Annotated in this window: 43 protein-coding genes (1 of these 43 running past the window's edge); 37 read left to right on the forward strand and 6 right to left on the reverse strand. The window is 39.4% G+C overall.

The features are described from left to right. From LJD61_RS10765 to bioB, 5 genes are all read left to right on the forward strand, one after another. Positions 1-246, forward strand: the end of a protein-coding gene (locus tag LJD61_RS10765) for a dipeptidase (protein WP_255227542.1). 951 nt of this gene lie to the left of the window's left edge; only the last 246 of its 1,197 coding nucleotides appear in the window; its start codon lies off the left edge, out of view; the stop codon is at positions 244-246. A 41-nt stretch (positions 247-287) separates the two neighbouring features. Beyond that, positions 288-1,493 carry a dipeptidase gene (locus LJD61_RS10770; protein ID WP_255227543.1) on the forward strand — a complete coding sequence of 402 codons (1,206 nt, stop codon included), beginning with the start codon at positions 288-290 and terminating at the stop codon, positions 1,491-1,493. An 80-nt stretch (positions 1,494-1,573) separates the two neighbouring features. Further along, positions 1,574-3,316 carry a M28 family peptidase gene (locus LJD61_RS10775; protein WP_255227544.1) on the forward strand — a complete coding sequence of 581 codons (1,743 nt, stop codon included), beginning with the start codon at positions 1,574-1,576 and terminating at the stop codon, positions 3,314-3,316. Between the two features lie 66 nt (positions 3,317-3,382). Beyond that, positions 3,383-5,440 carry a sigma 54-interacting transcriptional regulator gene (locus LJD61_RS10780; protein ID WP_255227545.1) on the forward strand — a complete coding sequence of 686 codons (2,058 nt, stop codon included), beginning with the start codon at positions 3,383-3,385 and terminating at the stop codon, positions 5,438-5,440. 326 nt (positions 5,441-5,766) lie between these two features. Further along, the gene (gene bioB / locus LJD61_RS10785; protein WP_333783101.1) at positions 5,767-6,744 is read left to right on the forward strand and encodes a biotin synthase BioB; all 978 of its coding nucleotides are present in this window, start codon (positions 5,767-5,769) and stop codon (positions 6,742-6,744) included. On the opposite strand, the gene LJD61_RS10790 is transcribed toward bioB, so the two are convergent. Continuing rightward, positions 6,727-7,320 carry a DUF1836 domain-containing protein gene (locus LJD61_RS10790; RefSeq protein WP_255227546.1) on the reverse strand — a complete coding sequence of 198 codons (594 nt, stop codon included), beginning with the start codon at positions 7,318-7,320 and terminating at the stop codon, positions 6,727-6,729. The genes bioB and LJD61_RS10790 overlap by 18 nt on opposite strands. 214 nt (positions 7,321-7,534) lie before the next feature. Between LJD61_RS10790 and trhA the strand changes: the two genes are divergently transcribed. Next, positions 7,535-8,179, forward strand: a complete 645-nt coding sequence (trhA, locus tag LJD61_RS10795; protein WP_255227547.1) for a PAQR family membrane homeostasis protein TrhA — start codon at positions 7,535-7,537, stop codon at positions 8,177-8,179. A gap of 7 nt (positions 8,180-8,186) precedes the next feature. On the opposite strand, the gene LJD61_RS10800 is transcribed toward trhA, so the two are convergent. Then, complete coding sequence (locus LJD61_RS10800) at positions 8,187-9,593, reverse strand: MATE family efflux transporter (RefSeq protein WP_255227548.1); 1,407 nt, start codon at positions 9,591-9,593, stop codon at positions 8,187-8,189. A 148-nt stretch (positions 9,594-9,741) separates the two neighbouring features. On the opposite strand from LJD61_RS10800, the gene LJD61_RS10805 reads away from it, so the two are divergent. From LJD61_RS10805 to ggt, 6 genes are all read left to right on the forward strand, one after another. Next, the gene (locus LJD61_RS10805; protein ID WP_255227549.1) at positions 9,742-10,614 is read left to right on the forward strand and encodes a LysR family transcriptional regulator; all 873 of its coding nucleotides are present in this window, start codon (positions 9,742-9,744) and stop codon (positions 10,612-10,614) included. 81 nt (positions 10,615-10,695) lie between these two features. Beyond that, on the forward strand, positions 10,696-12,072 hold the full coding sequence (locus tag LJD61_RS10810) for a bifunctional metallophosphatase/5'-nucleotidase (protein ID WP_255227550.1): 1,377 nt from the start codon (positions 10,696-10,698) through the stop codon (positions 12,070-12,072). Positions 12,073-12,102: 30 nt separating this feature from the next. Further along, the gene (locus LJD61_RS10815; RefSeq protein WP_255227551.1) at positions 12,103-13,482 is read left to right on the forward strand and encodes an MATE family efflux transporter; all 1,380 of its coding nucleotides are present in this window, start codon (positions 12,103-12,105) and stop codon (positions 13,480-13,482) included. 18 nt (positions 13,483-13,500) lie between these two features. Beyond that, positions 13,501-14,187, forward strand: coding sequence for an alpha/beta hydrolase (locus tag LJD61_RS10820; RefSeq protein ID WP_255227552.1), 687 nt, complete (start codon positions 13,501-13,503; stop codon positions 14,185-14,187). Positions 14,188-14,431: 244 nt separating this feature from the next. Next, the gene (locus LJD61_RS10825; RefSeq protein ID WP_255227553.1) at positions 14,432-15,346 is read left to right on the forward strand and encodes a DMT family transporter; all 915 of its coding nucleotides are present in this window, start codon (positions 14,432-14,434) and stop codon (positions 15,344-15,346) included. After that, a complete protein-coding gene (gene ggt, locus LJD61_RS10830) occupies positions 15,336-16,943 on the forward strand; it encodes a gamma-glutamyltransferase (RefSeq protein ID WP_255227554.1) in 1,608 nt (535 codons plus the stop codon). The genes LJD61_RS10825 and ggt overlap by 11 nt, the downstream gene beginning before the upstream one ends. Before the next feature lie 23 nt (positions 16,944-16,966). Here ggt and msrB read toward each other — a convergent pair whose 3' ends face one another. After that, entirely contained in the window at positions 16,967-17,392 is a 426-nt protein-coding gene (msrB, locus tag LJD61_RS10835; RefSeq protein WP_333783102.1) for a peptide-methionine (R)-S-oxide reductase MsrB, read from the reverse strand. A 103-nt stretch (positions 17,393-17,495) separates the two neighbouring features. Between msrB and LJD61_RS10840 the strand changes: the two genes are divergently transcribed. The 6 genes from LJD61_RS10840 to LJD61_RS10865 all read left to right on the forward strand — a co-directional run bounded on the left by LJD61_RS10840 (position 17,496) and on the right by LJD61_RS10865 (position 22,259). Continuing rightward, complete coding sequence (locus LJD61_RS10840; protein WP_255227555.1) at positions 17,496-17,939, forward strand: DUF3788 domain-containing protein; 444 nt, start codon at positions 17,496-17,498, stop codon at positions 17,937-17,939. A 67-nt stretch (positions 17,940-18,006) separates the two neighbouring features. Further along, positions 18,007-18,909: a helix-turn-helix transcriptional regulator gene (locus LJD61_RS10845; protein WP_255227556.1), complete on the forward strand. Its 903-nt coding sequence runs from the start codon at positions 18,007-18,009 to the stop codon at positions 18,907-18,909. 81 nt (positions 18,910-18,990) lie between these two features. Beyond that, entirely contained in the window at positions 18,991-19,611 is a 621-nt protein-coding gene (locus LJD61_RS10850) for a hypothetical protein (RefSeq protein ID WP_255227557.1), read from the forward strand. 140 nt (positions 19,612-19,751) lie between these two features. Next, positions 19,752-20,255, forward strand: coding sequence for an RNA polymerase sigma factor (locus LJD61_RS10855; protein ID WP_255227558.1), 504 nt, complete (start codon positions 19,752-19,754; stop codon positions 20,253-20,255). Continuing rightward, positions 20,248-20,553 (forward strand): hypothetical protein, encoded by a 306-nt coding sequence (locus tag LJD61_RS10860; RefSeq protein ID WP_255227559.1) that lies wholly within the window; start codon positions 20,248-20,250, stop codon positions 20,551-20,553. The genes LJD61_RS10855 and LJD61_RS10860 overlap by 8 nt, the downstream gene beginning before the upstream one ends. Then, complete coding sequence (locus tag LJD61_RS10865; RefSeq protein WP_255227560.1) at positions 20,550-22,259, forward strand: tetratricopeptide repeat protein; 1,710 nt, start codon at positions 20,550-20,552, stop codon at positions 22,257-22,259. The genes LJD61_RS10860 and LJD61_RS10865 overlap by 4 nt, the downstream gene beginning before the upstream one ends. Positions 22,260-22,274: 15 nt before the next feature. On the opposite strand, the gene LJD61_RS10870 is transcribed toward LJD61_RS10865, so the two are convergent. The 3 genes from LJD61_RS10870 to LJD61_RS10880 are packed head-to-tail and all read right to left on the reverse strand — an operon-like array spanning position 22,275 to position 24,002. Then, on the reverse strand, positions 22,275-22,853 hold the full coding sequence (locus LJD61_RS10870; RefSeq protein ID WP_255227561.1) for a DMT family transporter: 579 nt from the start codon (positions 22,851-22,853) through the stop codon (positions 22,275-22,277). Between the two features lie 11 nt (positions 22,854-22,864). Next, a complete protein-coding gene (locus LJD61_RS10875; RefSeq protein WP_255227562.1) occupies positions 22,865-23,314 on the reverse strand; it encodes a DMT family transporter in 450 nt (149 codons plus the stop codon). After that, positions 23,307-24,002 (reverse strand): cyclic nucleotide-binding domain-containing protein, encoded by a 696-nt coding sequence (locus tag LJD61_RS10880; RefSeq protein WP_255227563.1) that lies wholly within the window; start codon positions 24,000-24,002, stop codon positions 23,307-23,309. Before LJD61_RS10880 ends, LJD61_RS10875 begins: the two co-directional genes overlap by 8 nt. A gap of 557 nt (positions 24,003-24,559) precedes the next feature. On the opposite strand from LJD61_RS10880, the gene trpB reads away from it, so the two are divergent. The 19 genes from trpB to LJD61_RS10975 all read left to right on the forward strand — a co-directional run bounded on the left by trpB (position 24,560) and on the right by LJD61_RS10975 (position 43,905). Beyond that, positions 24,560-25,744 (forward strand): tryptophan synthase subunit beta, encoded by a 1,185-nt coding sequence (gene trpB, locus LJD61_RS10885; protein ID WP_255227564.1) that lies wholly within the window; start codon positions 24,560-24,562, stop codon positions 25,742-25,744. Positions 25,745-26,327: 583 nt separating this feature from the next. After that, positions 26,328-27,032, forward strand: coding sequence for a response regulator transcription factor (locus tag LJD61_RS10890; protein ID WP_255227565.1), 705 nt, complete (start codon positions 26,328-26,330; stop codon positions 27,030-27,032). A gap of 14 nt (positions 27,033-27,046) precedes the next feature. Next, positions 27,047-28,108: a sensor histidine kinase gene (locus LJD61_RS10895; protein WP_255227566.1), complete on the forward strand. Its 1,062-nt coding sequence runs from the start codon at positions 27,047-27,049 to the stop codon at positions 28,106-28,108. Positions 28,109-28,219: 111 nt separating this feature from the next. Beyond that, on the forward strand, positions 28,220-28,987 hold the full coding sequence (locus LJD61_RS10900) for an ABC transporter ATP-binding protein (RefSeq protein WP_255227567.1): 768 nt from the start codon (positions 28,220-28,222) through the stop codon (positions 28,985-28,987). Further along, a complete protein-coding gene (locus LJD61_RS10905) occupies positions 28,974-30,956 on the forward strand; it encodes an ABC transporter permease (protein WP_255227568.1) in 1,983 nt (660 codons plus the stop codon). The genes LJD61_RS10900 and LJD61_RS10905 overlap by 14 nt, the downstream gene beginning before the upstream one ends. A gap of 505 nt (positions 30,957-31,461) precedes the next feature. Next, on the forward strand, positions 31,462-33,363 hold the full coding sequence (gene abc-f / locus LJD61_RS10910) for a ribosomal protection-like ABC-F family protein (RefSeq protein ID WP_255227569.1): 1,902 nt from the start codon (positions 31,462-31,464) through the stop codon (positions 33,361-33,363). Positions 33,364-33,437: 74 nt separating this feature from the next. Then, positions 33,438-34,511 (forward strand): site-specific tyrosine recombinase/integron integrase, encoded by a 1,074-nt coding sequence (xerA, locus tag LJD61_RS10915; RefSeq protein ID WP_255227570.1) that lies wholly within the window; start codon positions 33,438-33,440, stop codon positions 34,509-34,511. 258 nt (positions 34,512-34,769) lie between these two features. Next, complete coding sequence (locus tag LJD61_RS10920; RefSeq protein ID WP_255227571.1) at positions 34,770-35,348, forward strand: hypothetical protein; 579 nt, start codon at positions 34,770-34,772, stop codon at positions 35,346-35,348. Between the two features lie 354 nt (positions 35,349-35,702). Next, positions 35,703-36,593, forward strand: coding sequence for a methyltransferase domain-containing protein (locus LJD61_RS10925; RefSeq protein WP_255227572.1), 891 nt, complete (start codon positions 35,703-35,705; stop codon positions 36,591-36,593). 303 nt (positions 36,594-36,896) lie between these two features. Further along, on the forward strand, positions 36,897-37,337 hold the full coding sequence (locus LJD61_RS10930; protein ID WP_255227573.1) for an LNS2 domain-containing protein: 441 nt from the start codon (positions 36,897-36,899) through the stop codon (positions 37,335-37,337). A gap of 333 nt (positions 37,338-37,670) precedes the next feature. Next, positions 37,671-37,949, forward strand: a complete 279-nt coding sequence (locus LJD61_RS10935) for a hypothetical protein (RefSeq protein ID WP_255227574.1) — start codon at positions 37,671-37,673, stop codon at positions 37,947-37,949. A gap of 318 nt (positions 37,950-38,267) precedes the next feature. Further along, positions 38,268-38,795: a hypothetical protein gene (locus LJD61_RS10940; protein WP_255227575.1), complete on the forward strand. Its 528-nt coding sequence runs from the start codon at positions 38,268-38,270 to the stop codon at positions 38,793-38,795. A 274-nt stretch (positions 38,796-39,069) separates the two neighbouring features. Beyond that, positions 39,070-39,564, forward strand: a complete 495-nt coding sequence (locus LJD61_RS10945; RefSeq protein WP_255227576.1) for a hypothetical protein — start codon at positions 39,070-39,072, stop codon at positions 39,562-39,564. A gap of 307 nt (positions 39,565-39,871) precedes the next feature. Further along, entirely contained in the window at positions 39,872-40,624 is a 753-nt protein-coding gene (locus LJD61_RS10950) for a hypothetical protein (RefSeq protein WP_255227577.1), read from the forward strand. A 447-nt stretch (positions 40,625-41,071) separates the two neighbouring features. Then, positions 41,072-41,833 (forward strand): helix-turn-helix domain-containing protein, encoded by a 762-nt coding sequence (locus tag LJD61_RS10955; protein WP_255227578.1) that lies wholly within the window; start codon positions 41,072-41,074, stop codon positions 41,831-41,833. Positions 41,834-41,872: 39 nt separating this feature from the next. After that, entirely contained in the window at positions 41,873-41,995 is a 123-nt protein-coding gene (locus LJD61_RS10960) for a hypothetical protein (protein WP_255227579.1), read from the forward strand. 30 nt (positions 41,996-42,025) lie between these two features. Continuing rightward, positions 42,026-42,448, forward strand: coding sequence for a DUF3788 family protein (locus LJD61_RS10965; RefSeq protein WP_255227580.1), 423 nt, complete (start codon positions 42,026-42,028; stop codon positions 42,446-42,448). 278 nt (positions 42,449-42,726) lie between these two features. Next, positions 42,727-43,068, forward strand: coding sequence for a hypothetical protein (locus tag LJD61_RS10970; protein ID WP_255227581.1), 342 nt, complete (start codon positions 42,727-42,729; stop codon positions 43,066-43,068). Positions 43,069-43,413: 345 nt separating this feature from the next. Next, positions 43,414-43,905: a hypothetical protein gene (locus tag LJD61_RS10975; RefSeq protein WP_255227582.1), complete on the forward strand. Its 492-nt coding sequence runs from the start codon at positions 43,414-43,416 to the stop codon at positions 43,903-43,905. Positions 43,906-44,289 lie beyond the last annotated feature (384 nt).

A 44,289-nucleotide genomic window follows, 5' to 3' on the forward strand; every position in this document is an offset into this window, starting at 1 on the left:
GGTCCTGATGCTTTATTCGGCGACCATGTGAGCTTGCATGACCTTTTCAGCAGCAATATGTCTATAGCCGAAAATACCGCAGGCCGCAGCTTTGACAGGATTGAGTATGTAAAAGGCCTGGAGAATCCTGCCGAAGCATCGCAGAACATCGTGAGATGGCTTGTGAAGCATGGCTACTCCGATGAGGAGATAGGCAAGGTACTGGGTAAAAACGTTATAAGGGTTTTAAAGCAGGCTTGGAGTTAAATTATATGTCATGATTAAAAAGTGTTTAGGAGGTTTTAACAATGGGAATTAATAAGAAATATGACGGTTATGAAGCATATCAATACTTGGAGAAGGGCAAAGATTACAAGGCCTTCAAGTTTCCGAAGGGTGTGGGAAGAGTGCCTGAATACTATCTGCCCCTTAATGCGGAGCAGGAAAAACGTGCTGCGGAAATCTCTGAAAAGTATATTTTCATATCATTGCATGAGCATCCTGTATTTTTCCCGGAGGATTTGGGACAGATATTCGAGTATAATAGAGAGGGAAGACAAGCAGCAGCTTATGAAGCATTGGCAAAATCATACCTTGACGTTGTTTTTGACAACCTGATGGATGGGACATGCACAATATCCTCAAAAAACGGCTGGAAATGGAATGATGTGCTTCATGATCTGGGAATGAGGCTTTGCGATCTGGCCCATCAGGATTTTGTGATCCGCTGTGAGAAGGTGGATGATATGGTAAGGGCACATAGGGAAGGAAAGATAGCTCTGGTTCCCACTGTGGAAGGTGCCGCAATTTTGGAGAATGAGGTCGAGCGTGTAGAGATACTATATGGCTTTGGCGTAAGGATGATGGGAATAACATATAGCGAAGCTAATTCATTGGGATCCGGCCTGAAGGAAAAGAATGACGGAGGCCTCACCGCCTTAGGATATAAGGTTGTGGAGAGGATGAACAAGGTGGGTATGGCAATAGATTGCTCACATGTAGGAGACAATACTACCATGGATGTAATAGAAGTGAGCACTAAGCCCGTATTCCTGTCCCATTGCGGTGCAAGAGCAATTTGGAACAGCAGGAGACTGAAGCCTGATCATGTCCTTAAGGCATGCGCTGACAAGGGCGGTGTTATAGGTATAGAAGCTGCACCCCATACCACTCTTACGGTGAATAATCTGGAACATTCCATCGATTCCTTTATGGAACATTTTGAATATATAAAGGATCTGGTGGGTATAGACCATGTTGCCTTTGGTCCGGATACTTTATACGGGGATCATGTAGGGCTGCATCATGCATTTGCTTCTAATTTATCGATAAAAAGCTCCCATGAAGGCTCGGCAGAATTCAGCGAGGTGGAATATGTGAAGGGCCTGGAGAACCCGACAGAGGCATCCATAAACATTGTAAGATGGCTTGTTAAGCACAATTATTCCGACAAGGATATAGAAAAAGTGTTAGGCGGAAATATCATCAGAGCACTGAAGGATACATGGATATAATCGGACATAATCAACTCGTTGTGCCAGTTGATAATTATTGCTAGTGTTATAAGGCTAAGACTTTGTGTAGGAGGGATTATATGCTGACTTTAGAAGAAAAATCGATTCTCGAGGAAATCAGCTTTGAAGAGCCGAAGATGCTTTTGTATAAATTTAATAATCTCATACGGCAATCAGGCAGCGAAGACGAAAGAAAGGCTGCTTACTATATAGGCGAGAGATTGGCCGGCTTCGGCATGGACTATGAAATCTTATGGCCGGAAATATACCTGAGCACTCCGGTAAAAGCTGAATTGAAAATAATCGGGCAAAATGAGGAAATCAATGTAAAGACTCCCTCCTATTCAATGTCTACCGGCGACAAATGGGTGGACGGAGAGCTGATCTATGCATCCAGCTACCGGCCGCCTTATGCCACCGACGAGTTTGAGTACAAGCTCCGGTTTGAGAGCGATCCCAAGGGAAAAATCGTCATATGCGATGGAATACCTTCTCCCGATAAGGTGAATGACATAATAAGCAATAAAGGCGTTGCAGCCATCTTTGTTCAGTCAGGAGAAAGGATTCACGAAGGGATATGCACCTCAGTATGGGGAAGTCCCGGATATGAAGACTTGGCAAATATAAACAGGATACCTGTGGTGTCTGTCAATAAACCTGACGGCAAAAGGCTTATAGAGAGTTTAAAAGAGAACAAGGTGAGAGCGGCACTGAGGACCCTGCTGGACGACGGCTGGAAGAAGTGTCCCCTGGTTTTGACCAAGATACTCGGGTGTGAAAGCCCGGAAAAATTCATATTACTGCACGGGCACATAGATTCATGGCATAAAGGCATAGGAGATAATGCTTTGGGCAATGCGACCATGCTTGAAATAGCCAGAGTGCTTCAAAATAACCGGAGCAAACTGAAAAAAAGCGTTTGGATAGCGTGGTGGCCCGGACATTCTACAGGCAGGTATGCAGGGTCCACCTGGTTTGCGGATCAATTTGCAATGGAATTTCACGACAACTGCATTGCACAAGTGAATTGCGAATCCACCGGATGTGTCAATGCAAATACCTATGACGGGATCATGTGGACTGAAGAGATGGATGATTTTTGCAGGCAAATAGTTGTGAGCGTAACGGGCATAGAACCGAAATGGACAAGGCCCCACCGTGCAGGTGATTACTCCTTTAATAACATAGGTATTTCTTCATTTTTCATGCTCAGCTCTACGATGAGCAGAGAAAAGATGGAGAAGCTGGGCTACTACGAGGTGTACGGATGCGGCGGGAATATAGAGTGGCATACAGAAAACGATGATATGAGCATCGTGGATGAAAAAATTTTTCTCAGAGATACAAAGCTTTATTTAGCGGGAATATATAAAATGGTCAATGAGCCTTTGCTTCCCGTAAATATCAAAAAACTTCTGGAGTCTATGAGAAGCTACCTTCATGAATACCAGACAGCGGCAGGTGACAGCTTTGACTTTGGAATTGTTTTTGATGAACTGAGAAACCTGGAGCTATCGGTTGAGGAATTCTATGATAAAGCCGGCGAATATCGAAATGACAGCCAAAAAAGCGATATGATCTGCAATACAATCCTCAGGATCGTGAGGAAGCTCATCAGGATCAATTATACCAGCAGGCAGGAATTTAGACATGATCCTGCGGCAATGATGCCGCCTATACCGGATCTGGCTCCTGTTCTGATGCTCAACAGCATGAGCAATACGGATCAAAAATTTCTGGTCACTCAGCTTGTGAGAGCCAGAAACAGAGTGCTTCATGCTCTTAAAGAATGCAGGCAGATAATTATGGATGTCTCATTATAAAAATAGACTTAATAGCTGATAAAATGTATAATAGAAGTTAAAAAACATGGCACTGGAGTGTTCCCAATGGTTAAATATAGAATCGCCGTAGTCGCTGCAGATGAAAAAATAGGAATAGGGTTTAAAAACCAGCTCGAAAGCATATTTCATGATGAAATAGAAATCGTCATTCTGAGCCTGGAAGATGATCAGGAGCTTTTTCTCGGGTTTGATCTCATTATGGCTGCCAGCTCCGCAATATATGACGAGGTGAAGAGGAAGGCTCCGTTGAATGCGAAGATAATAACCGTGATACGCAATATCAATACCCTGGAAATTCATAAGGTGTTTAATATAGATGCAGGCAGCAGAGCCCTTGTGGTGAGCAATTATTTCTACGCAGCTAAGGAAACCGTGGATTTGCTCAATGAGATCGGGTTGAATCACATTGAATATATACCCTATTGCCCGGGGACAAACCTGGGCGGTCTGGATCTTAATACCGTTGACCTCGCAATAACTGCGGGAGCTGCACATTATGTGCCTAAGGGAATAAGCAGAATAATCGATCTTGGATTAAAGGTGATAGACATATCTACGGTGATGGAGGTCATCGTAAACCTGGGCTTGCCTCTAGAAAAGATAAACCTGTTTACCCTGCGGTATATGAAGGAATTCATAGCTCTAAACAGAGAAATAAGCGATTTGAAGTCCACGCTTGTTGCAGTGCTGGATGCTTCTTCCGATGGCATAATGGCGCTGGACTTGGAAGGAAATATAATATTTAAGAATAACAGGATCGAAAGATATTTTGAAATATGCAATAAAATCAACGTAGGAGACAATATCGCTGAGTTTATAAACAATGAAAATATAATAAATTTCATAAATGGCTTTGATGATAAGGAAAGCGATGTATTCAGCATAAACAGAAGAGATGTAATGATAAATAAAAACTACCTGAGCAATAATAATAAGCTTACCGGTATCGTAGTGAGCTTAAATTACGTTTCCGAGATACAGGATAAGGAAAAGGAAATAAGGAAGAAGCTGGTCAATAAAGGCAATGTGGCCAAATATGATTTTTCCGATATCATAGGCTCCAGTAAAAGCATCAGGACAGTGACCGATATGACAAGAAAGGTTGCGAGGACAGATCTATCCGCCCTCATCTTGGGTGAAAACGGTACAGGCAAGGAGCTTTTTGCCCAGGCTATACACAGAAATTCTTCAAGGAGGACAGGGCCTTTTGTAGCGGTAAACTTTGCTGCTTTGCCGGAAAGCCTTATAGAAAGCGAATTGTTCGGGTATGAAGAGGGAGCTTTTACCGGAGCTAAAAAAGGCGGCAAGCGCGGGCTCTTTGAATTAGCTCATTTGGGCACTATATTTCTTGATGAGATAGGAGATGCTCCTTTGAGCCTTCAGGCAAGACTGCTTCGCGTAATTCAGGAAAAAGAGGTTTTGAGAGTGGGCGGAGTGAGCCCCCTACCTGTTGATGTAAGGATCATTGCAGCTACCAACAGGGATTTGAAGGAAATGATAAAATTAAATCAATTCAGGCAGGATCTCTACTATCGCTTGAATACCATAACCATAAAGGTGCCTCCCCTGAGAGACAGAAAAGAGGATATACCATATATCATAGATTACTATATGAAGAATTTGAATGCGAAAAAGAGGTTTACAAAAGAGGCAATAGAAAAACTCAATAAGCATGACTGGCCCGGCAATGTCAGAGAACTGGAAAATCTGATACATTATGTAGTTGAGATTGTAGACGGAGACACAATAGATGCAGATGATCTTCCTGTTGATGTCTGCGGGAGCATAGAAGGCCATGAAGCAAATAATAGCGGTGCAGAGGATATCCTCGAGAGCCTTGAAAAGCTCTGCTCTATAGGGATGCTGACTGCCATATTGGAAGAGTTGGAAAGGGCTGATGATTCCTATGTAAGGGCCAGCAGGGCATACTTGCTGGAAAAGCTTTTATGCAAGGGTATAAATACCACCGATAACGCATTAAGAAAGATATTGAAAGAATTAGACGGACTAGAATATATAAATGTGGGAAGCACAAAGCAGGGGACCAGGATCACACAAAAAGGCAGATCATTTCTTGACGGGCTTAGAAGCTTAGGTGATTGATACATTGATGATGTAGGATGTATCGATCACTTTTTTTTAGCGAAAAGGCAGAAAGAATGTTAACCAATATAAAAATTCCGGTTTACAATGGCGTTTTTATAGTATATACTTTACTGTATATTTAAAGTTTCAATGGCTATATAAATCGCACTAAATATTTTACAAAACTGTCATTCTGAACGAAACAAAGTGGAGTGAAGAATCTGGCTAAGATTCTTCGCATACGCTCAGAATGACGGCATATGCCTTTTTAAAACTACAAATGCATTTATTGCGTTATATATAGATTCATAAAATACTAAACTGAGGATATGCAGGAGGATAAAATGAAAGATATTGCTTTAAGACTGGAAAGAAAAATCAGTGAAGGCGGGGCCGTGGATTTTGATGAAGCTTATATGCTGGGAGGGCTCAGCAAACCTGACGAGCTTGAGAAGTTGTACCATGCAGCAGACAGGATCAGAGAAAGATATAATGGGAATAAGGTAGATTTATGCTCCATAATGAACGCCAAATCGGGAAGATGCAGCGAGGATTGCAAGTACTGTGCCCAATCTGCTCATTACAATACGCAGGTGGAGGAATACGGTCTGGTCTGCAAGGATAAGGCCTTAGCTCTTGCCTTGGAAAATGAAAGCTGCGGAGTGGGAAGGTTTTCACTGGTTACCAGCGGAAGAGACTTGGCGGGTGAAGATTTTAAAGAGACCTTAAATATATATGGATATATTAAGGATTATGTAAAGATAAGCCTATGCGCCTCTCATGGAATCTTGACTCATGAGCAGCTGCTGCTTCTTAAAAAAGCCGGGGTTGAGACCTATCATCACAATTTGGAGACGAGCAGGGAATATTACGGCAGGATATGCACAACCCATTCCTATGATGAAAGGATCGAAACAATAAAAAATGCACAAAATGCCGGACTCAAGGTATGTTCCGGCGGAATCATAGGTATGGGAGAGAGCCTGGAGAATAGGATAAAGCTTGCTTTTGAGCTTAAAGCTCTCAGCATAGACTCTATTCCCATCAATGTTCTAAATCCCATAAAAGGGACTCCCCTTGAAGGCTCAGAAAGATTGTCTCAGGATGAAATATTGAAAACTGTAGCAATCTACAGATTTATAAATCCAAAAGCCTATATCAGGCTGGCAGGGGGAAGGAATAGGATAGAGGATTTCGGAAAGCTTTGCTTTAAAGCAGGTGCAAATGCCACTATCACAGGGAATTACCTCACTACCTCAGGAAACAAGATTGCGGACGACATAAAGATGATAAAAGGCTTAGGCTTAGAGACCGGGCTTTAAAAACTCATCTATTATCATTTCAGCAAGCCTTTTGCTTGTAGCTGCCTGATTTGCCAATGTCAGCACCAAAAGCATCAGCTCTGCCTTGCCATTGCTGCTTGAATTTAATGCAGCCGACTTATCGGCAATGTGATTGAGCATATCATTAAATTGTTGGGGAAGATTATTTAAATCTTCTCTTTTTATTTCCAGGTAATTTGAATATAACTCGTCTAAATCAAATCTTTCATTGCCTTTTGAAGGGTTTATGCCGCCCAATAATGGAGTGAGGAGAGTCTTTATATCATTTATGGACAGGATCTGCTTTAAATTATATATAAGGGATAGAAGTATTATATGATTCCTGCCGTATTTTTTGTTCTTGGGAGGCATAACAGCCTTTGCTTTTGTATAGTTGTTTATCATGGTTTTTGTCAGGATCTTATCGGAAGCCTGCCTTTTAGTATCTGCCAGCTTGTCATCGAAGAGAGTGGTCACCTGATCCACATACAAATCAATACAGGGTATATCGGAAAGCTGTATGTCGCCGGATGAAGCTATGTATTCTATGATTTTATCTAATTCTTCTCTATTCATTGCCTAAATCAACGCCTTTCTCATAATAAGCAGTATTCAATATCATAATACTATACTAAAAAAATATATAATATACTTTCTTATACTATTGAATAAAATATTTCAATGAGTTATTATAATTATAAGACGTAGTAATTAAAACTACATAGCATGGTAAAACTAAACATACAACAAAGAAAAAATATAATTATTTAGAAAGAAGGATTGATTAGTAATGAGATGCAAGCTTAGAGAACCGGTGAGCGGGCTGACCCATCTGGCAGGTGCTGTATTATCCGTTGTAGGAACGGTTTTCCTTATTGCTTTTGCTGTGAGCACAGGTACACCGTTAAATATAGCTTCTGTCTCCATATTCGGCGCCAGTCTTATACTGCTATATACGGCCAGCTCATTGTACCATTTGCTGACCGTTTCAAAAAAGGCTATCGGAGTGCTGAGGAGGATCGATCACATGATGATCTATGTTTTAATAGCCGGCACATATACTCCTCTTTGCCTTATCGGACTAAAGGGGAAGCTGGGCCTTGGACTTCTGATCGGGGTATGGTCTTTGGCCGTGCTGGGAATAGTGCTGAAGCTGGTATGGTTTAACGCTCCGAGATGGATATACACCTCTTTCTATTTGATCATGGGCTGGCTTGTCATTATAGCCATCATCCCTTTGATCAAAATGATACCTTCAGGAGGAATATGGCTGCTTGTTGCCGGAGGTGTATTCTACACCATAGGAGCTGTTATATATGGAGCAAAGTGGCCTTTTAGGAAGAACAATATCTTTGGATTTCATGAAATATTCCATATATTTGTTATGCTGGGCAGCTTGTTCCATTACTTTTTCGTACTGGAATATCTCACGTAATGATCTTCTAATAAGCTTCTGCTTCCTCAACCTTGTTAATTTTTGCTTTTACATATTTCCATTTGCCGGAGCGGTATCTCAGATATACTATAAGAGCACGGGCAGACTGGTCCAGCACCAGAGCTATCCAAGCTCCTATGAGGCCCCAATGAAATATGCTGACGAATATATAAGCTGTGAATACGCGGAAAATCCAAATACCGAAAATACATGCATATAAGGGATATAAGGTATCCCCAGCTCCTCTTAGCGCCCCTGATATCGCCAATTGAGTCGATTGGCCGGGCTGAGCTAAAGCCAGTATCTTCAGCACGGTACCTGCCATAGCCGCTACTGCCAGATCTTCGGTATAAAGGCCTGCCAGCTGATGAGAAAAGAGCAGGAATACAACCCCCATAAATAATGCGACCAGTACCGCCATGTGATGTATCATATCTGCAAACTCTTTCGCTTTTCCTTCATCACCGGCACCGAGGCTCTGGCCTACCAAAGTGGTGGCAGCGACACCAAAGGCTTGGCTTGGCGAAAAAGTAAGGGTGCTTATATTTATGCCTATCTGGTGCGCTGCAAAACCGCTGGTGCCCAAGCTGGATACTGTGCGGGCAAATACCATCAGCCCGCTTTGCAGCACAAATTGTTCCAAGGCGGCAGGTATGCCTATGGAAAATATCTGCCTTACGATACCTGTGTTTATTCTATAATCACCTTTAATTGAAAGGGATATGGAAGATTGTTTAGTGAAGAAAATAAGGTACAGCCCCGCCAGGCAAGCAATTAATCTTGCTGCGGTGGTTGATACTGCGGCTCCTGCCACCCCCCATTCAGGGAACCCGAATTTTCCGAATATGAGCACATAGTTGCCGAAAACGTTCAAAAGATTGCTTCCTGCGTTATAGAGCATAGGAAGCTTTGTTTGTCCCGCACCTCTAAGAGCTGCCGTAACCCCCATATTTACGGCCTGGAAAGCTAATCCGGCAGCAACAATTTTAAAATACAAGGTTGCATCGCGGAATGTATCTGAATTGGCTCCCATGAACGTTACAATATTGGGAGCAAAATAAATTCCGATAACAGTAACGAATATTCCCAGAAGGGTATTCAATATCAATACTTGGCGGGTAACGTTACAGGCTTCATCGGGCTTTTTGGCGCCGATATTCCAGGCCACAAGAGTTGATGTCCCTACGTTGACGGCCGCAAATACTGCCAGCAGGAGAAAAAAAGGCTGGTTGGTAAGGCCTACGGAGGCTATAGCAGCCGGGCTTAATTGCCCTACCATAATCATATCAACCATGCCGAAAAGGCTGGTCATAACAAGCTCTATGAAAGCAGGCCAGGTTATGGATATGGCTTTTCGGCGCATTTTGCCGTAATCCGGATGAGACTTATGATCTTTGGAGAAAACTTGCAACAAATATATAACCTTCTTTCATGCAAATCCTTTAATTGACATTCTAATTTTAACCTTGATAATTTATAACTTCAAATATATTATATATTATAAATATATTCCTTTTAGGTTATAGATAATATATAATATATCTCAAGAGAGGTGAAAACCGATGGAGCTTTCACAATTGAAATATTTTGAGATAGTGGCTAAGCATGAGCACATAACCCGGGCAGCAGAAGAGCTGCATATCGCCCAGCCCTCTCTGAGCAAAGCTATAAGCAGGCTGGAAGCGGAGCTGGGCGTAGAGCTTTTTGACAGGCAGGGCAGAAACATAAAGCTAAACTCTTTCGGAAGGGTATTCTTAAAGCGGGTCAGCAAAATATTTTTGGAGCTTGAAAACGGAAGGCAGGAGCTGGCAGACATGTCAGGCCTTGAGCAGGGCAGGATTTCTTTGGCTTGGACCAGCACTTTGCTGCTGCCAAGGGTGCTGGAGGGATTTCTGTCCATATATCCCAATGTGAGCTTTAAGCAAATAGTTGCAACCACTCTGGAAATGAAAAGCCAGATGGAAGAAGGTATCTTGGATATATGCATATCATCACCCTCAGTTGAAGGTCCGGGAATAGTAAGCATTCCATTGCTTACTGAAGAAATTTTTCTTGCCGTACCCAGGAATCACAGATTGGCAAAGCGTGAAAGCATAGCCCTGCACGAGGTGGCTGATGAGCCTTTTATCAGCACCAAGCAGGGCTATGGCTTTAGGGATATAATGGACGGCTTTTGCAGAGAAGCCGGTTTTACTCCGAATATAGTATTTGAAGGAGAGGTTGCATCGACCTTGATCAATTTGGTAAATGCGGGCTTGGGTGTTACTTTCATGCCTTCTCCTCATAAAAGGGAATACTCCGTTCCTCTGCCTAAGCTGCTCCATATAAGCAGTCCTGAATGCAAAAGGACGATTAGCCTGTCCTATTTGGAGGGGCATTATCTTTCAAAAGCTGCACGCCAGTTCTGCCAGTATATAATCGATTATTTCCGATAAGGAATCAATTGTATATGTTTAATCGGATTTATGACAATTGGGATAGGCATAAACCTATCTGCTAAGCGAAGGAGGTCGAAAATGAATATCAGGATATTGCATACAAACGACATTCACAGCAGGTTTGAAGGGTTTGGAAAAATAACAAGCAAAATAAGAGGACTGAAGAATGAAAATACGTTGATACTTGACGCAGGAGACTTTAATGATTTTATGAGGATGGAGCTTCAGGGGACAGGCGGAAGGGCAGGCTGCAGCCTGCTGAGCATCGCCGGTTATGATGCTTTGGCAGTGGGGAACAACGAAGGGTTTGCAGGTCTGGAGATTCTTGAGACTATGGCATCTGCTGGATTGATCCCTTTCATTTCCTGTAATCTGTACAGAAATGATATGAGTGCGATCCGAGGCTTGAATAGGAGCATTATTGTTGACAAGGGTGGCATCAGGTTTCTCATTGTTGGGACAACCCCAAGCTACAATGAGTTCTTTTCATTGCTCAACATGCACGCCACCGACCATGTTGAGGAAATCAGGCGGGAGCTTGAGGAGAACAAAGGCAAATATGATATTTGCATACTTCTCAGCCATTCGGGAATGAGAGAGGATACGGAGCTGGCCGGGCACTTAGACGGCATCGATATAATAATAGGAGGCCACAGCCATATCCTTATGGACGAAGCTAAAGTAATAAATAACACGATAATTCATCAATCAGGCGGCTATGGAGAGCATCTGGGCGTACTGGACATCGAAGTTAAGGATGGGAAAATCGCAAGCTTCCGTGAAGAGAATATAAAGGTTGAAGATATGCCCATGGACAGTGCGATTGCCGATGAGCTTTTCAGGCAGAAGGACATAGCAATCGAAGTCTTGAGCAGGCCCCTTTATGAAGTAGACCGGCATATATGGCATGATGTTGTTGAAGAAAATCCTTTGACCAATTTGCTGGCAGATGCACTGGCTGATGTAATACCATGCGATTTTAGCATAATCAACAGCGGCATAATAAGCGGAGGCATAAGAAAGGGTGAAGTTTCAAATAAAAAGCTCCTTGAAATCAGTCCATCTCCGTTAAATCCGACCTATATGGAAATAAAGGGCAAGCACATAAGAGAAGCATTGAAGCAATCTTTGCAGGCTGATGTATGCTTGCAGGACGGAAAAGGCTCCGGCTTCAGGGGGAGGTATCTGGGAAGGCTTCACTTGTCACAGGCGGTAGTTGAGCACGATGGCAGGGAAATATTGAGGGTGAAGCTTGAAAACGGCGAGCTTGAGGATGAAAAGATATATAGGGTATCGACCTCCGATTATCTTCAGAGAGGCACCGGTTATGCCAGCCTGGCCAATAATCAAAATGAGAGGTATAATCCTGAATATACCAGAGATCTTCTGAGAGAGTATCTAAATAAGAAGGAGTTTATAGAAAAATGTTTCACTGACAGGTGGATCAAGATATGAAAATATATCTATAAAGCTTAGGGGGATAAAATGACTAAAGCAATAAATTTGACAGAGGGAAGTATTTTTAAAGCGCTTATCAAGCTTGCAATGCCTATCATAGGGACTTCGTTCGTTCAAATGGCATATAATATGACCGATATGATATGGATGGGCAGAGTAGGTGCTAAGGAAGTCGCTGCAGTTGGCACTGCAGGCTTTTTTACCTGGCTGGCGATGGCGATAATACTTATTCCGAAAATAGGAGCAGAGGTTGGCGTATCCCAGTCCATAGGAAGACGGGATGCTGATGAGGCCAAGAAGTATATAAAGCACAGCATGCAGATGATCATTTTCCTTGCAATTCTATATGGAGCCTTTCTGATAATATTCAGAAAGCCTTTGATAGGATTCTATAAGCTGGGAGAAGCAAAAATAGTGAATGATGCCGTTACATACCTGGTCATCATATCAATAGGCATGGTATTTTATACTATTAATCCTGTTTTTACCGCTGTATTCAATGGATATGGGGACAGCAAAACTCCTTTTAACATAAATGTCATAGGTCTCATAATGAACATGGTCTTAGATCCGCTGCTCATATTGGGTGTAGGACCTTTTCCAAGGCTAGAGGCTGCAGGTGCCGGAATAGCAACGGTAATAGCTCAAGTCACCGTAACCATTGTATTTATTAGAGAAGCAAGAAAAAGAAGGGAGCTCTTTCCGGGCCTTGGTCTATTTACGAGACCTGATATCAAGCATATAAAGACGATTGTCAAGCTTGGATTTCCTGTCGCGCTGCAAAGCGGACTTTTTACTATATTTGCCATGATAACTGCGAGGATAATTGCCCAGTGGGGTCCAATACCGATAGCAGTGCAGAAGGTAGGCTCTCAGATAGAGTCGATATCCTGGATGACTGCCGGAGGGTTTCAATCTGCCATGAGTGCATTTATAGGACAAAATTATGGCGCCAAAAAGTGGGACAGGGTATTTAAAGGCTACTTCAGCGGGCTGGCCATAGTATCCATAATAGGCATATTCGCTACTTGCCTTTTAATTTTCGGCGCCAGGCCTGTGTTTTCTGTTTTCATTCCGGAGGAAGAGGCCATAAGCTATGGTATCGTCTATCTGAAGATACTGGGTCTTTCCCAATTGTTCATGTGTATTGAGATAACGACGGCAGGGGCTTTCATAGGCCATGGCAAGACGCTTCCGCCGTCCATCGTAGGAATATTATTTAATGCGCTTCGAATTCCTGGTGCCCTGATACTTTCATCAACTTTTTTAGGGCTTGATGGAGTATGGTGGGCCATAAGTATATCAAGTATACTCAAGGGTGTAGTTCTAAGCACATGGCATATTTTATTCCTAAAGAGGAATCCTAATACCAGACAATTTAGATTCCGCAATATCGTATATATGTAGTTATCATGGAGGAAGAATATGCAGCATAACAGGATAGGATACCTTGTGATTCATGGCTTCGGAGGCAGCAAATATGAGGTTGAACCTTTTACGGACCATCTGGCTGAAAAAGGCTGTGAAGTTGCATGTCCCATGCTAAAAGGACATACAGGGAAAAGGCAGGATATGAAAAATGCAACATATAAAGATTGGATAGACTCAGCAGAGCAAGAGCTTCTAAAGCTTAAAGAAAGATTTCATGAGATAGTGATTATAGGCTTTTCCATGGGAGGGCTAATCGCAGTAAATCTTGCATGCATACATGAGATTAAAGCTGTAATAACTATTAATACACCTATATATTATTGGAATTTTAAAATAGTGTTGCATAATCTCATAGACGACATTATGAATAAGAGCTCAAATAATTTTAACAGATATTTTAAGGCAGGCAAGAAGTCTCCTATAGTAGCAATGTATAACTTTCAATTATTACTGGCACAGACAAAGCCCAAAATAAATCAGATCCATTGTCCGTTCCTTATTATGCAGGCTGAAGATGATGATACTGTCAGAACAAGAAGTGTTGATTTTATATATAGCAATTTACCCTCAGAGTATAAGAAAGTGAAACTCTATAATAAAGGGGGACATCTGATACTCAGAAGTCAAACAGCAAATCAGGTTATTGCTGACATTGATGCCTTTCTGTATTCCTTGTCCTAAGCGGATAAAGCCATATTAAAACCATTTGCTATTGTTTTAATGATTTGAAAGGTGTATAATAATTTATGGAAATATTTGTAGTGGGAGGTCGTCAAGATGAAAAGAATATTAACTATGCCTAATGATATATTTTGCGCGACCTATAGCTTATGCATAAGAAGTTGATGCGAACTTTAATTTGTCTGGTAATAAAGCCATAGGTATGCATATCTATGGCTTTTGATTTTGTTGGGAGGTGGAATTTATGACCAAGCAAATCAAGGCAGAACTGATGCTGCTCACGATCACGGTTTTCTGGGGGGCATCTTATATGCTTACAAAGCTGGGCCTTGGGGGGCTGGAGCCCTTCAATCTGACGGCAATACGATTTCTGATCGCTTTTGCCATAGCTGCAGCGGTGTTTCATAAACAAATTTTGGGAGCGGATAAAAAAACAATAAAGTATGCTTTTATACTTGGGCTTATTTTGCTTGGTATGTTTATATCTATGACATTCGGCTTAAAATATACTACTGCTTCCAACGCAGGTTTTTTAATAAGCCTGTCCGTGGTTTTGATACCCATTATCTCTTTTGTGTTCTTAAAGCAAAAGATTGAAAAAAGTGTCGCAGTTGGAGTATTCCTGGCACTGATAGGTATTGCTTTGCTCACACTGGACGCACAATTCAAAATAAATATCGGAGATTTGCTCTGCATACTATGTGCTTTATTCTGCTCTGTGCATGTGATCGTTATAGGAATTTTTACCAAAGAAGTCGATTCTATCGCTCTAGGCGCTCTGCAGCTTGGATTTGCGGGTATTTTCAGTATGGTCATTTCCTTGTTTACTGAAAATATGAAGCTTCCGGACACTGCTTTGTCATGGTTTTCTGTTCTAATGCTGAGCGTGTTTTGTACTGCCATAGGCTATATTGTACAGTCAACGGCACAGCAGTATACAAGTGCCACGCATACAGGGCTTATCCTATCACTGGAGCCGGTCTTTTCTGCCGTACTGGCCTATATGTTTCTAGGAGAAATGCTTGCTCCCAGGGGATACGCAGGTGCAGCGATCTTGATGCTCAGTGTTTTAATTGCCGAATTGGATTTTAAGAATATATTCAGGAGAAATAAAGAGGAAACCATATCTGAAAGGGGAATACAAGAGAATGAAATTTGATGCGCTGAATAACCCATACAAATGTAAAAGATATACTGCCTACGCCAAATACGGCATGGTCGCAACCTCGCAGCCCATGGCAGCGGCTGCGGGCATGGAAATATTGAAAAAAGGCGGGAATGCGATTGATGCAGCCGTGGCTGTTGCGGCCTGTCTTACCGTCTGCGAGCCTACCTCAAACGGAATAGGCGGAGACGCCTTTGCCATTGCAGCAGTCGGGGGCAAGCTTTATGGATTGAATGCCAGCGGGCCCAGCCCCATGGCGATATCCATCGATAAATTAGAGAAGCGGGGCTACAAAGAGATACCCAGATATGGATTTGTGCCTGTAAATGTGCCTGGGGCTCCTGCAGCCTGGGCAGCTCTTTCAAGACGATTTGGGAAGCTTCCGTTGAAAGAGGCTTTAGCCCCTGCAATACGCTATGCACAAGAAGGCTATGTGATTTCAGTGATTCTTGGGAAGAATTGGAATAAAGCATACAATATATACAAAGAAAATTTAAAAGGTGATGAGTTTAAATACTGGTTTGAAACCTTCGCACCAAAAGGAAGGGCCCCAAAAGCCGGCGAAATAATGACTCTGCCTGACCACGCAAAGACCCTTATAAAAATTGCCGAGACAGATGCTGAAGCATTCTATAGGGGTGAATTGGCAGAAAGGATAGATGCTTTTTCAAGGCGATACGGCGGCTATATACGCAAGGAGGATTTGGAGAATTATAAAGCTGAATGGGTAGAGCCCATATATACAAAGTACAGGGATTATGAAGTTTGCGAAATACCTCCCAACGGTCAGGGCATTGTAGCACTGATGGCTCTCAACATCCTAAAAGGTTTTGAGTTTAGGGAAAAGGATTCATTAGATACATATCATAAACAGATTGAAGCCATAAAGCTGGCCTTTGAAGATGCTCAAAGATATGTCACAGATATGCGGAAGATGAAGGTTAAGGTTGAGGATTTATTATCAGATGCCTGGGCTGATGAAAAGAGAAAACGCATCGGAAGCGCCGCTCTCACACCTCTTCCATCAGAAGAGCAAAGAGGCGGTACAGTATATTTGGCGACGGCAGATGGTGAAGGGAACATGGTTTCCTTCATACAAAGCAACTATATGGGCTTTGGCTCCGGGCTTGTAGTGCCGGAAACAGGCATAGCGCTGCAAAACCGAGGCCGTAACTTCTCCTTTGACCCCGGTCATGATAACGCTTTGGAGCCGGGAAAGAAAACTTATCATACTATTATACCCGGATTTCTTACGAAGGATAAAAAGCCTGTGGGGCCTTTTGGAGTAATGGGAGGCTTTATGCAGCCACAAGGCCATGTGCAGGTGATAATGAATCTTATAGACTTCAATCTCAATCCCCAGGCAGCTCTCGATGCTCCCAGATGGCAGTGGATACGAGGCAAAAAGGTGGAGCTTGAGGATACTTTACCTGAAGAAATTGCAAAAGCCCTAGAAGATATAGGCCATGAAGTCACAGTCACAGATGATAACACAGGTTATGGTAGAGGACAGATTATCCTGAGGGACGAAAGTGGTGTTTTAGCAGGGGGAACAGAGAATCGAACAGATGGAACTATATTAGCCTGGTAAGTGAGCTTACCAGGCTATATGCCCTATTGCAAATACTCTCCATAACCTTCTTTCTCCAAGTCTTTCCTGGGTATAAATCGCAGGGCGGCAGAATTTATGCAATACCTCAAGCCGGTTGGCGGAGGGCCATCAGTGAAAACATGGCCTAAATGTGCATCAGAGGTCTTGCTCCTTACTTCAGTCCTAATCATAAAATGGCTCGTATCCTTTTTTTCAATGATATTGTCCGGCTTCAGCGGTCTGGTAAAGCTGGGCCAGCCGCAGCTTGACTCAAATTTGTCTTTTGATGAGAAAAGAGGGTCGCCGGATATTATGTCTACATATATCCCGTCTTCGAAATTATCCCAATATTCGTTGGCAAAGGGCCTTTCTGTGCCGTTTTCCTGAGTCACTTTATACTGCAATTCAGTAAGCAGCTTTTTCAGCTTTTCCTTATCCTTATAATCCATAAAATCACCTCATCTTTATGTACAAGTTCTATTATTGTTATTATATAATATAGACAATAAATAACAATAATATTAAATATTTGATAAGAAGGGGTGATCGAAGATGGAATGGAGAGATATTTTTCCCTCGGGCAATCAACCGACAATGGATGAAATAGCGGAATATATCGGCGGTGAAGCAAAGCAACTATGGCAGTCACTTTTGGAGCATATGGATGCTGTATATAAGGTGAAGCCTAAGATGACTTACAGCGGTTGCTCAGGAAAGCCCGGCTGGAATATAAAGCTGCAGAAGAGCGGGGTATCCTTTGGCACATTGTATCCTGAAGAAGGCTCTTTCTCGGTTTTTCTGGTCATAAGCTATAAGCTTGAACCCTTGATGGAATCAATAATCACAAAATTAAGCCCCGGTACTGCTGAGCTGTATAAACAAGCCGGAGACTATATGAAGATGGGCAAGTGGATGATGTTTCAGATTGCAGACTCTGCGGGTGTAGAGGATTATAAGCTTTTGGCAGAAGTAAAGATGCTGGGGAAAAATATATGATATCATGGCAAAGCAGGTCAAGAAATAGATAAATAGAAACAGTATCCTTTATTCAGGAGGTGAGATCATGGAAAGCCGGGAAAAGATTAATGGGGTTCAACGCATGCAGGATTATATAGAGGAGCATATTAACGATAATATCACCCTTAAGATGCTGGCAAGGGCTTCAGGCTATTCGCCTTGGTATTGCTCCAGGATTTTCAAAGAGATGGTAGGCAAGACTCCTTTTGAATACATTAGAATGGTAAGGCTGTCTCAGGCAGCGCTAAAGCTAAGGGATGAGAATGCAAAAGTCATAGATGTTGCTTTTGATTTTGTATTTGACTCTCACGAAGGCTTTACCAGAGCTTTTTCAAAACAATTTGGTGTATCTCCCTATAAATTCAGAAAAACAACACCGCCTATTAAGATTTTCATGCCGGAGCGCATCCGTGATTATTGCCTAAATAAGCAAAAAGGAGAAGGTAACATGGCAAAGAATTCTAATGCAAATACGGTATTTGTTCAGGTCGTCGATAGACCTGCAAGGAAGCTGATGCTTAAGAGAGGCATCAAAGCTACGCACTACTTTGAATACTGTGAGGAAGTCGGCTGCGATATATGGGGCACACTGTCAGAAATAAAAGAAGCTATGTATGAACCAATAGGCATGTGGCTGCCTGAGAATCTTGTAAAGGGCGGTACTTCCGCATACGCTCAAGGAGTAGAGTTGCCCATGGACTATGCAGGTCCTATAGCCGAAGGCTTTGAAATAATAGAGCTGAAGCCTTGCAAGATGATGATATTTCAAGGTCAGCCCTACGATGATGAAAAATTTGAGGATGCTATTGATGAAATCTGGGAGCTGATGAAAAGCTATGATCCAAAGCTTTATGGGTTTGAATGGGCTGATGGGGATGCCCCAAGATTCCAGATGGAACCGCAGGGTTACAGGGGTTATATAGAAGCCAGACCCGTGAGACAGATTTAAATTTTCTGTCTCTTTTTTATGTGGTATAATATGGCTAGATTTATGCTGCAAGATAACTATCAATTATGGGGAGTGAATAGTATGATCACTATTGATGAATTAATTTCAATCGATAAATCAGCTTTGGGTGAAGCAGCGAAGAACTTATGCAAGGAAGACCTGCCAATGCTTGTGAGATGCCTTGAAGAGAAAGATGATGATATAAGGTATAAAGCATTATTATTGCTGCAGCATCGCTCTCTTCTATTTGATGATGTTTATCCCTTCTGGGATAAGTTTTGTGAAAAATTGAGAAGCAGCAATTCATATCATAGAAGCATTGGACTCATGCTTATTGCTGAGAATACGAGATGGGATTGCTCAAATAAAATAGATGTCATAATCGATGATTATTTGTCTTTGCTAAACGATGAAAAGCCGATCACCAAGCGCCAATGCATCCAGTCCTTGACCAAAATCATTCCTTATAAGCCTCATCTGCTTGAAAAGATAGCAGGCAGTTTAATGGATGTTAAAATCGATGGCATAAGAGAAACCATGAGAAAGCTGGTATTGATCGATATTTTGGAAGCTCTTGTTATGATCAGGAAATATGATAAATGCAGTAGCGTTGACGATTATATATTTAGCGCACTTACCGGCGGGCTGCTGGATAAAAAGTCTATAAAACATTTTGAATCAATCATGGGGCTTGAAAAATAAAGCTTTGGCATGGGGATGAACAAGAGAAGAGTGTATATCAAGGGACTGCTGTCGTAACTGAAGCAGTCCTTTTAAAAATATTTACAAGATATGCAACCCAAATGGGGGCTCAAGTGTCTAACCTAAGGGAGTGAGAAATATTGAGCTTTGATGAAATAATTGATAAATATAAAGATGCGATTTTCAGGATGGTCTATGTACACATAGGGGATTTCCACAGATCAGAGGATATAACCCAGGAAATATTTATAAGGATATATAGAAGCTTAAGCAAATTTCGAGGCGACAGCAGCATATATACCTGGATATACAGGATATCCATAAATACTATCAGGACTTATGCAAAAAAGGACAGAACCATAGCTGATACACTCTCTGTTGATCATATGGAAGACATTCCTGATGATGCTTGGGATGAGGAAAAGCTGGTAGAGGGACTGCAAAATTCCAGTGTAATAAGCTTGATACAAAGGCTCCCGGATAAATATAAGGAAGTGCTGGTCTTATATTACTATCAAGACCTGAAGGTGGAGGATATATGCTCTGTGCTGAATGAACCTTCAGGAACAATAAAGAGCAAGCTTCACAGGGGAAGGAACATGCTTAAAGAGATGCTTTTAAAGGAAGGTGTAAGCAATGGATAGATTCGATAAGGAGCTCAAAAATAAATTAAATGCGGAACTGAAGGATATCGTATTATCTGAAGAAGCCATAGTCAAGATTAAAGAGCAATTGAGGAGAGATAAAAGCTTTGGTTTCAAAGACGCTTCGGCAAATTTCTTGAACTATGAAATAAAGATACCCTGCAGCGCTTGTATAGCTGGCATTGCTTTAGCAGTCTTACTGGGCATCAGTTCTTTTACGGTAACGGACAAAGATATAGTGAGCTTTATGAATAGAAATATCATTAAGATTACCGATTATTGGGAGGAAGTGCGTTGAAGTATTTTAAAATAAAGGTAAAGTATCTGATCTTACTGCTTATAGCCCTTAGCTTTCTTTATGCTTCCGTACCTTTTGCCTACTCAAAAATTGCTAAAGGCTATGAGAGAAAAGGCAAGATAGAGCATGCCGCTGTATATTATGAAAAGTCCCTATCTCTTGTTCCAGACTTTTTGAAAAGCGGCGAAGACATATACGACTATGCAAACACTCTATCCAGCGGCGCAATGGAGCATTCCCTATACAAAATATTTCCTTATGGGCATGGGGGCGCAGGGAACAACATGGTTCCCACAGATGAAGCCCTTAATACAGCCATAAGCCTGTATAAGGATCTTATTGAAAACCACAGCAGTGACCCCTGGGCAAAATGGGCACATATAAGGCTGGCAGAAATATATATATACCTTGGTGATTACAAAGAAGCGGAGAAATACCTGATGTCCGGCAAAACCAATGCAGATGCAGGGCTTATCTATGTTCTGTATAACTCTACAGGAGAATATGATAAAGGTATAAATCTGCTGGAAGATTTGATAGAAAACAATAAGAGTTATTTTGATATGAATTATTATGATGGCCTGGCTAATTTATATATCCAATCCGGCAAGTATGACGAAGCCATATATACCTATAAGCAGGCGTTGAATAAAACCGCAGAGATTAATAAAGACAGCTCTGAAGAATATCTTATCGATAAGAAAGAAGAGCTTAAAGTAAAGATTAAAAAGGCCCAAGAAATGGAATACAACAAGGAAATGGAGATAAAAGGGATTGACAGCGAAATGGGTGAATGCAGAGGCAGAGTCACCGTAGACGGTAAAGGTGTTGAAGGAGTCAGGGTATATATCAAGGATAAGGAGATATATAAAGATAACTATATAGGCAGCACACTTGATTTTCCTTTCACAACTACCGATAAAGACGGCTATTATTCTATCGACGATGTGCTGCCGGGGGAATACGACATAGGAATTGGAATAAGACCTCACGAAATACTGGGCAAAGCCTATTTGGACAATAGAGACGACCAAAGGATTCTTCAATCGAGAGGTATTCTGCTCAATGATTTTGAATTCAAGACATCTATAGAAATCCTGACGCCGGATGACGAGATAAAGGTCAGCAAAGATAAGCTGGAAATAAGCTGGAAGGAATATGAGGGTGCTGAAAGCTACAGCCTTGTTGCAGGATTGATGATTGAAGGTTCCTATGGGACTTCTATATTCGCAGATAAAATAAAAGAAAACAAAGCAGTAATAGATATAAAGAAAGTTGCTCCGGGATTCATGGGATTAGCATCCTTTAATGATGAAAATAGGCCAACTCCGGGCACATTGCTGGGAATGTATGGAGAAGGCAAGGTTATATATGGTGTTCAAGCCTATGACAGAAACGGAAAACTCATTAGCAGCAGCATGCCTGTGATAAAGACGACAAAACTGCCCAGGCATTTTGTGCTCATCACCCAGAAGCTTGAGGGAGATAACTTGATAAAGGCAGAGCAATATGAAAAAGCAAGGGATTGGTTTCTAAATTATCTGGATAAAAATCCTGAGGATGTGCATTCTCTGTATGTGTTGTCAAGATACTATGAATATTGTGAGGAAGACTATGCAAAGGCGAAAGAGTATCTCAACAGGCTCTACCAAATAACAAAAATTGAGGAATACAAGAGTCATATGGAGGGACTTTCTGATAAATAACCAAGGATAATTTAGCTATTTGAAGCACTTGCCCATTACACTGCTTTGGCAGTTCCAGCAGCTTCTGGCTGTGAGAGGAAAGCTTTCTCCGTTATGCAGGAATCTTGTTCTATATCTATGGCAAAGCTGTGCCTTGATAGCTAAATCATCTTTTTCACTTTCAGTATCGCTGTTGTAAAGAATTACAGACAGAACAATTATTATAGCCCCAACTATGTTTTTTAAGCCGATGTCTTTCTGCAGAATCAGGATATCTACTAAAATAGAAGACAAGAATTGTCCCGACAGTATTAGTATTGTTGAAGCTATTACACTTGTCTTGGAAAAGGTAAAGTTAGACAAGACAATAAACAATGCACCCATAAAGCCTCCTAAATATGCATAGAAAGGCGCATTTAGGAGGTTCACTTTTTCTATGACCATGCCTTGCATTGCTAAAAATACTATGATACTGCTTGCCAGAGCTCCGGCAATATGATTTATGAGATTTGATCCATAGATACCTATCTCAAAGCTCAGCTTCATATTTAGAGTTCTGATTATGATAAAGGAAGCACCGGTTAATATGCTTATAGCTATCATAAAAATGGACATGGCTCTACTCCTTACATAATGATTAATATTATCCCAAAGCAAATAGATACAACGGCAATTTTTTTGCTCAAAGTAATTTTCACTTTATCGAAGCCAAACCAGCCTTTGCTGTCTATCAGAAAGGAGATGAAAAACTGTCCGGCAATCATCGTCACTGTAGCTGCAAACATCCCTATATTGCTTATACAGTAAGAAACCAGCAGCACAGACGCAGCTCCTATGACCCCGCCTGAAAATAGCAGCGGATTTTTTTTGAATGTACTGGCCCATGGTTTATGCTCTTTATTTTCGAGGACTATAAAAAGAATGAAGGAAAGAATCAAACCCACAATATGGACAATCAGCCCGCTGTAATATAAGCCTACTCCGGATGCTAAAACGCTGTTTAAAAAGTTCATCAAGGTTGTCATGATCCCCATCAGAATCAGCACAGTAAAAATATTCAAGGATTTCTTATTCATAATATCCTCCTGACAAACGCTTTAATCTTTTATAGTCAAGTATGATCATGCCTTCCTTTGTTTTCTCAATGATGCCCTCTGTGCACAAATCCTTTATAACCCTGTTGAGATGCCTATAGCTCACACCCAGAAAGGTGGCTAATTCAGTAAGATTATTAGTTTTTATTTCATCAGCAAGCTTATTTCTGTTTTCATCGGAGGTGACGGAAACCAGGTAGCTTGCAAATCTATTTACAAAAGGATAGGATTGATTCAATGTAGCAACATTTGATAAGGTATAAAGCTTATGGCTCAAATTCTCGATCACGAATCTTAAAAACACACTATCATCATAGGCGTGATCCCTTATATCTTTCATCTTAATCCCCATGAGGGTTACTTCGGTCAATGCCTCTACATTAGCTTTGACTCTATAGCCCTTTAGCAGCTCTAAGTCACCGATTACGGATAACGGCGTATAAAACCTGAGCAATATGGATTTTCCATTTTCCTGAGAGGAATATATCTTTATTTTCCCCTTGAGAACAAAGTAGAACCATTCAAGTTCATCGTTGATCCGGCAAATCAGCTCCCCTTTTTCGCATAGAAAAAGCTTCATAAACTGTGACATATCTTGCTGAAATATATTATTTAGCTTGAATCTGTCAATATAATTATTTGTTAAGCTCAAATCATTCAGCAGCTTCATTCAAATCACCCCTACTATTATTAGTATAAATATTGGAAAGAAAATTAAAAAGGACATATGTCCTGTATTTACAAAATTAATATTTGGTAGTATAATGACATTTAATATACCAAAATCAATGACTGAAAGAGTACTTATAGTAAATTGTCGCAGCGAGCCGGCGGTTGGTGAGAGGACCGGAACATTTGGACTATAGGGAATGGGTTCATGAGATGCAAGGTGAAACAAGTATTCTTGGAGTATCTGATGCCGTGCCCTCACGTTACAGGGGTAAGATATCGAGCATTATGCTTTGTATCTGAAAAGTTGAGATTTTGAAGTAAATTAGGTGGCATAGCGAAACGTATGGCATTTCGTCCTGATACAGGCGAAATGCTTTTTTATTTACTTCGATCTAAATTGGGTGGCACCGCGAAATAGGCCTGTTTTCGTCCCATGTTAGGATGAAATCAGGCCTTTGTTATTGCATTTAAGGAGGTGGCATCATGCTTTGGCGTAAAAAATGAAAGGCGATAGAAATATATAAAGAATATAAAATTTGTTGGGAGGAAAATAAAATGAATAAAAACTTTGGTAACTTTGGAGGACAATATGTGCCCGAGGCGTTGGTAAAGCCTCTTACAGAGCTGGAGGAAGCTTTTCAAGGCTATTGCTATGGTGAAGAATTTAAAAATGAATATAAAAAATATATGAAGGAGTATGTGGGAAGACCTTCACTGCTCTACTATGCCGAAAGGCTTACAAAGCATCTGGGAGGAGCTAAAATATATCTCAAGAGAGAGGATCTGAATCACACCGGTGCCCATAAGATAAACAATGTCATAGGCCAGATACTTCTGGCAAAGCATATGGGAAAGAAGCGGGTAATAGCCGAAACCGGCGCAGGACAGCATGGCGTTGCAACTGCAACCGGTGCAGCTCTTTTCGGTATGGAATGCACCGTATTCATGGGTGAAGAGGATATGAGAAGACAGGAGCTGAATGTGTTCAGAATGAGGATGCTGGGCGCAGAAGTACAGGGAGTTGCTTCGGGGACCGCAACTTTGAAGGATGCAGTGGATGAGGCATTTAATGAATATGTGAGAAGGGCAGGGGATACCTTCTATGTTGTAGGCTCTGCGGTAGGCCCCCATCCTTATCCTTTGATGGTAAGGGAGTTCCAGAAAATAATAGGTGAAGAGGCAAAGGTTCAAATACTGGAAGCGGAAGGAAGACTGCCGGATTATCTCATAGGCTGTGTTGGAGGAGGAAGCAACGCCATAGGGCTATTCTATGATTTTTTGAAAGATGATGATGTAAAGATCATAGGAGTAGAGGCTGCAGGCAAGGGAATAAAAACAGGATTGCATGCTTCTGCCTTTGAAGGCGGGAAGGTAGGGGTGATCCACGGCATGAAAACCTATATGATGGCTGATGATAAGGGCAATATAAAACCGGCTTATTCAATATCGGCAGGCCTTGACTATCCGGGTGTGGGCCCTGAGCATGCTTACCTCAAAGATATCGGAAGGGTAAATTATGTATCCGTTACGGATGATGAAGCCATGGAAGGCTTCAGGCTACTTTCCAGGACAGAGGGCATAATACCTGCTATAGAGAGCTCTCATGCCCTGGGATATGCAGCTATGGCAGCGCCGAAGATGAAAAAAGAAGAGATTGTTCTCATAAATCTTTCCGGCCGCGGAGATAAAGATGTAAACACAGCCTACGAGTATTTCACTGGAACTTCTAGGGCGATTTGAGGAACACGGATTAACACGGAGAAATCCACGGATTAGCACGGTAAGATGTCATCCTGAGGACTTGTCCGAAGGATCTTATACCATGGGGAGAAATACCAAAGGCAACGCAACACATAGTATAGGGGGACGCTACAGTGTCTAAAGAATAAGCATATGTGTAGTTCACAAAGGCATTGATTTTGATAACTCGTCTAAAATAGAGTGCTTGGAGAATTATATATCACGCAGGAATCAAAGCTGCTAACTTACTCTAAGGTTCTCCGCTAAGTTCCTGCTTAGATATATTAATTTTTCATGTAATAGTCTCTATTTTAGATTTTTTATGAGGTCAAGCTCTGGAAGTGCCTTTGACCTAAGAGCCATGCCCAAAGCCAGAGGCCAGAGGCCAGTGGCTAGCGGCAATAAAAAAATTCCGTGCCTTTCCGTGTTCCCCGTCCTTCACGACTCTTAAGGAATACCCTAACACTCCTGAGTTCTGAGCTCTAAATCCTGAGTTCTATACACAACAAATATATTTGAAGCAAATAGGCGCATATGATAAAGTTGATATATAATCCAAAGAAAAGCATATCGAGGTGCCGCTATGTACAAGATAATGATAATTGAAGACGATAAGAAGCTTCAGGAGCTGGTCAGGAGCCATCTAGAGAAGTATGGCTATCAGACCTGCACTGTAGAAGACTTTTCAAACATAAAAAAGGAATTTATTAAAAACAGCCCTAATCTGGTCCTTATGGATATCAACCTGCCGTACTATGATGGCTTCTACTGGTGTAGAGACATAAGGACTGTATCAAAGGTACCCATAATATTCATCTCTGCAAGAGGCTCGGATATGGATCAGGTGATGGCTATAGAAAATGGCGGAGATGATTATATCACCAAGCCTTTTTCTTACGATCTCCTCATAGTGAAGATAAAGGGAGTCATCAGAAGAGTATATGGAGAGTATTCTGAAAGCACTCATGCCGAGGTTTTTGAAGTGGACGGCCTGTACATGCATATCCATCAAAATGTTATAGAATACAATAATAGAAAGGTCGAGCTCAGCAGCAAAGAATTCCTGCTGCTATACTCTCTCCTCAAAAATGTGGATCAGATAGTCTCAAGAGAAGAGCTCCTGGAAATATTATGGAATGATATAGATTTTGTAGATGATAACACCTTATCGGTGAATATCACCAGGCTGAGGAAGAGGCTTGAGGAAATAGGAATAGCGGATGCTATAGAAACTAAGCGGGGGCAAGGCTATAGATTGGTCAATAACTGGGGCAAAACCTTAGGATAGAGGAGCTGTATTCGATGAATTTCAGAAAGCATGTTAAGGACAGAATCGGCTATACAGCAGTTTTTTTTATAAATGCATTGCTGATAATTCTTATCATGAATTTAACCTTGATCATCAATGAAAAAAGGGTTTCAAAAGAAAATATATTTTATTCATTTTTAATATCATCTGCACTATATCTGCTCTTCATGACATACGACTATATCAAAATGAAGCCTTTCTATAGCTATCTGCGCAAGGCAGCCGACTCGGAAGGAGATTTGAACAGCATCTTAAGCATAGCAGAAGTCAGGACTCAAGAGCAGTTAATGTATAGTAAAATTTTGAAGGAATCCTATAAATCATATACCGACAAGCTTTCTAAATATGAAGAGAACCAGAAACAATATATTTATTTCATCAATCAGTGGGTGCATCAGATGAAGACTCCTGTATCAGTGATCAATCTTTTGCTTCAGGATAAGGATAAGGAAAATTTCAAGGAGACTCTGGAGAGCATATACGAAGAAAATGAAAAGATAACCCATGGGCTGGACATGATGCTTTGCAATGCCAGGCTAAGTCAATTCAACCTGGATTTTAAAGTGGAAAAAGTAGACTTGCTATCAGTTATAAGAACGGTTGTAAATGATAATAAAAAAGCCCTTATAAGATACTCCATATATCCCAAGATCATATGCCGGGAAGCTATGACGGTGGAAACGGATAGCAAGTGGATAGCATTTGTGATCAATCAGATACTGATCAATGCAATAAAGTATTCAAAGGATGTGTCATCAGAAGAAAAATATATAACCTTTGAAGTGAACGACGAAGGGTCAAGGCTGGTTTTGTCTATCGGGGACCAGGGCATAGGAATACCGAAAGAGGATAGGAACAGAGTGTTTAATGCATTTTTTACCGGAAAAAACGGGAGAAAAACATCGGAATCAACAGGAATGGGAATGTATCTGTCTAAAAGGATATGTGATGAGCTGGGACATGGTCTATCGTTTGAGTCTGAGGAAGGAAAAGGGACGAAGTTCTTCATTGCATTTTATAAGGGGAAAAGCATATTTAACCTTTCAAAATTGTAAGGGACATCATTATAACGAAAGGGAAATCGATACTAAGATTTCCTTTTTATATTTATAATAAGTATGTAAATAACCCATGGGATAAAGCAATAGATAAACGGAGGTAATAAGATGTCAGTACTAAAAGCTGAAAACATAACCAAGATATATGGAAATAAAAAAGGAGGCTTGAGGGTAAAGGCTTTAGATAAATTCAGCATCAGCATAGAAAATGGAGAATTCGTGGGAGTTATGGGCCCTTCGGGAAGCGGAAAAACTACCCTTTTAAATATATTGGCTACTATAGACACCCCTTCTTCGGGAGAGCTTTATATAAACGGCACCAACCCTGCAAAATTAGATGAAAAACATACAGCCTTGTTCAGAAGGAAAGAGTTGGGCTTTATATTCCAGGACTACAACCTCCTGGATACCCTGTCTATAAAGGAAAATATAATACTGCCTTTGGTATTGGAGAAGATGGAGCCCAAGGCAATCAATGAGAAGGTGAATGACATAGCAGGGCTTTTAAACATACCGGATATACTTGACAAAAGAACCTATGAGGTATCCGGTGGACAGCAGCAAAGGGCTGCCTGCGCCAGAGCTCTTATACACAATCCATCTATAATCCTCGCGGATGAGCCTACGGGAAATCTGGACTCAAAATCTTCCCAGGAAGTGATGGAATCCATAAAGACCTTGAATGAAGAGAAAAATGCCACCATAATGATGGTCACTCATGATCCCTTTGCAGCAAGCTTTTGCCATAGGATAGTGATGATAAAGGATGGCCAGTTTTTCCTGGAGATAGTAAAGGGCAGCAACAGGCAGGCATTTTTCCAGGAAATATTAGATTCTCTTTCTCTGCTGGGGGGTAATTACAATGACATTGCGTGATATAGCCTATAAAAATATTAAGGGGAACTTCAACAGATATGTGATGTATTATCTCAGCAATACCCTTGTGGTCATGGTATTCTTCATATTTGCAAACTTCATATTCAATCCTACGGTATCCAATGTCAAAACATTAGGAACTAAAGGTGTACTGACCGCCAACACTATGATAGTATGTGAATTTCTCATATTGGTATTTACTTTTCTATTTACCTTTTACTCAATTTCAAATTTTCTTAAATCCAGAGAAAAAGAATTTGGGCTTCTATCCATGTTTGGCCTGACTAAATCGGAGATAAGAAGCTATGTTAATTATGAGAACTTGTTTGTTTCCTTTATATCTATAATCACAGGGCTTCTGCTGGGGGCGCTTTTCTCAAAGCTGTTCTTTATGGCAATAACGGTTATTATGGCCTTAGATATAGAGGTGCCATTTCTGATATCATTAAAAGCAGTGATTATTACTGCACTGAGCTTTATTGCATTGTTTCAGGGAATAAACTATGTTACCACTTTCAGGATCAAGAACAATAACATAGCGGAATTATTAAGGGGGGCCAGAGTAGCCCAGGATGTGCCTAAGTTTTCGGTGCCTAAAACAGTCATGGCTGTCCTATTTATTGCCATAGGCTATGGAATGGCAGTGGTTTCAGGTGTGATGATAATTCTCACAATGTTTCCTGTTTTGTTCTTTACAGTAACAGGCACCTACTTTTTATTCTCGCAATTCAGCGTTTTCATAACTAGTAAAATCAAGAAAAACAAAAGGGTATTTTACAACGGCACAAATATGATCACCCTGTCCCAGATAATATATAAGCTGAAGGACAACGCAAAGGTGCTTTTTATTGTAGCAATACTGGGAGCAATTACGTTAACGGCCTCTGCCAGTGTGTATTCTATCCAGCAAAGCATAAAAGGGAAAGTGCAGTTAAGCGATCCAAATGATATTAGTTTTGTGGAAATAGGTGCCGGATTAAATGATATGTCAATATTAGAGAAAACAGAAAAAGTCTTAAAAAAATATGGACACGAATTAAGTAATAAAAACCAGCTTGTCTTGTTGAAAGCAAAAAATCCGGATAAACCCGTTAACTATGATATCAAAAAGGCAAAAAATCCACATCGCAATCCGAATACAGAGGATTTTTATATAATGTCTAACTCGGATTATAACAATCTGGCGGATCAGTTTAAAAAAGAAAAGGTCACCTTGACTGAAGGCGAAGTTTATGTCAATTCTTATGAAATAATAATTATGGGGGCAAAAGATGAAAAGATATTTGAGGATAATAAATTTTTGACCTTAGTCATAAACGGAAAGCCTAATAAATTAAAGCTTGCAGGTGAGATGATTGGAGGAGTTATTAACGTCGGCCGAAACAAAACCAATGTAGCTGTAGTGAGCGACAGTGATTTCAAAAGCTATAAAGATGACACACCAAAGGAAGAGCAGCTTATGTACCATGGATATAATATCAGAGACTGGGAAAAATCAGCTAATGCAGTAAATGAAATAGCGTCCTCTGTTCCTCAGAATGAGAACATCTTTTTCACAGAAAAAATAACAAGCTTTATTGATGTATTTCAGACCATGTCACTGTTCCTATTTATCGGAACATTCGTATCAATATTGTTCTTCATAGCTACGGGCAGCATCATATACTTCAAGATGTTCAATGAAATCAAAAAAGACAGGCAGGAATTTATATCTCTAAAGAAAATGGGGATGACAGAAGGCGAAATGAAGAAAATAGTATCTGCTCAATCCTTTATAGTATTCTTCTTGCCCTTTATAGTGACCTTCAGTCATGCTACATTTGCGATAATTGCTTTGAGCAATCTGCTTTCAAATAACATCACTGTATATTTCCTTACTGTAGCAGCTATATATCTCGTATTCCAAAGCTTTTACTATATATTTGCAAAGACCATGTACACAAGACAGATAAAGAATTTCGAGATTTAACACTGAACTAACCCGCCCTAAGTTCCCGCCTCTATAGGCGGCGGTTTCAAAGGGCGGCTAAGTCCAGCATGGACTCGACTAACATTCAGCGGAGTTGAAACCCCACTGAATGAAGTCTCGTTCAAAAATATGATTGTAATTTATTTCTGATTCTGTTAAAATCAATAATAGATTAAAAGGAGGTGAAATGATGAATACAATGGTCTCGGTTAACACAATTTTAGACAGAATTGCTAATTATATCTCTCATATTACAGCAAATAAGAACGCACAAGGGGGTAGTCTGTCCAAAATTATATATTATGTTAACTGAGCAAGCGAATCATCATTTTAGATATTATTATAAAAGTATACCCGGGTATGATTTCTTGCCCGGGTTTTGTTATAACTCATAAGAAATCAAGAAAGGTTTTCTTATTGCAAATATTGAGTGTTCAAAGACCTGGGCGGTATCTATACTTGCTCAGGTCTTTAAAATTGCCCGGGTTGAAGGGAGAATGTGATCATGATAGAAATTGCTTTGCAGGATATAGAAAAGTATTACGGCGCAAACCATGTATTAAAAGGGGTAAGCTTCGAAGTGAATCAAGGGGACAGAGTAGGCCTATTAGGCAAAAACGGAGCAGGCAAGACCACGCTCTTTAAAGTATTGGCCGGGATTGAAAATTTGGATAAGGGGAACAAGATGATGAGAAAAGCTGCCGTTGTAGGGTTGCTTCATCAGATACCGGAGTTTCCGGCAGACTTTACAGCCTATGATGTATTGTATTCGGCTTTCCAGGATGTATTGGAAGTCCACAGTCAGATGAGGGAACTGGAAAAGCTTATGGAAAGGCAGGCATCGGATGAGATATTGAAAAAATATGGCAGCTTGCAGCAGCTTTTTGAAGCCCAAAACGGATATTCAATAGAAGAAAATATAAATCGCATTTGCATAGGATTAAAGATTGATAAGGATATGGCAGAAAAGGAATTCAATATGCTGAGCGGCGGGGAGAAGACCCGGGTCATGCTGGGAAAGCTCATGCTGGAGAACCCCGATATACTTTTGCTGGATGAGCCCACCAATCACCTTGACCTGAGCTCCATAGAATGGCTGGAAGGGTTCTTAAAAGAGTATAAAGGTACCTCTATCATCATTTCCCACGACAGATACTTTCTGGATAAAGTTGTAAACAGAATAGTAGAAATAGTGGATGGGAAAGCGGAGATTTATGAAGGCAACTATTCTTATTACATCAGGGAAAGGCAGGAGCGATATGAAAGTCAATTGGCAAAATACAATCAGGAGCAAAAAAAGATAAAGCAGCTTGAGGAAGCGGCTAAGAGAATGCACGAGTGGGCAAAAAGAGCCGACAATGAGGCTATGCATAAAAGAGCCTTCAGCATAGAAAAAAGGATAGAACGGATGGATAAGACTGATAAACCAGTGATTGAAGGAAATATGAATACGGGATTCCAGGAGTATGGCTTTTCAGGCAAGGACATGGTCTATGCAAAGGGCTTATGCAAAAATTATGGAGACAAAAAGGTATTAGACGGACTGGATTTCCTCGTGCAGAAAAATGAAAGGATAGCTGTGCTGGGAGACAATGGCTCAGGCAAGTCAACGCTTATAAAGATTATAACAGGAGAGGCAGAGGCTGATGAAGGTATAGCCAGGATGGGAGATAGCGTCAGGTATGCATACCTCCCTCAGATTGTAACCTTCGAAAATCCCAGGCTGACCATTCTGGAGACGGTGATACAAGCGTTAAATCTCCAGGAAGGCCAGGCAAGAAGCCTTCTCGCTAAATATAAGTTCAAGCAGGAGGAGGTCCAAAAGATTGTTGAGAATCTGTCCGGAGGGGAAAAAAGCAGGCTAAGGCTTTGCATTATGATGCAGAAGGATGTGAATCTCCTCATTCTGGATGAGCCGACAAACCATCTGGATATAGATTCGAGAGAGTGGCTGGAAAGTGCACTGGAAGACTTTATGGGCACTCTGGTATTCGTATCCCATGACAGGTATTTTATAAATAAATTCGGAAGCAGGATTTCAGAGATTTCAGATGGGAAAATAACCGACTTCTATGGGGACTATGAATATTACAAAGAAAAGAAAACCTTTAGTCAGCAAGAAAATAAGGAGGAAACTCGGGTAAAGACAGAAAAAAGACAACGTGAAAAGATAGAGACTGTTGATAAAAAAGCAAAGGAATCGGAGGAAAAACGCATAGAACTGGAGGCTTTAATAGACAGCCTTGAAGCAAATCTCACGGATATCAATTGCAGCATGGAGAACTGCGGTGAAGATTATGAAGCCTTAGATTCTTTATATAAGAAAAAGGTGAAAATTGAGACAGAGATTGAAAAGCTTTATGAAGAATGGGTTTTATTAAGTGAAACACATCAATCACATTATTAGTAATAATATGTAGAAAAAACCAAATTTGTATGGTAGGATTTAGATATATAGGGAGAAGATTGGAAGTGAAGCATATGTCTATAAAGCTGGAGAAAGGACAACCAGGGCATTTGCTATTATCCTTTGACTACGATGAAGAAAAAATAAATAAAATTAAGACCATACCAGGGAGAAAATGGGATGCAGACATTAAAAAATGGATTTTGCCTGATAATAAAAATACTATAGATAAAATAAGGAAACTGTTTTCACATTTTGAATTTATAGATTACAGAGAGCAGACTGCTTCAGTATATAAGCCAAATGAAGATATCCTAATCGAAAAGTTGGATAGAGAATTAAAGCTAAGGGGTTTCAGCCAAAAAACAATTAAATCATATATAGGGCATATAAGAAGATTTCTGGAGCATAATCGGAATGAAGAATATCCTTTAAAAAAGGAATTGATTGAGAAATATTTATTGGATTTGCTTGAAACTAAGAATGGCTCTCATTCATATGTAAATCAGGCAGTTAGCGCAATAAAATTTACATTAAAAAATGTGAATAATGATGACATGGATATTATGATAAAAAGACCGAAAAAGGAAAGAAAGCTACCTGAAGTGCTTAGTAAAGATGAAGTTCTTAATATATTAAATGCACTAGATAACAAGAAGCATAGAGCAATATTGTTTATGGTATATTCTGCAGGATTAAGAGTTGGAGAAGTAGTTAGGTTAAAAATCACAGATATTGATCCTGATAGGATGTTGATCCATATTGTACAAGGTAAAGGTAAGAAGGATAGATATACAACATTATCAGAGATTGCTTTGACTGAATTGAGAAATTATGCAAAAGAATATAAATCGGAGACATGGCTATTCCCTGGACAAAACAATAAAGAATTTATTACCGAAAGGACAGTACAAAGAATATTCGAAAATGCCAGGGCTAAAGCAGGAGTGAAGAAAAAAGTATCGGTTCATAGCTTGCGGCATTCTTTTGCAACGCATTTATTAGAGGGAGGGATTGACTTAAGATATATACAGGAACTATTAGGACATGCTAGTTCTAAGACGACAGAAATTTATACTCATGTAACTCAAAAAAGTATACAAAACATTGTAAGTCCGCTTGATGTAATAGCTAGAAAAGATAAATGAAATTAGTCTATAGGGGGGATTAGCGACATAGGTCGCAAAACATCCCATATTGTAGGTATTAGCGACAGTCGGTAATACCTACAATATGAAATATTAGACGACATATGTCGGGTATACCATAGTTAAGCGACATACCATGAGGAGGTCGGGCGTCCATACCCGGATTTATTAGGGTAAGACGTTGGAGTTAAATCAATGCATATTTGTTAGAAAATGGGGATTAAAGATTATTTATGTAATGCAGGGGAGGCAAATAAAGTGGCAAGAGTTTATGGAATTAAAAAGCGATTAGAGCAAAATAAGATTGACAAAAAACTTATAAAGGAAATTATAGGAAACGGGGATTTAGTAGAAGTCATTACACGGATGGAAACTTTACTTGATTCTATTATAATGTATGAAAGTTTGGATTCTTGTGCCTGTCTGGGCGGCAGAGAATATCTGAAAAAATGTGGAAAAATTGGTAAAGAATTGACCGGCAAATCCATAAATGGGAAAATACTCTATCTCAATAGTAAGATTTTTCTTTCCGAAAGTATCGCCTTAAATAATGACGGTACATTGACTGCGGTACTGGTTTATAAAAACAATGATAAGTATTCGTGCGTTTGCTCAGCCACCGTTTGTAAAGATGTGAAAGTTTCAGATCTTGCTCTATCAAAAAGCAATTCTGTTGACCGTGACATGCCTTTATCATACTGTTTATGTTGTGCGGGGTCATTTCGCCGCCATTTACAATTAATGTTAGATGTTAAACTGAAAACAAAGGAAATTATTTCGTCTCCGATTAACAGCCGAGGTGAAAAACCATGTGAATTTGTTTTTGAATTTAATTGATACAGCTTCCACCAATAAGCATAGTTAGAAGTTATTTTACTTTGCATTCCTTATATTTTCTGTGTGATAAAAGGGCTCGACATCCGTGTTGAGCTCCAAGCAAGGGGTCATGGTCCGTCGCCTAACAAGACATCTGCGCAAGGGGTGCGTAAAGCAGAAGCATGTAGAAAGGTTATGCTGTACGAGCATGAAGAAGGCGCACCCACATCCGAGCCACTAAGTCGAAGTGTCACTAAGTGGCTCGGACGTCGCAGATGCAGACCGTTCTTTGACATGGAGAGCAAAGAACGGAGTGTCTAGGGACGGGTATATAAGTTTGGCTTCGAAGAATATATTAGGCAAAGGATGGTTGTCATGAATGCAAAATATTGGGATAATAAAGTAGAGTGGCTAAAAGCTATACGCACAGGTTGGTTCAATGTGGATTATATTGAGTTTTTGGTAGAAAAGGTTTGGAAAATTCACAAGCCAGTAAATATAATTGATTTTGGCTGTGGTTTTGGATATGTTGGATTAATATTATTACCGATTTTGCCCAAAGGAAGTACATATACAGGTATTGATATAAGTGACAATCTATTAAATGAGGCAAAGAATATTTTTGCAAATTCTGATTATAAAACAACTTTTGTAAAAGAAGATTTAAATAACTATATACCCAATAAAAAGTACGATATTGCAATATCTCAAGCAGTTTTAAGGCATATTCCAAATGCAAAGTTTATCCTAGAAAAAATGATTCAGTCTGTTGCAAGTGGTGGTTTGGTTATTTGTATGGAGACAGATATGGAAATGGAAAAGGCGGGGCAATATTTTAGTGGTTTGGATTATAGTGAACTAGGTAAGATACCTTTGATGCAAAAAATGTGGAAGAAAGAGTTAAATAGTGGTGGAAGAGATTATAGATTTGGGATAAAAATACCTTCGCTAATGCAAGAATTCGGATTACATAATGTCAGAGTAAGAATGAGTGACAGTGTATATTTTATAAATCCTTATGGAGATAAATCTGAGCATTCCAAACAATATGATGCAATTACTTCAGCTTGGGGATGGAATAAAAAATTATCAGAAGAAGAGAAAAAAGCATATATTAAATATCTAGAGGATAAAGGATTAGATGGCCAGGAGGCTGAAATGTATGTTAGCAGTGAGCAGAAAATTAGTGAATATGTAATGAATAATAAAGATAATGCATTCATTATTAAAGCACCATGTACACTAATATCTTTTGGAATAAAATAAATCTTTAGTATAGAGGGGCAATAATCCTTAGTAGCAAGGCTATGTGAGGTTCCCCACATCAGAGAACAATGCATCTCCACAAGGGCGCGTATGGCTGGAGCATGAAGTAGGCGCGCCATATTGCTTCACCGGGTGCGAGCACCGGCAGGGGGTATTCCTTATATGTCCGGTTCAGCAACATTGGAGGTGCGAAACGTTAGAGTACAGATAGTGCAGTGACCGGGCATCCACGCCCGGATTTGTTAAGGGCGGCTATGCTTTTTTTACTCAACATAATGAACATTATTTTATCGGAGGTTAATTATGGATGCTATTCTTATATTCATTGATGGGACTATTTGTGATACACGACATCGCCATCATTTGTTTGGAACTTCTCATTTTTATAGTGAAAGTCAAATTTTAAAGGATTTACCTACTTCAGATAGTGTTAAATGTTTAAAAGAACTATCTCAAAAGTACAAAATAATATATATCGGTGCTCGACCTAATTGTTACAAAGATATAACAAAAAAGTGGATTAATGAAACTGGATTTCCAGATGGAAATGTTTATTTATCTGAAAATCAAAGTGACAGATTAAAAATTGCTAAAAAGCTAAAAGAACAATATAACATTATTGCAGGTATAGGTGATAGATGGGATGATAACGAAATGCATTTAGAAATTGGATGTATAAGTATAATATTGAAAGAGTTTGAGGGAGATTGGAACACAGTTCGAAAATATTTATTGAAACAATAAATATTAATTCTATAAATTATACATTGTCATTTGGGACTAATTATTTATATGTTGTGTAATAGAGGTTTAAGTGGCTGGCCTCCATGTTGTAGATGTCAGCCTTTAGCTCTGCAGGGCACTATCCTTCCTCTAACATAGCATGACCGTTCGTGCTGGAAGGACGGGCTTTGAAGCAGTGCCAGCACATACATCTTCTCCAAGATAGGAGTTATCTAAGGTTCAGACGTATCGCTCATGCAACAACGTTATCTACAATTTGGCGAAATTCCGGGCATCTATGCCTGGATATAATAGGGCTATTTAAAAAGTCCATTATTTTTAGGGGATGATAAAGTGGTTCATTTTGAGAACCAGGAATCAGCCATTTATAAAAAGGGTTTATTGGTTAATCAATTAGTCCTTATTTTATCCATAGTACTTACTCAGATATTTGATGACACTTACCTTGAACCTCTTTTTAGGGGATTATGGATATTTTCAATTTCAACCTGGGGAATCCTTGCAGGGATGAAAACAGTTATGGCAAAGCAAAACAGGGTAGGTTATTTGTATTTTATTGGTACTGGTATTTTTTTAATATTTATTATTTATACGTATGTCATCATGAACTAATAAAGCAGACATACAGTAATGATATCAATTTACTATAAATTTATGTGTTGTATAGGTGATGCTAAATTAGCATGGATAGATGCATATTGGCATCCATACCAACCTCTGAAGTCAAGATCACCAAACAGCACTTAACACGAATATTCCTGCAAGGGTGCGGAGGGAAAGGCTCTAAAGTGCGACCGCACCACACCTGCGACCCTAAGAGATGTCACTCTAAGGGTCTCGGTGTCAGGAATATCAAGACGTTAGGCGAAAGGTCATTTTAGGCTAAATGTTCTGGTCAGAAAGCTGATTTTTCATAAAGGGGAGGGCATTATGGCTAGTATCTTGGGCAAAAGAGAAAGAATTATCTGGGTTTCATTAGTGAGCGTAATAGTAATAATTTCTATACCTGTTATTACGAAATATCAGACAACCTTAAATCTATTTAATCAAAGAGTCTTAGAATTCGAAGCTGAGAAAACAAACTGGATGCAGAGAGAGGCAAATTTGACTTCACAGGTTGCAGATCTCATAACCGAGTCAGAGAAACATTCCCAGCTTATAAGCACATTTCCGGCAAATAATCCGGATGTTATTAATGGTTTGAAACGGCAAGGATTTGACGGTAATGTGCAGGATATTATAAATGACCTCATAAAACATAATGAATTAATTCCATATGCAGGTGTATTGGGTGGGAAAATGGGTTTTTACAACAAAGAAAAGGTATATGTACTTTCAGATAAATGGGTTTATGCACATTTTGATGATGGGCACATCAATGGATATATGCTGCTTAGTTATAGTGTGAATAACGAGGCTATTTCATGGGAAGTGATTGATTCTTACTTATTTGGATAGTAATCCAACATTATTTTAGAATGTTATAAAAGGCAGCTCATCGCCTAACACAGCATGACCGTTTGTGCTGGTGGGACAGGCTTTGTAGCAGAGCCAGCATACATGCCTTCACCAAGATAAGAGCTATCTAGGGCTCAGGCATGTCGGTCATGCGAAACGTTAGACGTAATTTAGTCTGAGATAGTGATAACTCGAAAGTAAGAAAATTAGATTTATATGCAATAGCAAGGGGTATAAGCGCAAAATATATTTTTTTCATAAAGGGTGGGAAAAAGTGAGGATAACTTTAGGAGAATGCATACTTGATATTAATGTTGAAGAAAACGAAAGATATTATAAAAATGAAAGAAACATAACAGAAGACTGCCAATGTGATGGTTGTGAGAATTATGAACTAGCTGTCGAGCAAGTATCTTCTGAAGTTAGCAAAATGTTCAAGCAGTTAGGCTTAGATATTAAAAAGCCAGCCGAAGTATATGTGAATTGTTCCGATAATAACATTTTGCTCTATGGTGGATTTTATCATTTGTGTGGCACAATGATTGAAGGTAAATCAGCATGGGAGATTGTATCAAAAACAAAAAAGTCTATGGTCAGTCATTTAAATGAAGAAAGAATGTTTTGCATCGGAAAAGATTTCCGAATTTTCTTTCAGGAAGATTGCGCATTATTGAGTAAAGATTTTCCACGACCATGTATTCAAATGGAAATTCTAGCTTATTCGCCATGGGTACTACAAAAACAAAATACATATGAGCAACAGATATAATTTAAAATTATCTAAAAAACTCAAGGTGTATTGTTAAAAACTACGTCTAACAAGGCACTCCCATTCGTTGTGGCTGCAGGTGGTAAAGCCTTCGAAGAAGCCACAACACATGCTTTTGCCACCTAAAGGGGCTCAAGCATATCGGGAGTGCCAAAACGTTATCTTCAATATGGCGAAATGCCGGGCGTCCATGCCCGGATTTGTTAGGGAGATTTTTTGGATGGTTTATATTACGTCATAATTGTAAAATAAAACGATACGATATAAGAATTATTTATATTTTGTTTATGTATGGGGTGAAGATAGAATGACTGATATAAAGAACTTTTTGAAAAAATATACATTTGCTTTAACTGTATTTGTCGGTTGGATTACTACTGTTTATATATTGTATTTCATTAAATATGAAATGTATGCAGGAGCAATAGATGTTCTTTTGTTATATGTGGTTATCTTTCCGCCTGTAATTGCTTTATCTGATTTATTGTCAGAATCGACAGAAAACGAAAAGAAAAACAAAAAGCAATTACAAATCATTTTAGATGTGATAGGAATTGTTATAGCCGTATGCTTTGTTGTTTGGGCTTTATTTAAATCACCTTACATAGTAGGAATTTATGATATTTTAGCAATAGCTTTGTTTATGGTAATATTATCTCGGTTTCCTAAATTCCAAGAAAAGCTTAAAAATAAAATCAATCGAAAAGAACGTTCTGCTTTCGTAATATCCATTTATGTTATTTTGATTGTTGTTCCGATAATTTTTAATGCTGTAACAAGAACAACAACGGTAAAGGGAGCCGAAATAATCCTTGAAAACAATGGTTATGCTGACGTAACATATGCCGACTTAATTGATGATGAAAGAGCTTTAAGTATTGTTTTTGATGATAAAACAACTTTAAAAAAGGACAATACACGTGATGATTTAGGTTTCTATTTATTTAAAGCAAGCAAAAATAATAAAGAGTATGGTGTCGCAATAAATATTTTGGGCGGAGAAATTTCAGGTGAAACTTTAATAGAAAGCAATCCTTATATACATTATTACATTCGATAATCATGAGATTATGAGCATAATCTGTATTTTATTTAAGTCGTACAATTCATAAGAAGTGTAGTGCGAGATTTTTAAGGAGTTGCACTCCATGGCAACTTCTGAGCAAGGGGTCACCATACTAAAGATAACAAAGCATCTCCACAAGGGCGCGAAGAGTTGAAGCCGGAGGTAGGCGTGCCATATTGCTTCACCGGGTGCGAGCACCGCCAAGGGGTATTCCTCATATGTCCGGTTCAGCAACATTGGAGATGCCAGACGTTAGCTGAAATCCTATAGAAGAGAGTGCTAATTTTAGAGGATGAAAAAAGAATTAATATCACAATAGTATTAAAGTGCAAACTAGAGATTATTTATAATATTTCCATCGGAAACCTTGCAGTAATGTGTTTTTATTGCAAGGTAATATTTTCGGAATTATGTTATTTTTATTTGGAGGTGAGATTGGAGATGGAATGGTTAACTCAGATGAATGATGCATTAAATTATATAGAGCTTAATTTGCAAGGAACAGTTGATTTTAGTGAAGTAGCTCATATTGCTTGTTCTTCTTTAACTCGATTTCAAAGGATGTTTACATTTATGACAGATATGACAATAGGTGACTATGTTAAATGTAGAAAGATGTCTCTTGCTGCTGAAGATTTGAAAAATACTGATATTAAGGTAATTGAACTTGCTCTAAAATATGGGTATAAATCACCAGAGGCGTTTACAAGAGCTTTCCAATCATTTCATGGTGCACCACCTACTGTCGTTCATAAGTCTGGAATCTCTAAAGTTTTTCATCCAATCTCATTTCAAATTAAAATAAACGGAGGAAATATGATGATGGGTTCAAAACCAGTAGTTCAAATTGAAGAGTTAAGTAATTTAAAGGTTGTATGCTTTCAAGTGAATTGTAAGGAACCTGAAAATGAAGCATGGAATCAAATGCGGAAGTGGGTAGTTAGTAACTTGAATGATTATGAAGCAAGAAGATATATTGGATATGCACCTTGCGGACATCATCCAGAGAGCAGTGAAGAGGAACCACATGAGTATGTCGCTATGATGCTATTATATGGAGAAGAAGGACAAAATGATTATATATCGGGAGCAAAAGTATGCGATGCCCCTAAGGGGCTATTTCTTGTTGGAGATGTAGTGTTAAATGAATTTGACGACAATGGAAACATAGATATTGGTGAATCAATGAAAAAATCCTCTTAGACTATTTATGAGTGCATGTTAGATATGAAAGGCTATACTATGGATTTTTCTGAAAGAAAATATTTAGAAGAAGTTGTTTTTCCAAAAGAATGGTTTTTAGCCGAAAATACTAAGGAATTACAGGCAGAGTATAAATTCTGGCTGCCAATAAAAAAACAATAGCTTTGAAAGGTACTCTGGAGGTGTATATTTTTGTATGAAAGAATGTTAAATAAACAGATAAGCCCCTCATTTACTGATATGATATCCTATTGCGGTGATGTGGGTGGGTTATGGATGACTGTCGATGAATATCTAAAGGATAAGTATGAGATAAAAGGCTGTATTCGTTTTCCATACGGTAACAAATATGGGTGGAGTATGAAATATAGCTGCAAAAACAGTCTTATATGCGATATCTTTGCAGAGAAAAGTGCCTTTATGGTATTAGTTCGTGTACCCAATGATGCAATTCAATCTGTATACAGGGAATTAAGTGATTATGCCAAAAATGTTTGGGATAATAAATATCCATGTGGAAATGGAGGATGGCTTAATTACCGTATTACAGATAAAGACCAATTACAGGATATTATAAAAATATTAGATATAAAAGTAAGCATATTCAGAAAATGAGCATAATCAGAAGTTCTTTTACTTCACAATGTTCTTATATTGTGTATTAATAAGCGCTTTTGGTAGTGCTGATTCAAACATTAGTGGTGTCGGACTCCAGCTAACAAAGTGTCCCCTTTCGTTGTGGCTATATGAGGTAAGCCTACGAAGAAGCCACAACACACCTTTCAAGCTCATGAATGGCTTGAAAGGCGTCGGGGACACGTAGACGTTAAATGAAATTGGTCGAAAAGACCGCGCCATCCTGGCGCGGATATAAATATGGGGAGGAATGGTAAATGCCAAAAAGACTAAGGAGTTATCCTATATATTTAGCCCCCAAAATTATAGGAGTAATGAAGCCTAATGGGCTTTCAGAAGTATTTGATGAAAAGGATGAAGAATACCTTAACCCAAATGCTATTGATGACAAGATTAAGATTTATGAAAGGCAAGTAAAAGAATGGTTTCTGAATCGGGCATCTAGGTTGCTTAGAGGAGAAGATAATGGTTTCATTATATTGATGATTAGCGTTTCGTACGTTGAGGGAGTTCAGCAATACATTAATGGACAACCCAGTAATGGTAATAGTGGAGCAGTATTTAAACAAGGTCTTGATAGGATTTTTCTCTTAATGTAGATAATACAAAGTTAAATGATTTCTATAGACAAGTTAGATGTGGACTATTTCATAACGGTATGAGTGGTAATCAAGTAATTATTAGTTATAACTATCCTCAACCAATAGATTTTTCTGAGAATGATACTATCAAAATCAACCCAAAAATTTTATTAAAAGATATCCGAAAAGATTTTTCAAGCTATATATCCATTTTAAAAAACCAGACAAATACAACTGAAAGAGAAAACTTTAACAGGATGTTTGGTGTCCAATAAAATCAGTTGAATTTATCCTGCTTGAGAAATAAGAAAGAAGCCTTTTAATATTACTTTGTTTAAATCTAATTATTAGGAGGAGTTATTGATGGATGAAATGACTATCAAGGTCTTGGCTGAGATGGGCGCAAATCTAACAAACTTGGCTGTTAAAGGTACAGTATCTGCAGTAAGCAATAAAATAAAGTCTATCAAAATGGAAAAAGACGTTGAAATTATCAAGAATAAATATGATGAAATCATTAATGAATTGCTTTCGGAAAGAGAAGAGGCTGTCAGAATTGCCCAGGTGTATAAAACAGAGTTAGAACGGTACGAAATTAGTGATGATGACATAATGCATCTACATAATACAGTCGAAAGAGTCTTAGAAATATTAAAAAAGATGGTTCCTACTACTCCGGTAGAAAGTTATGAACAATTTAAAGAATTAATTAATGTTGACACGTTAAAAGCGATGCAATTACTGGGATTTAATTATAAGGCTGCTATTGGAGATCCGTTAACGGAACTCTGTGCAAATGCCATCCTTTCAAAATCGAAAAGCCCTCAAAACTCAGGTGTGAAAAATAAGAAATAGTAGAAGAGTAACTATAGAGTGAAAGGAGTCGCCCTCCATGGCGACTTCTGAGTCTGGGGACGACCAACTTCATTTAACAGAGTATTGCCGAAACTTTTTAAAGATGAATGTAGTTGGGCCGCTTCGGCAATACTCGGGACGTTATCCAACACTTTCCACCTTAGTATTCCCCTCGGCTTCAACGTCATGCTGGGGAAGGCGATGGAGGGGGAAGGGTCATTTTTGATTGGAGTTTTTGACAATGAAAAAGAATCTTGGCACTCCCCAAGATTCTCAATGTTTTAATTCTTAGTTTCATTAGCACTCCCTAATGAAACTACATATTTTATTATTTTTATTTTATCATGCAACTTATTTTTTGTCAATAATTATTGATTTATTCGC

Origin of the sequence: Lutispora saccharofermentans, from assembly GCF_024363565.1 — a bacterium.
GTDB classification, from domain to species: domain Bacteria; phylum Bacillota; class Clostridia; order Lutisporales; family Lutisporaceae; genus Lutispora; species Lutispora saccharofermentans.

Excerpts from the sequence above, each read along its gene's own strand:
- LJD61_RS10900 (WP_255227567.1), top strand. The coding sequence starts at position 28,220 with ATGTCAGTACTAAAAGCTGAAAACATAACCAAGATATATGGAAATAAA.
- LJD61_RS10930 (WP_255227573.1), top strand. The coding sequence starts at position 36,897 with ATGGATGCTATTCTTATATTCATTGATGGGACTATTTGTGATACACGA.
- LJD61_RS10790 (WP_255227546.1), bottom strand. The coding sequence starts at position 7,320 with ATGAATAGAGAAGAATTAGATAAAATCATAGAATACATAGCTTCATCC.
- abc-f (WP_255227569.1), top strand. The coding sequence starts at position 31,462 with ATGATAGAAATTGCTTTGCAGGATATAGAAAAGTATTACGGCGCAAAC.
- trhA (WP_255227547.1), top strand. The coding sequence starts at position 7,535 with ATGAGATGCAAGCTTAGAGAACCGGTGAGCGGGCTGACCCATCTGGCA.
- ggt (WP_255227554.1), top strand. The coding sequence starts at position 15,336 with ATGAAATTTGATGCGCTGAATAACCCATACAAATGTAAAAGATATACT.
- bioB (WP_333783101.1), top strand. The coding sequence starts at position 5,767 with ATGAAAGATATTGCTTTAAGACTGGAAAGAAAAATCAGTGAAGGCGGG.
- trpB (WP_255227564.1), top strand. The coding sequence starts at position 24,560 with ATGAATAAAAACTTTGGTAACTTTGGAGGACAATATGTGCCCGAGGCG.
- LJD61_RS10810 (WP_255227550.1), top strand. The coding sequence starts at position 10,696 with ATGAATATCAGGATATTGCATACAAACGACATTCACAGCAGGTTTGAA.
- LJD61_RS10805 (WP_255227549.1), top strand. The coding sequence starts at position 9,742 with ATGGAGCTTTCACAATTGAAATATTTTGAGATAGTGGCTAAGCATGAG.
- LJD61_RS10775 (WP_255227544.1), top strand. The coding sequence starts at position 1,574 with ATGCTGACTTTAGAAGAAAAATCGATTCTCGAGGAAATCAGCTTTGAA.
- LJD61_RS10840 (WP_255227555.1), top strand. The coding sequence starts at position 17,496 with ATGGAATGGAGAGATATTTTTCCCTCGGGCAATCAACCGACAATGGAT.
- LJD61_RS10960 (WP_255227579.1), top strand. The coding sequence starts at position 41,873 with ATGGATTTTTCTGAAAGAAAATATTTAGAAGAAGTTGTTTTTCCAAAA.
- LJD61_RS10895 (WP_255227566.1), top strand. The coding sequence starts at position 27,047 with ATGAATTTCAGAAAGCATGTTAAGGACAGAATCGGCTATACAGCAGTT.
- LJD61_RS10950 (WP_255227577.1), top strand. The coding sequence starts at position 39,872 with ATGACTGATATAAAGAACTTTTTGAAAAAATATACATTTGCTTTAACT.
- LJD61_RS10860 (WP_255227559.1), top strand. The coding sequence starts at position 20,248 with ATGGATAGATTCGATAAGGAGCTCAAAAATAAATTAAATGCGGAACTG.
- LJD61_RS10870 (WP_255227561.1), bottom strand. The coding sequence starts at position 22,853 with ATGTCCATTTTTATGATAGCTATAAGCATATTAACCGGTGCTTCCTTT.
- LJD61_RS10940 (WP_255227575.1), top strand. The coding sequence starts at position 38,268 with ATGGCTAGTATCTTGGGCAAAAGAGAAAGAATTATCTGGGTTTCATTA.
- LJD61_RS10970 (WP_255227581.1), top strand. The coding sequence starts at position 42,727 with ATGCCAAAAAGACTAAGGAGTTATCCTATATATTTAGCCCCCAAAATT.
- LJD61_RS10875 (WP_255227562.1), bottom strand. The coding sequence starts at position 23,314 with ATGAATAAGAAATCCTTGAATATTTTTACTGTGCTGATTCTGATGGGG.
- LJD61_RS10780 (WP_255227545.1), top strand. The coding sequence starts at position 3,383 with ATGGTTAAATATAGAATCGCCGTAGTCGCTGCAGATGAAAAAATAGGA.
- LJD61_RS10905 (WP_255227568.1), top strand. The coding sequence starts at position 28,974 with ATGACATTGCGTGATATAGCCTATAAAAATATTAAGGGGAACTTCAAC.
- LJD61_RS10850 (WP_255227557.1), top strand. The coding sequence starts at position 18,991 with ATGATCACTATTGATGAATTAATTTCAATCGATAAATCAGCTTTGGGT.
- xerA (WP_255227570.1), top strand. The coding sequence starts at position 33,438 with ATGTCTATAAAGCTGGAGAAAGGACAACCAGGGCATTTGCTATTATCC.
- LJD61_RS10820 (WP_255227552.1), top strand. The coding sequence starts at position 13,501 with ATGCAGCATAACAGGATAGGATACCTTGTGATTCATGGCTTCGGAGGC.
- LJD61_RS10890 (WP_255227565.1), top strand. The coding sequence starts at position 26,328 with ATGTACAAGATAATGATAATTGAAGACGATAAGAAGCTTCAGGAGCTG.
- msrB (WP_333783102.1), bottom strand. The coding sequence starts at position 17,392 with ATGGATTATAAGGATAAGGAAAAGCTGAAAAAGCTGCTTACTGAATTG.
- LJD61_RS10880 (WP_255227563.1), bottom strand. The coding sequence starts at position 24,002 with ATGAAGCTGCTGAATGATTTGAGCTTAACAAATAATTATATTGACAGA.
- LJD61_RS10955 (WP_255227578.1), top strand. The coding sequence starts at position 41,072 with ATGGAATGGTTAACTCAGATGAATGATGCATTAAATTATATAGAGCTT.
- LJD61_RS10770 (WP_255227543.1), top strand. The coding sequence starts at position 288 with ATGGGAATTAATAAGAAATATGACGGTTATGAAGCATATCAATACTTG.
- LJD61_RS10825 (WP_255227553.1), top strand. The coding sequence starts at position 14,432 with ATGACCAAGCAAATCAAGGCAGAACTGATGCTGCTCACGATCACGGTT.
- LJD61_RS10925 (WP_255227572.1), top strand. The coding sequence starts at position 35,703 with ATGAATGCAAAATATTGGGATAATAAAGTAGAGTGGCTAAAAGCTATA.
- LJD61_RS10845 (WP_255227556.1), top strand. The coding sequence starts at position 18,007 with ATGGAAAGCCGGGAAAAGATTAATGGGGTTCAACGCATGCAGGATTAT.
- LJD61_RS10815 (WP_255227551.1), top strand. The coding sequence starts at position 12,103 with ATGACTAAAGCAATAAATTTGACAGAGGGAAGTATTTTTAAAGCGCTT.
- LJD61_RS10975 (WP_255227582.1), top strand. The coding sequence starts at position 43,414 with ATGGATGAAATGACTATCAAGGTCTTGGCTGAGATGGGCGCAAATCTA.